The following is a 48813-nucleotide window of genomic DNA, read 5'->3' as shown; positions in this document are numbered from 1 at the left end:
GTCGATGGGAGGGCGGCCGGCACGGTGCGGGTAGGTCCACTTCCGTGTCACCAGACGGCGGTGCCAGCGCAGCAGCGTTGCGGGGGTGACCGGTCGGTGTGCTCGAAGTTTCCTCGGCAGGAGTCGGACCGGTGCCGCAAGGAGGGCACGGTCGGCCCAGTCGGGACGTGGCTTCGGGTTGCCACGGCGCAGCACGGCAACCTCATGACGCAGCACGAGCAACTCGACGTCCTTGGAGGGGGAGGAACGCTCGAGTAACACAAACCAGCTGAGCAGCCGAGTGATGACCAGGTAGAGCAGGCGCGAGGACACGGAAGACGATTCTGTCTGGCCTGTGGTGCCTCATCGATTCTCGCTGGTCACGGGGCCGGGCCGAGTTCTGGAATCCCACAGGTGGACGAGCTCCGGCTCATGATCATGCCGGTGATCCTCGGCGGTGGTAAAAGCATCTTCCCCGGCGACGGCGCGCGGTGCACGTTCGAACTGGTCTCCACGGTCACCAGCGGCACCGGCGTGCAGGTGCGCACCTACCGGCCGGTGGCCGAGGGGTAGCGCCGCCGTCTACCGCCGCCCCTGCTACGCGCCGATGCACGGCCACGCCGAGCTGGAGGTGCCTCCATTTGGGCAAGGCGCCGTTGTCGCCGACCGCTTCGGCATGGCGGGTCGAGTCAGGGCGCGCATTTGGACCTGGCGTGCGCACGCGGCGGGCCGCCAGGGTCGTCATGCTGGAGAGCCTCGGTAGCAGACACCAGAAATCCCGGAAAGTCGAAATGCCGAAGAGAGGCAGGCCTCTCATGGATTACGAGACGTTCGTCAGCACCGTCTCCCAGCGCTCCGGCCTCCCGCGCGAGCAGGCGGAGGCCTTCACCCACGCCACCCTGGCGACCCTGGCCGAACGGATCACCAGGGGCGAGGCGGACGACCTTGCCTCGGAGCTGCCCAAGGCGCTCAAGGAGTCGCTCGTGTCTCCGACCCCGGAGGCCGAGGGCTTCGGGCTCGACGAGTTCGTCAACAGGGTGAGCACACGGGCCCAGACCAGTCCGGAAGTCGCCCGGGAAGGCGCGGCAGCGGTGCTGAGCACCGTCCGGGAGGCGGTCAGCGGCGGTGAGTTCCGTCATGTCATGTCGCAGTTGCCGAAAGAGTTCGAGGAACTCACCCACACTCCGGCCTGACCTGCCGTGCGGCCATGACAACAGACGCGACCGCCGAACAGATCGGCTTCGCCGATCTGCGACTGCGCCCTGAGCTACTGCGGGCACTCGTGGGGCTGGGCTACGAGGAGCCGACCCCGATCCAGAGCGAGGCCATCCCTCCGCTGCTGGACGGCCGCGATCTGCTGGGCCAGGCCGCCACGGGAACCGGGAAAACCGCCGCGTTCGCCCTGCCGGTGCTTCAGCGCATCAGCCAGGACGGCGGTGGGGCGGAGCCGTCGGCCCTGGTCCTGGTGCCCACCCGTGAGCTGGCCATGCAGGCGTCGGAGGCCATCCATCGCTACGGGCGCGACCTGGGCACCCGGGTCCTGCCCGTCTACGGCGGGCAGCCGATCGGGCGGCAGTTGCGCGCCCTGGAGCGCGGCGTCGACGTGGTGGTGGCGACACCGGGCCGGGCGCTCGACCACATCGGGCGCGGGACGCTGCGGCTCGACAGCCTGGAGACACTGGTGCTGGACGAGGCCGACGAAATGCTCGACATGGGCTTCGCCGAGGACATCGACGCGATACTCGAGGGCACACCGGCGGATCGCCAGACCGTGCTCTTCTCCGCGACGATGCCGGCGCGCATCGACGCCATGGCCCGGCGCCATCTGCGCGACCCGGTACGCATCCAGATCGAGCGGGAGAAACCGGCCCCCGGTGAGACGCCCAAGGTGCGGCAGTCCGCATACGTCGTGGCACGGGCGCAGAAACCCGCCGCGCTCGGTCGGGTGCTGGACGTGGAATCGCCGGAGGCCACCATCGTCTTCTGCCGGACGCGGGACCAGGTCGACCAGCTCACCGAAACGCTCAACGGACGGGGATACCGCGCCGAGGCACTGCACGGCGGAATGAGCCAGGAACAGCGGGACCGGGTCATGGGTCGGGTGCGCGGCGGGACCGCGGACCTGCTGGTCGCTACCGATGTGGCCGCCCGCGGGCTGGACATCGAGCAGCTCACCCATGTGGTCAACTACGACGTGCCCTCCGCGCCGGAGTCCTATGTCCACCGGATCGGCCGGGTCGGGCGGGCCGGGCGGGAGGGTGTCGCCGTCACACTGGCCGAGCCCCGGGAACATCGGATGCTCAAGGCGATCGAGCGGACGACCCGGCGGCAGATCCGCGTGGAGAAGGTGCCGACCGTCGCTGATCTGCGCGCCCGTCGGCTGGAACTGACCCGAGCGGCACTGCAGGAGTCCATCGTCGAGGACGATCTCGACCGCTTCCGGGTGGTGGTGGAGACCCTCGCGGACGAGTTCGACGTGATGGATGTGGCGCTGGCCGCGGTCAAGCTGGCGCATGAGGCAGGGGGCGCGGCGGTCGACGAGGAGGAGATTCCCGAAGTCGCCCTCCGCGGCGGGCGCGGGGACCGTGAGGGGCGCGGTGGACCGGGCCGCGGCCCGCGGGGAACCAGGGCCCCCGCGGAGGGCATGACGCGCTTGTTCATCGGTGCCGGGCGCAGCGCGGGCATCCGGCCACAGGATCTGGTGGGCGCCATCGCCGGGGAGTCCCGGCTGAGCGGGCGGGACATCGGCTCGATCGAGATCGCCGACCGTTTCTCCCTGGTGGAGGTCCCCGCTTCCGCGGTCAACGAGGTGATCCGCGCGTTGTGCGGCACCACCCTCAAGGGCCGGAAACCGATCGTCCGGCGGGAGCGCGACCGGGCGGGCTGACCCGCGGCGCCGCACCCGGGAGTTACCTTCGGACGGGCTCAAGCGCTGGTGAGGTACGGTCTGTTCTCGGTACAGGACCACCGCGGCACCAGAGGGGGACAGCGTGGCCCCAGGGCGAGTGACATACACCACGGACTACGCGACGACTCCGCCGGTCGTCGTCAGCGGGAGCGACCATCAACAGGGCAACGCCGCCCATGCGGTTGCCCGGCCGCCCTGACCTCAACGGCTCCCAGTGCGACCACCGTCGCTCGGTCCGCGCCTTCCACCTCGTCCCCGACGGACAGGACCCGATCGAGCGGGTCACGACCGAGCAACCCCTCGGCTCACGCGTGAGCGGGCGTGCCGCCGTCTACCGCGGCGGGGATTCGTACGGCGCCCCGCTCGAGAGAATCACCCTCCGCCGCCACGCCCTGCCCCTTCTCGATCAGCCTCTTCGCGTGGTCGTACGCCTTGTCGTTCAGCTTCACCGTCATGCGTAACCACCTCTCACGCGCTGTCCGCCGGTCACGCCGGGTGGTGGAGGGCGGCAGCCACCGCGGTCCTGATCAGGCCCGGGTGGGGCCTTACGGCGACACCCTCGACGAGTAAGGTCGGCGTGGCGCTCACCCCGCGTTCGGCCGCCCTGGCGGTGACGTACGGAGGCCAGTCCAGATGAACACCGTCGCGCACGCACGCGGCGAAGGCGTCGTTCAGCCCGACCCGCAGGCCGAGCGCGATCAGCTCCTCATCACTGAGCCCGGGCCCGCCCTCCGGCGGCTGGTTGGCGAAGAGTGTGTAGAGGTACTCCATGAATGCCCCGCCGTCGGAGGCGCAGCCCGAGGCGGCCGAGGCGCGGGTGGAGTACCGGCTGGTCGACATGGCGTCCAGGAAGGCCATCGGGTGATAGACCAACGTCACCTGACCCTCGGTGACCATGGCATCGAGCAGTGGCCCCGATGCCTCCTCGAACATCCGGCAGAAGGGGCACTGGAAGTCGATATACGCATCGATGATCACTGGGCCGTTGCCGACGACGATGCCATCGTCTTCCTGAGGCGCGTGAGCCGGTACCCGAGCCGGGAGTGGCATATGCGGTTGCATGTGGGTTCTCCTCGCGGCTGGAAACGGCGGTGGGGGGCCGGATGTCCCGCTCTTCCGCGCCCTCGGAGTACCCGCATTCCAGTACATAACGCGCAACGGATGCCGAGGGGGCGCGACGGGGCGGGCCGTGACGGGCGACCCGCCTCTCGGCCCGGTATGTGGCCGGCCTCGCGGTCCGCCGCCCACGGTCAGCCGGCGGCGCTCTTCAGGAGGTCCTTCGTCCGGTCGACGAGTGAGGCGAACGGCCCCACCACCCACTGAGCCGCGGGGGACCCTGCCACGCCCGGGTGCGGGTGCGTCGGGGCGATCTTCTCCGTCATCTGCAGCTTCGTTCCCATGCTCCGGCGCTTGTCCTCGGAGCAATCCCGCAGGATCGCGGGGAACTCCTCCTGCTCCTCGTGCTCGGCGTGGTCGATGACCGCCTTCTCGAATCCGGCCAGCCTTCTGTCGAATTCGGCAGTTGAGACGTCCATCTTCTCGAGCTCGACGAGAACCTTGTTCGCTTCCTTCTCCTCCTTGTTGCGGGCGCTGGCCTCCTGCTCACCGGCTGTTTCCTTCGCGACCGGGCGCAGAATCATCTCCTCGCCGGTCTCATGCACCGCGAGGAGGGCCCGCAACTCGTCAAAAGCCTGCTGCTTGTGCTTGCCCTCGGCGCCCTTCACGTCCGAGAACAGGTCGCGGATGCGTGCGTGCTGCTCGAGCAGAATGGCCACTACATCACCCTTCGGCAGCTTCGCCGCCTCCGCACGTTCGGTCTGCGCAGTGCTCATGACGCTGTCCTCCGCATTTCGATGGATGTCAGCTCATAGGGTGACCAGAATCGGGCGGCGGAAACCGGTGTGCCACCTGATTGGGTCCCTCGGCTACGGCACCTCAGGCGAGGCACGGCGGAACCGAGCACTGTGCCACTCGAGTCTGTGAAGGGAAGGATTGGCCATGGCGAAGCCCAATCCCACCGACCTGCAGAAGGCACTCAAGGACGCGAGTTACCCGGCCTACAAGGAGTCACTGGTGGAACGCGCCAAGGACAACGGGGCGGACCGTGAGCTCGTCGACCAGCTGTCCCACCTCAAGAAGGGCCGCTTCGAAGGCCCTGAAGAGGTCCAGAAAGCCGTGTTCAAGGGGGAGTGAACGTCGCCGTAACGACACCGCACCCACCCCCAGAACCCTGTGGGTGCCGGAAACCGGGCTCTTGCAAGATTTTCGTGATGCGGTGACGGCGGGGGAACGTTGTCAGGTGAGTAGCGCTCGTTTGCGGAGGAGCGCGAGGCTGGCTCGGCCGTAGGTCTGGCGTTTGAGTATTTTGATCTTGTTTACGGTGCCTTCGACCATGCCGGAGTTCCAGTCGAGGGTGAGGCCGGCGGTGACGGCGTTCCAGTCCTTGTCCAGGCCGGTCGCAAAGGCTTTGAGGGAGGGCAGGTCTTCGTTGCGGACCTGGTGTACCCAGGTGTTGAGGTGTCGGCCGTTGCGTCTGGTCATGATCTGGGCGAAGGCCCGGACGTGCTGGTGCAGGGCGTTCAGCTCGGGGCAGCCTGCCAGCGCGGTCTTCAGACGCTGCTGGTCATCGGGGTTCAGGGTGGCGGGGTCGCGCATGATCCAGCCGACGAGCCGTCGGGTTGGAGGCGGGGCAGGTGCTGAGGCGGGCAGGGCTCCGTTCGCTCGGAGGGTGCGCAGGTAGCGGGTGACCAGCCGGCTGCTGCACCAGACAGCCCATCGACCTGCTCCACGAACGTCCGCCGCGGACGGCACGGCTCGTCATAGAACAGGCGCCGCACACGGAGATGGATCACGACGGACCGGCCACCGACCGCCACATCGGCCAGACGACGCCGATAGCGGCTGTGCGCCCGCACCGACACTGCGCTTGCCGAAAATAGCATCCGCCCTGGTGGGGGCTGTGCGCACGATGTACGGGAGGTCGACCGGCGAAGTGGCCCGAGCAGGTGCTCTCGCGAGGTTGGCGCTCCCGGCGGCAAGATGATCGACCGTGTTGCTGCGACTGGCCTACTTGGGCGTGACGAATGCGTTCGCCATGCTGCGCCTGCTACCGATGGGCGATCGAGACAAAGCTGTCGAGATACTCGCCTTGCGCCACCAGATCGTGGTGCTGGAACGCCAACTGGGCAAGGAGCGGGTGCGGTTTACCCCGGGCGACCGGGCATTTCTGGCGGCGCTGCTGCACCGGCTCCCCATGGACGTGCTCTGCGGAGTGCGGCTGCTGGTGCGTCCGGACACGGTGCTGCGCTGGCACCGCGACCTTCTCGCACGCCGCCATGCTGCCGCCTCCCGGCCCAAGCGCTCGGGACGGCCTCGGACCGTGCACTCCGTGCGGGCCCTGGTATTGCGTCTGGCAGGGGAGAATCCCGGCTGGGGATATCGCCGCCTGCATGGTGAGCTGCTCGTCCTGGGCGTGAAGGTGGCCGCTTCCACCGTCTGGGAGATCTTGGAGGAGGCCGGCATTGATCCGGCACCCGAGCGGTCCTCCAGCACGTGGGCGGACTTCCTGCGCTCCCAGGCCGATGCCCTGCTGGCCTGTGACTTCTTCGAAACGGTCACCTTGTCCGGGGCTCGGATGTACGTGCTTGCCGTCATCGAGCATGCCGGCCGACGGATCCGGGTCCTGGGTGCCACCGCGCACCCGACCTCTGCGTGGGTGGCGCAGGCTGCGAAGAACCTCGCCATGGACCTTGAGGACGTAGGTTGCCGGGCGCGTTACATGATCAGGGACCGGGACGGGAAGTTCCCCGCCCTGTTCGATGCCATTCTGGCGGATGCGGGGATCGAGGTCGTCCTCAGCGGCGTTCAGATGCCGAGAATGAACTCGCTCATGGAACGGTGGGTGCAGACCTCCAGACGGGAACTCCTGGACCGCACCTTGATCTGGAACCACCGGCACTTGCTCCACGCCCTACGAGAGTTCGAGCAGTTCTACAACGGACACCGACCACACCAGGGCATCGCCAACGCCCGCCCACTGCACCCATTACCTGCGCCGATCGACGACCCGGACACATTAGCCCGCCTCGACATACGACGACGTGATCGCCTCGGCGGCCTCCTCCACGAATACCAGCATGCCGCATGACCTGCACGGATGAGGTTATCGGCAAGCGCAGCGTTGAAACGAGAAGACACCGGCTGACGCCGGTGCTACCCCCGGGGAGTGATTCCCGGGCGTCCCGCACATCCGGGACGATCCGTGTTCTGGCAGGTCGGGACCTCCTCGTCAGCGTGGTCGAAGAACGCTTCCAGCTCGGGTCTGGTGAAGGCTCGGCGTTCTGGCTCGCCCTCGGCCTCGTCAGCGTGCGTCGCGGCGTTCCAGTCGTAGACCACCTGGACGGGGTGGGTCCCGAAGTGCCGCAGGCACTCGTCGCCAACCGCTGTTCCATTGTTCCCCGGGGCCGCTGTACATCACTGCGGTGACGTACAGCGGCATCCGTCGGCACTCACCGCTTGGTGGTGGCGAGTCCGAGCCCGGTCACCAGGACTGCGAGGGTCACCCTGCTCTTTGGATCGTCAATGCCGCGCCCTGCCTGTCCGGTTGCTGTGCCCCGGTCTTCGGTCCCAACCCGGGGGAGGTGACGGCCCTTGCGCCTGCCCCGTCGCTGTTCGAGGACGATTACTTCACCACCGAATACACGGAAATCTATGTTGGCTGGAGTAGACATTGGGCGGTGGCGTGGTTATGGTTTCTCTCGTAGCCGAGATCAGCAGGGTCTGGCAGAGACGAACTGCCGGCAGCAGTACACGCAGTTGCAGTGCGCAGGACGGTGCGGTGGTGGAGTTCCGAAGCCAGAGCGGTTGCAGGACGGCGACGGGGCTGACGGCCGGACCGGGTGGCCCGCAGTGATCAGGGGCCGCCGTGAGCAGGACCGCAGTAAACGCAGTGGCAGTACCCGTAAGTGCAGTTCGCAGTACCCAGCAGTGAAGTCAGTGAGCAGCACCTCGGTGAAGGCGTTGGCTGCGGACGCGCGCACCGGGAAGTTCGGCAGTGGGGTTCTAAGCCAGAGCAGACGCAGGACGGGCGACGGGGCTGGCTGCCGAAGAGTGGCGCTGTCGCAGGCCACTGAGCAGTACGCAGTACCAGCAGTACGCAGTCCCGTTGGCAAGTGTTGATCAAGAGGGAAGAACGGAGGAGCCCCGCGCCATCAGGATCGCCCGGGCGGAATCGCTGAGCTCGGGTACCGCAGGACATCGATAGTGAGGTGGTCTCCGGTCAAGCAACCGCGATCCCCGCATCCCCGACAGCATCTTGGTCGGGTCTGCGGAAACAGAAGGCCGGCGCAGTACCAAGGTCGGCAGATGGTGTAGCAGTTCCTTCGGGGCTCTGGTGCCATTGGCGCCAGGGCCCCTCCATGCGTTCCACAGAGAGGTGCAATGACAGCAGACGACTCGTACGACCGTCTCGACGACGACGACTATCCCGCGTACACGATGGGCCGGGCCGCCGAGATGCTCGGCACCAGCCAGGGCTTCCTCCGCGCCATCGGCGAAGCCCTGTGCCGTTCAGAAATGCGTCGCTGCAGGCCGTAGGCAGCCTGGCGGGATCGGCAGGCGCGCTGGGACCATGTCCAGGTGATCGTGTCACTGGCGTATCAGGTCACGAGGAAGCTTCTCTCGGTCCCAGCAGTGTTGCTGCGTCGGCAGACGTCCAAAGACGCTGAGTTGCTCGTGCTCCGGCACGAGAACGCGGTGCTGCGCAGGCAACTTGCGAGTCCCGTGCGATACCAGTGGGCGGACCGGTTGTGGTTCGCGGCATTGTCCTCGCTGATACCCCGGCGTCGCTGGGCTCAGGTGTTCCCTGTGACACCAGGGACGTTGCTGGGTTGGCATCGGCGTCTCGTTGCACGCAGGTGGGACTACAGCGAGTGCCGGAGCAGGCCGGGCCGGCCGGCGACAGCGAAAGCCGTGAAGGAGTTGGTGCTGCGGCTGGCACGGGAGAACCCGCGCTGGGGCTGCCGCAGGATCCAGGGGGAACTCGCCCGGCTGGGCCACAGGATCGGCGCCTCCACGGTCTGGAAGATCTTGACCGCTGCCGGTGTCGACCCGGCTCCCCGCCGCGCCGGGCCGACATGGCGCGAGTTCCTGACATCCCAGGCCGAAGCCATCATCGCCTGCGACTTCCTGCATATCGACCTGGTGGATCTTCGCCGGGTCTACGCGCTGGTCTTCCTCGAGCACGGCACACGCCGCCTCCACATCGCCGGCGTAACCGCGCATCCGACCGCACAGTGGACGGCCCAGCAGGCCCGAAACCTCGCCTTCGACGAGGGCATGCGTCTGGAGTCACTGCGCTTCTTGATCCGTGACCGGGACAGCAAATACACCGAATCCTTCGACCCCGTCTTCGAAGACGAGGGCATCGAAACCGTCAAGACCGCCCCGCAGTCCCCGCGGATGAACGCACACTGTGAGAGGGCCATCGGGACACTGCGGCGCGAGGTCCTCGACCACCTGTTGCTCTGGAGCGAGCGCCACGCTCTCCGTGTTCTCAGCACCTACGCCGGACACTACAACGGACATCGACCGCATCAGGCCCGAGAGCAACTACCTCCCCTCGCCGACCACCACACCGCGCCGCTGACCGACCTGAAAACCCCACGACGGCTCTTCCAGACCCGTGTCCTTGGCGGTCTGATCAATGAGTACAGATACGCGGCATGACCAGCAGTGACGCGTTTATGAACGGCACACGATGCGTAGCACCCGGCGCGGGAACTCCCCGCGGCGAACCAGGTCGTAACCCTTCGCCCGCGAGAAACCCGAGTGGCGACATCGAGATCCTGGCTGGGGCGGTTCACGAAGCGGTGCGCCCGCACGGCGTACCCACCGGTGAGGACCAGTGGATACGGGGAGCCGAGGGCGATCACATCCGCCAGGAGCCGCGCGTGCAGCTCCGGCATGTCCGTCACGCGGCCGCCCGGGTGCGGGAGGCGAGCTGGGGAAGCTCCTTCCCGCCACAGAATCGCACTGTTCCATACGCGTTCCAACATGGGAGCGAGTCTCGTGCGGTCGTCCCGTCGGACGTTCGGCCCGGGAAGCCGGAGCCGACGGCGATCGCAGTCATACCACCCATCCGAAGTCGCGATGGCCCTGGCGAGACGAATTCTTGTTCTCGCCAATGGGCGTACCTACGCTTCCAGCACCGCACTCCGGCGGCACTGGACAAGGGACACGAGCAAACATGGGTCGACTGGTCGGGAAAGTTGCGTTCATCAGCGGCACGGCGGCTGGAATCGGGCGAGCAGCGGCCCAGGTATTCGCCGAGGAAGGGGCCTCCGTATTCGGCTGTGACATCGATGCCGATGCTGCGGCGGAAACGGTTGAACTCGTGGAGAAGGCCGGGGGAGTCATGAAGTCCCTCGCCCCCGTCGACCTGTCAACCGGGGACGGTGCCCGGGAGTGGATCGAAGCTGGCATAGCGGCCTTCGGCGGTATCGACATCCTTTACAACAACGCCTCGGCACTGCGGAACGGGCCGTTCGAAACAATGCCCGCCGATGACTGGTACTTCACCATCAAGAACGAGCTCGACATCCCGTACTTCTGTACGCAGGCGGCCTGGCCGCACCTGATCGAGCGAGGCGGCGGCGCCGTCCTGAACGTCGCGTCGGTCGCCGCCGTGCGCGGCGCGCCGTTCATGCCGATGGTGCCGCACGGTGCCGCCAAGGGCGGGGTGCTGGCGATGAGCAAGCACCTGTGCGCGGCAGGCGCCCCGCACCACATCCGCGTCAACACCGTCGCGCCCGGCATGATTCACACCTCCGCGACCGCGCCCTTCCTCGACGATCCGAACGGGCCGAAGGCCCAGCTGGAGGCGCGTATCCCGGTGGGCCGGATCGGGCAGCCGGAGGACATCGCGCGGGCCGCGGCCTTCCTCTGCTCCGACGAGGCGGCGTTCGTCAACGGCGCCAACCTGATGGTCGACGGCGGCGACAGTGCGATGGCGGGCTGACCCTGCCATGACCCCATCGAACTCCGCGAGCACACGGCTCGATCACATCGGCGTCAACGTCCGAGATCTGCCCGTGCTCACCGCCCGGTACAAGGACGCCTTCGCGCTGAAGCCCGTCTTCGAGTTCACCCTCGAAGGGCCGGGGCTCTCCGCCGTCGTCCTGGAGCATCCGCACGGCTGGCGCATCGAGCTGCTCGCCAGGCTCGGATCGGAGCCCGTACTGCGAGCCGCCGACCCGGTGACCGCCGCACTCACCGAAGGATACGGGCACTTCGCGGTCACCACCCCCGAACTCGACCAGGCCTACGAGGCCCTGGTGGCCCACGGTGCAGGCGAGGCGATGAAGCCAGGGCCCTCTCCCGAGCCCGGCGTACGCATGGCCTGGGTCACGGACCCTGAGGGAAATCTCATCGAGATTATCGAAAAGAATCCGGAGTAAGGGCACGTGACTGGAACGACGAATGTCGTGAAGGGGCTGGATCGCGGCACGCTCATAGCGTGTTGTTTTGCTGTCGCCATTGCTCAAATGTGCATTACCGTGCCGACTTCCATCAATGGTGCCATCACCAGTGAATTCGGCTCTTCAGGGGCACAGGTCGCGTGGGTCACGTCGGCCTTCATTCTGCCTACCGCGATTCTCGAGCTGAATTTCGGCGTGGTCGGCGACCTTTTCGGCCGAAAGCGTCTGCTGGTGCTCGGCGGCCTGGTGCTGGCCCTCGGCGAGCTGGTCAACGCCACGGCCCAGTCCATTACCCAGCTGTGGGTGGGCCAGGGTCTCGCGGGTGTCGGTGCCGCGATGCTGTTCCCGTCCTCGCTCGCCGTGATCGCAGCGGCGACGCCCGGCGAGAAGCAGCGCTCAAAGGCTGTCGCCACCTGGTCGGTCAGCCTGTCGCTCGCCTCCGCGATCGGCCCGCTGATGTCCGGTGTGATCGCCAATGAGGCGAACTTCCGCTGGGTGTTCGTGCCGCCGGCGGTGATCGGCGTGATCGTCTCGCTGGTCTGCTGGAAGTACGTGACCGACTCCAAGGCCCCGCGGGGCCGTTCGCTGGACTGGCCGGGCCAGATCACCATCGCGATCGCACTGACCGCCCTGTTGTGGGGCGTCATCGAGGGCTCGGACACGGGCTTCTCGAACACCGGGATCATCATCGCGCTGGTCGTGGCGGTGCTGGGACTCATCGCCTTCGTGTGGGTGGAGTTGCGCTCCGCGTCCCCGATGTTCAATCTGCAGCTGCTGAAGATTCCGTCGTTCGCGGCGGCGGCCGGGGTGGCCCTGGTCGGCATGCTGGGCTTCATCGGCACCGCGTACTCCGTCTCGATCCGGCTCGGTGCGGTGATGCACTTGGACACCCTCGAGGCGTCGCTGCCGTTTGTGATCCTGCAGTCCATTCCGCTGCTGCTGGCGCCGGTGATCAGCCGGATGCTGAGCCAATTGGAACCGCGCTGGCTGCTGATCGGTGGACTGCTGCCAATGGCCGCCGGCCAGTTCTGGGTGGCGGCCATCCCGATCGCCACCACGTCGCTGGGCGCGTTCATCGGACCGGTGCTGCTGCTCGGGGTCGGCTTCATCTTCGTCGTCAGCTCGCTGACCGCGGCCGCGGTGAACGCCGTGCCGATCGAGCTGACCGGCATGGCGAGCGGTGCGACCTCGCTGGTCCGGGAGTTCGGACAGGCGCTCGGCCCCGCCGTGATCAGCGCGGTGGCCATGAGCACGGCGTCGTCGGCACTCGCGGGCAAGCTGACGGGTGCGGGCGCCGTGGTGAACGAGGCGGGCGGTCCGCTGGCTGTCGTCAACGTTCCCGACGTGGGCGAGGCCGCGCAGCTCGCGGCGCAGAACGCGCTCGGGGACGGCCTTGCGGTAGGTATGGTGGTGTGCGGCTGCGCCTCACTGGCGGGCGTCGCCCTCACGCTGATCCTGGTGCGCAAGAACGAGGACCGGCAGGTGATCGAGGGATCAGCGGCCGCCGAGGCCTCGAGCGCCTGACCATCCGCACGACGCGAGGGGCCGCTCCCGTGAACCACGGGAGCGGCCCCTCGCGAATGTTCGGGAGTCTCCGGTCAGCCGGCGTCGAGCGCGTTCGTGATCGCCTTCACCCCGCCGTGCGCCGCGTACCCGCCGTCCACGGTGATCTCCGCGCCATTGACGTACGACGCCTCGTCGGACAGCAGGTACACCACCAGCGGCGCCACCTCGTCACAGGTGCCGGTCCGGCCCAGCGGGGTCATGGACAGATGCGCCTGCTGGAAGACCGGGTTCGCGGTCGCCATCAGCGGGGTTTCGATAAAGCCGGGATGCACCGTGTTCGTACGGATGCCCTTCGGGGCGAGCTCCAGCGAGGCCACCTTCGACAGGCCCCGCAGCGCCCACTTGCTGGCCGTGTACGCCACCGCGTGATGGGCGGTGAGTCCCGCGACCGAGCCGACGTTCACGATCGAGCCGCCCTCGCCCATCAGCGGGGCGAGGGCCTGGATCCCCAGCATCGGTCCGGTGGTGTTCACGGCGAAAGCCCGGTCCCAGTCGGCGAGGTCGACGTCGCCGAGGCGGGCCCGCATGGGGATGCCGGCGTTGTTCACCAGCCCGTGCGCACCATGCCCACGGCCGCGCAGCCAGTCGGCGAGCCCCGCCCAGTCGTCCGGCGACGACACGTCCAGATGCCGGTAGCGGACGTCGAGGCCTTCGGCGAGCAGGGCGGCAGCCAGCTTCTCGCCTGCCTCGTCGAGGACATCGGTCGCGACGACGGTGGCGCCCTCGCGGGCCGCCGCCTCCACCTCCGCCGCCCCCTGGCCCTGGGCGGCCCCGGTGATGACGACGGTGCGGTCTGCCAGTCGCGTACGGCTCACGGCTTCCTCCTGTGGCTGCGGTTCGGGAGTGACTCAGGGGTGAAAGGTCACTCCCGACCACGCTAGGAAGCGGTGACCAGCGGCGGAAACGCGTGGTCGCTATGGCTGGCATCCGTGGCGGGAATCGCCGTGCCGTCGCCCGCTGCCGGAAGCGCCGGGCAGGAGCCCGCTATAGGAACCGCCGCACGGCCATCCGCCGCGGAAGCCGCCACCGGCGACGCGGCCGGCTCGTCCAGCGCAGCCCCCACCATCCGCACCGTCTCGCGCAGCCAGCGGTGCGCCGGGTCGGAGTGCCGGTTGTTGTGCCAGTACATAGCTTCCACCAGCGGTACGTCGGGGAACGGGGCCGGAACGGTGACACAGCGCGCGAAGCCCTCGAACCGCCGGGCCAGCCGCTCCGGCACCATCGCCACCAGGTCGGTGCCACCCACCAGGAACGGCAGCACACTGAAGCCCGGGGCGCTGACCTGCACCCGCGGAGTGATGCCGAGGGTCTCCAGCTGACGGTCGGCGGGGGTCAGGCTCTTGCCGAAGGCCGACGCGGCATGCGGCATCTCGGCCAGATCCTGCAGGGTGAGCCGGCCGTCCTTCAGCCGCGGGTTGTCGGGGTCGACGATGCACACGAAGCGGTCGCGCATCACGGCCTCGCTGATGCCCGGCAGCCGGTAGCCGAGCGGTACCATCATCAGATCGTGGCAGCGCAGATGTGTCTCGGTCTCCGGCTGTCCGTAGACGAGGGGATGGAAGTCGATGCGTACGCCGGGCGCCTGCTCGGCGATGGCCCGCAGCAGCGGCTCCACGAACACCGTCATTAGGTAGTCCGACATCACCACGGAGAAGCGCTGCCGGCTGAGCTCCGGCTCGAACCGGCGGGTCAGCGACATGGCCTCCTCCGCCTTGTACAGCGAGGCCTGCACGACGGGCAGCAGCCGCTCCGCGAGCGGTGTCAGCTCATACTCGCGGCCCATGCGCACGAGCAGCTCGTCGTTGAAGTGGCGGCGCAGCCGGGCGAGCGAGCCGCTCATCGCGGACTGGCTGGTGGAGAGCCGGACACCGGCGTGCGTGACGTTCTTCTCCTCCAGCAGTGCTTCCAGCGCCACCAGAAGATTCAGGTCGATCGCTCCGAGACCCACGGATGTCCCCTTCCGGCCACGTCGTTGAAGCATCGGTGAAACGGGAGCGTAATGACGGGTTTGCAGCTGAGGAAGCCCCGTAAGCCGATTCTCACGATTCTCAGGAAGATGCGATGCAAGGCATCGGGGGCAGGCATACGGGCAGGTCAATGGCCTGTGCGGCGCAGTGGGCCGCACAGGCCATTGACAGATGCGGCGGTGGGACGCTGTTACGGGCGAGGGGTCCTGCCCCGCTTCCTGGCGCGCGGCAGATAGGCGTCGGTACGCCCGGGGACGATGAGGTTGGAGAGGCTGCCGAGGCGTTCCACGGCGAGCGTCACCTCGTCGCCTGGCCGCAGCGGCGGCGGGGTCCGCTCCCCCACCCGTCCCCAGAAATCGGCCAGCGCTCCCCAGCCGCAGGTGCCCGAGCCGAGGATGTCGCCGGGGCGCACCCACGCGTCACGGGCGGCGTAGGCGACCATCTCCTCGAAGGTCCAGGAGACGTTGGCGAGGGTGTCGCGGCCGATGAGCTCGCCGTTCAGGGTGACGGTCATCTCCAGGTCGAGGAAGCCGTCCCCGTCCCGGCGGTCCTCCACCTCTTCGGCCGTGACGAGATACGGGCCGAGCGTGTTCGCGAAGTCCTTGCCCTTGGAGAAACCGAGGCCGAGGTTCTTCTCCGGCTTCTGCAGGTCGCGCGCGGACCAGTCGTTGAAGACCAGATAGCCGACGATGTGGTCGCGGGCCTGCTCGGGCGTGAGGTCGCGGCCCGACCGGCCGATGACCGCGCCGACCTCCAGCTCGAAGTCGAGGACCGAGCAGCCGGCCGGGACCGGCACGTCGTCGTGTGCGCCGTACGCCGCGTGCGGATTGGTGAAGTAGAAGTTCGGCGCCCGGTACCACTCCTCGGGCACGTGCTCCAGCCCGTCCAAGGACTTGGAGACGCCCTCGATGTGGGCCTCGAAGCCGACGAAGTCCCTGATGGAGGGCGACTTCAGTGGGGGCAGCAGCCGGACTTGATCCACTCGCAGGTCACTGGCGTGGGCAAGCGCCTCGCCCCCCGCCTCATGCAGGGCCTCCTGCTCGATCAGCGACAGCACCGTGATGCCCTCGAGCAGCGGATGGATCACCCCGTCACGCACGGCCCCGGCGCGCTCCGCGCCCTCGTACTCGTATGTCGCGAAACGCATCGCTCACTGCTCCCAGTGGTTGGTGTTGGTGACGCTGCCGATGCTCAGATAGCCCGCGAACAGGCCCTTCGGGTCGCGTACGGCACGTATCTGCTGAAGCCGCCGCCACTGCTCGTCGCCCATGAACTTCAGCTGTCGGACGGTGAAGTCGGAGTCGCCGAGGTACTGGCCCGCGGTGACAGGCTGCATGTCTGCCATGGCCTCGTCCAGCCACGCACGCAGCTCGCCGTCCCGCTCGGGCTCGTCGTGCACCACGTACGTGGCGCAGTAGATCTCCCACTGCAGCGAGAAGGCCATGTCCGGAAGCTCGCGCAGCGGCGCCATCGAGAACCAGATGGTGAAGGTCTGCCGGGTGGGGTGGTCCGTGAAGGCCTTGCGGATCGCGGGGACGACCTCGTGCGCGGGCCCGGTCAGCCAGGCGTTGTCGACGAGATAGCGGTGGCCTTCGGGGTTGGCCGTGCGCTGCCCGTCCAGCTGCTCGGCGAGGGTGGTCGGCTCCGCCTCGACGCGGAAGAGCGCCTGGTCCGCGTACGGATTGGCGTGCAGCGGAGCCAGCGCCTCGGCGGCTTGCTCGGGCGTGTCCGTCATGGAGACGCCCGTCACCAGCAGCACGGGTTCGTCATGGTCGGGCGGGGTCTGCGTCAGCGCAACGATCTCCACCAGATCGGAGATGCTGTGGTGCGTCTCGTGCAGCCAGGTCATGACCTCGTCGAAGAGGTCCAACGGGTACGCGTGCACGGTGTGCGCCAGGTGCTTCGGAAGGGGCCGGGTGCGCAGGTGGAAGCGGGTGACCACGCCGAAGAAGCCGGGGCCCGCGCCGCGCGCCGCCCAGAACAGATCACTGTGACGCGTCTCGTCGGCCCGCACCAGCTCGCCCTCGGCGGTGACGACGTCGATGGCAGTGATGTTCTCAGCCGCCCAGCCCCAGCCGCGCGCGTTCCAGCCCTGTCCGCCCTGGAGCAGAAAGCCGCCGATGCCCACGGACGGACAGTGCCCGCCGTTGAAGAAGCGCCCGAACTTCCCGAGGTACGGGTTGAGTTCGTCGCCGCCCTTCACGCTCGGCGTGGCCGAGACGATCCCCGTCGTCTCGTCGTACGCCATCTCGCGGAAGCCGCCGAGGTCGATCAGCAGGGCCTCGTCACGCACCGACCAGGCGGCCCAGCTGTGCCCGCCGGAGCGTACGGCGACCTGCCAGCCGCGCTCGATCGCCAGCCGCACGCCCTCGACGACGTCCTGTTCGGTGGCGGCCTTCAGTACGGCGGCGGGGGCCCGGTCTGCGGGCCGGCGGGCGTTGAAGACGCGGCCGAAGCAGGCCTCGTCGAAGTCCTCGTCGCCGGGGAAGTGGAGGCTGCCGGAGAAGCGGTTGGTGTGGGGGAGTTCGGGGGTCGTCCCCCGAGAGGTTGCAGTCATCGTGCGGCCACTCACTTGATCGCGATCGGGTTGACGGGGGCGCCCACCGCGCCGGTCACCGGCAGCGGCGCCGCGACCAGCAGGAACTCGTAGACGCCGTCCGCGGCACAGTCCGCGGCCAGCTCTTCCAGGTCCCACATCTCGCCCAGCGGAAGACCCATGTTGGGGATGGCGATCTGGTGCAGCGGCGACATGGCGGGTTCGGCGAACTCGTACGGCCGCACCTCCAGGCCCCAGGTGTCGGAGGCGATCGCGGCGATCTCGGTGCGGTGCAGCCAGCCGAGCGTGGTGAAGGACAGGCCTGGTGCGTCGCCGGCCGCGTATCCGCCCCAGTCGCCGAGGCGCCGTACGCGGCCGAGCTGGCCGGTGCGGACGAGCACGAGGTCGCCGCGGCGCACCGTCGAGGTGGCGCCCTGGGCGTCGATCGTGGCGCGCAGGTGCTCCTCGAGGATGGCGAAGCCGTCGGCGAGCTCGCCGTGCTCGTCGCCGACCGCGCGGCCCACGTCCACCAGGACGCCGCGCCCGGTGAAGGCGTCGGCCATGTGCTCGATGCCGGTGACGGAGTCGCCGTTGCCGTTGACGGTGGTGCAGGGGCGGCCGTTCCACGCCTGCTTGTTGTCGAAGATGTGGCCGAGACCGTCCCACTGCGTGGAGGCCTGCAGCGGCATGACGATGTGGTCGTCGGCGCCGCCGAAGCCGTGCGGGAAGCCCTGCGACTCGGCGGCCGCATCCGAGCCCGTGTCCTTCATGTAGTGCACGGGGTTGATGCGCCCGCGGAAGCCGCGCTGGGGGCCGTCCTCGTTGAACTCCTGGGAGAGCGAGAACGACCGGCCGCGGTGTACGAGCCCCGCGGCATGGGCGCGCTTGGCGTCGTCGATGTGGTTGAGCGTTCCGAGGACGTCGTCCTCGCCCCAGCGGCCCCAGTTCCGGTAGGCGGCACGGGCCTTGGCGAGCTCCTCCTCAATGGGGCCGAGCGGTGGGTGCTTCATCGGGCACGTCCTTCCAGCAGGAGGTCGAGGGCGTTGCCGCCCGCCACGGCAGCGCGGTCGGCGGGGGAGAGGCCGGCGGAGTCCAGCCGCGCCACCGGGTCGTCGACGCCCATGTCGAAGGGGTAGTCGGTGCCGAGGACCACGCGGTCCGCGCCCACCTCCTCGATCAGATGGCGCAGGGCACGCGGGGTGTAGACGAGGGCGTCGAACCACATGCGCTTCAGATACGCACTCGGCGGCTCGGCGCAGCCGCGCGCGTCCTCCCGTGCCTGCCAGGCGTGGTCCGAGCGGCCGATGTACGTGGGCAGATAGCCGCCGCCGTGCGCGGCCACCAGCTTCAGCCGCGGGAAACGGTCGAGCACCCCGGTGAAGATCAGATGGGAGAGCGCGACGGTCGTCTCGACGGGCTGGCCCACGGTGTTGCCGAGATAGTGGGTGGCCAGCCGCTCACCGAGCGAGCAGCCCCACGGGTGCACGAAGACGACCGCGCCCAGCTCCGCGGCCTTCGCCCACACCGGGTCGTGCGCGGGGTCGGCTAGCTCCCGGCCCTCCACGGTCGTGGAGACGCTGATCCCGTACAGCCCGTACTCGGTCATCGCCCTGTCGAGAAGGGCGACGGCGAGATCGGGGTGCTGCAGCGGGACCGTGCCGAGGCCGTACAACCGCTCGGGTGCCTCGGCGCAGTGCGCGGCGACCGCCTCGTTGACGGTGTGGGCGAGGCGTATGGCGAGGTCGGCGTCGGCCCAGTAGTGGTGCATGGGCATCGGGCCGACGACCTGGATGTCCACGCCCATCGCGTCGAGGTCCGCGAGCCGGGCCGTCACGTCGGTCAACTCGAATGAGAGGCGGGTGAGTTGGGTGCGATTGGCGGCCAGTGACTCGGGGGAGTGGGCCCGCTGTTCGCCGGCCAGCTCGGCGGCGAACCCCGGCGCGTCGGCGCACAGCGCGTCGGCCTCCGGGACCGCCAGATGACCGTGGAAGTCGACGACGGGCGCGCTCATGCCGTCGCCGTCAGGAACGAGAGCGTGTCGGACATGATGCGGCCCGGGTCGGCGCCGGGCGTACCCGGGTTGATCTCCCACTCGGCCAGCTGGAGCGAGTTCTCCAGGACGACCCGCACACGCGGCAGCCGCCGGGCCATGAACGCCTCCAGTGCCTGCTCGACCGGCGTGTCCCCGGTGACCATCTCGGCCAGGACCACCGCGTCCTCCGTACACATCGCCGCGCCCTGGGCGATCAGCGGCGGGCAGGCGTGGGCCGCGTCGCCGATCACCATCGCCCGGCCCCGGTGCCAGGGCTCGTCGACGAGGATCGCCTCGACCCAGCGGTAGTCCACGGTCGTGTCGTCCGGCAGCGAGGCCAGGATCTTGCCCCAGGTGCCGCCGTATCCGGCGCCGCGCTCGCGCAGCAGCGACAGCGGTGCGCGCGGGCCGACGAGCGAGGTGTCCAGGTTCTCGTCGAGGAGGTACGCGTAGCACGAGTCGGCGGAGATCGGGCTGTAGCCGGCCTTGTAGCGCGGGCCGCCGTAGTACACCTCCGCGCAGTCCATCTCGGCGGGACGGTCGGCGACCACGCGGAAGATCGACATGCCGACCGGTTCCGGCTTCGTGGTGATGCCGATCATCGCGCGCATCTGGGAGTTGATGCCGTCGGCGCCCACCACGAGGTCGTAGCGGCCGGCGGAGCCGTCGGTGAACGTCACGTCCACGTGGCCGGGGGACTGGTCGAGGGAGGTGACGCTCAGCCCGAGCCGCACCTGCACGCCGTGCGCGTACACCGCGTCGCACAGTGCGTCCTGCAGGTCCGAGCGCAGCGCGCCCGCTGTGGACGGCAGGTCCTCGCCGCCGGTGTGCGGCGTGGCCAGCTCGGTGATCAGCTCGCCGTCCGCGCGGCGCAGCCGCATCTGGTCGAACGGCACGGCCCGGGCGAGGACCCGGTCCAGTACGCCCACGGAGCGCAGCGCCTTGAGCGCGTTCCCCTGAACGGTGATGCCGTGGCCGACACCGAACCACTGGGGTGATATCTCGACGAGCTCGACCTCCGCGCCCCGCTGGGCGAGCGCGAGAGACAGCACGCTTCCGGTGATGCCGCCACCGACGACGAGCACCTTTTGCACGGGCATGGGGGATCCTTGCGAACGTAGACAGAGGGGGAGAGGCAGATCAGCCGGTGAAGCGGTCGCCGAGCTCGCGGTAGTGCTCGACGGCCGGCGGCTTGGCGAAGAACGGACCCACCAGGGCGCGCCAGCGCTGGAAGCGCTCCGACTCGCGGAAGCCCACCGTGTGTCTCTCGACCGACTCCCAACCGACCAGCAGCAGATAGGTGTCGGGCCTCTCCTCGCAGCGCAGCAACTCCGTCCAGCGGAAGCCGTCCGCCTCGGCGAGGACCTTGCGGGCCTCCCCGAACGCCGCTTCGAATTCCGCCTCGCGGCCGGACGCGACGGCCAGCTCGGCGTGCTCGACGATCACACGTACTCCTTTCATTCAGAGCTCGGTTCGCCTCCGGAGCGCCTCAGCCGGTGTCGAGGGGCGGGCGACCGTGCTCAGCCCCTCCTTCGTCGGGGCCTCCGCGCGGACGCCCCCTCGACACCGTCGCGCTCCTTCGGCTCACTCGCTGAAGGTCCGTTGGAGCTCCGACCCTGCTCGGGCGGTGGATGCACCGTCAACGGATCGAGGCATCGGCAACGGGAACGTCATCCATCCCGTACGACGATGGGCCGCTGATCACCGGCTTCCGGGCCGCCTGCAGCGCGGTGATGCCAGGCATCGCGGATCAGTATTTCCGCCGCCCGCCCGCGCTGCCTAGCGTCAATGGCATCGCCGCATCCCTGCAAGGAGAGAGCCCGTGCCAGACCGACTTCCCAGCCATGCCGGGCCCTTCGCGCTCGGCACCTTCGCGAACGCAGACTCCGGCTCCTTCCCCGGCCTGGTCACCGGCCGGCGCGTGCGCGACCTGTCCGGCCTCGTGCCATCCGTGCGCGCGCTGCTCGAGGACTGGGACGCCTGGCTGTCCCGGCTGCCCGACCTCGCCGAGTCGGCCTCCGGCACCTGGCACGACCTCGTCGGCCTGCGCATCCTCGCCCCGATCGAGCCCGGCCAGATCCTGCAGAGTGGCGCCAACTACCGCAAGCACGTGGTCGATCTCGTCGCCGCCGAGAAGGAGAGCGTGCACGGCGCCACACCGGAGGAGGCCCGCGCCGACGCCGAGAAGATGATGGACGAGCGGATCCGCGGCGGCGTCCCGTACGTCTTCCTCGGCTCACCGCGCGCCATCTGCGGCCCGTACGACGACGTGGTGCTGCCGCCCCTCGGCGAACAGCACGACTGGGAGCTCGAACTCGCCCTGGTCATAGGCAAGGAGGGCAGGCACATACGGGCCGAGTACGCGATGGAGTACGTGGCCGCGTACACCATCGCCAATGACATCACCACCCGCGACCGGCTCTACCGGCCCGATCTGAAGGCCATCGGCACGGACTGGTTCACTGCGAAGAACGCCGACACCTTCCTGCCGATCGGCCCCTTCCTGGTGCCGGCCGCCTTCATCGGCGACCCGTCGGACCTGCGGATCACCCTGCGCCACAACGGAGTTGTGCGGCAGGACGAGTCCACCAAGGACATGATCTTCGACATTCCGCGGCTCATCGCGTACGTGTCCACGACCACCACCCTGCGCCGCGGCGACCTGCTGCTCACCGGCTCCCCGGCCGGCAACGGCGCCCACTGGGGTGTCTTCCTCAAGCCCGGGGACGTGATGGAGGCCGAGATCACGGGCCTGGGCCACCAGCGCAACACCGTCAGGAGCAACTGATGACCTCGCACCCGTATCAGCCCATCACCCATCTGCGCCATGTCGACCTGGCCGTCCCGGACTTCGCCGTCCAGCGCGCCTTCTACCGCGACACCTGGGGCCTGACCGAGGTCGCGAACGACTCCGGCATCGCCTTCTTCGCGGCCGAGGGCAGCCCCGAGCAGTACGTGGTCCGTATCCGCGAGGACGCCCGCAAGCGTATGGACCTCGTCGCTTTCGGCGCCGCGAGCCGCGCCGACGTCGACGAGCTCGCCGGACGCCTCCTCGCCGCCGGGGTGCGGCCCATCGCCGACCCTGCGGACATGGACACCCCCGGCGGCGGCTACGGCTTCCGCTTCTTCGACCCGGACGGCCGCGTCGTCGAGGTCTCGGCGGAAGTCGAGAATCGCGTCCACCGCAAGATAGAGGCGCGCGAGGCCATCCCGGTGCGGCTCTCGCACTGCGTGGTCAACTCCGAGAACCCCGAGCGGCTGCGCGCCTTCTACGAGCAGCACCTCGGCTTCCGGCTCTCCGACACCCTCTTCAGCCACCGCATGGGCGACCTCATGTACTTCATGCGGTGCAACCCGCACCACCACAGCTTCGCCATCGCCCGCGGTCCGCATGTCTCCCTGCACCATGCGTCGTTCGAAATGCGCGGCCTGGAGGAGTACATGCGCGGCACGGGCCGTGCGCTGCGCGCCGGGACCCGGCTCACCTGGGGCCCGGGGCGTCATCTCGCGGGCGACAACACCTTCGCGTACTTCCACGACCCGCACGGCAACACCGTCGAGTACACCACCGAACTCGCCGTCCTCGAAGAGGACCTGTGGCACCCCGGCCGGCACGACGTCGACGATCCGCTCACCCAGGACCAGTGGGGCACCGCCGACCCTATGAGCGAGTCGATCGCCAAGGAGCAGTTCAACGATCCCGACGTGCTCTTCACCGCCCCGCCCGTCTGAGCTCTGAGTCCCCCCGGACCTTCCGTCCCTCAACCACCCTCAGAAAGGCCGCAATTGTGGCAACGATCCTGAAGAACGCCGTCCCGAAGGCCGAGGTCACCGCCTCCCTCGGCCAGGTGTGCGAGACCGTCGCCGGCGTCATCGCCGACATACGGGAGCGCGGCGACGAGGCGGTCCGCGCCTACTCCGAGAAGTTCGACAAGTGGTCTCCCGACTCCTTCCGGCTCTCGGACGAGGAGATCCAGAAGATCGTCGCCTCCGTACCGCAGCAGGTCATCGACGACATCCGCTTCGTGCAGGAGCAGGTGCGGACCTTCGCCCGCCACCAGCTCGCCTCGATGACTGAGTTCGAGGTGGAGACGCTGCCGGGAGTGAAGCTCGGGCAGAAGCACATTCCGGTGCAGGCGGCGGGCGCGTACATCCCGGGCGGCCGCTACCCGCTGACCGCGTCCGCGCACATGACCATCGTCACGGCGAAGGTAGCGGGTGTGCCGCGGGTCGTCGCCTGTACGCCTCCGATCCACGGCGAGATTCCCGCCGCCACCGTGGCCGCCGCTCACCTGGCGGGTGCCGACGAGATCTGGCTGCTCGGCGGGGTCCAGGCGGTCGCCGCCATGGCCGTCGGCACGGATGCCATGCAGCCGGTGAACCTGATCGCCGGGCCCGGCAACGCCTACGTCGCGGAGGCGAAGCGGCAGCTCTTCGGCGAGATCGGCATCGACCTGCTCGCGGGCCCGACCGAGATCCTGGTCCTCGCGGATGCCGACGCCGATCCGTTCACCTGCGCCGTCGACCTCCTCTCGCAGGCCGAGCACGGCCCGGACTCGCCTGCCGTCCTCATCTCCACGTCGCGCGAGGTCGCCGAGAAGACCATCGCGGAGGTGGAGAAGCTGCTGCCCTCCATGCCGACCCGCGACTTCGCGGAGCCCGCCTGGCGCGATCACGGACAGGTGCACGTCGTCGACTCGCTCGACGAGATGTACGCGCTCGCCGACGACTTCGCCTTCGAGCACGTCGAGGTGCTGACCGCCGAGCCGCGTCTCGCGCTGGAGAAGATGACCCAGTACGGCGCGCTGTTTCTCGGCGAGGGCACCTGTGTCTCCTTCGGTGACAAGGTCATCGGCACCAACCACGTCCTGCCCACGCGCGGAGCCGCCCGCTACACCGGCGGCCTGTGGGTCGGCAAGTACCTCAAGACGGTGACGTACCAGGAGGTCACCGACACCGAGTCGCAGGCGCTCCTGGGCCGGCTGTGCGGGCGCGCCTCGCGCGTCGAGCTCTTCGAAGGGCACGCGCGCTCGGGCGACGTACGGGCGGCCAAGGCCGCGGGTGACGCGCTGCCGTGGGCGGCGGACGCATGACGGTGCGCGGGCGAACGGCGCTGGTCACCGGTGGCGGTGGTCCCCTGGGGCGGGCGTTCGCGCTCGCCCTGGCCGGGGCCGGGGCCCGGGTGATCCTCGTCGGCCGCAACGAGAAGGCGCTCGCGGATGCGGCCACTCGCGTGGTTAAGGAGGGCGGCCGGGCGCGTACGGCCGCGTGCGATGTGTCGGATCCGGCGTCCGTGGCGGCCCTGGCCGCCGAGCTCGATGGCGAGGACGTCTCGATCCTCGTCAACAACGCTGGCGTCGCGGGCCCGGTGAAGCCGCTCACGGACATCGAGCCGGACGAGTGGGACGACGTGTTCGCGGCCAACGTACGCGGCGTCTACCTGGTGTGCCGCGCCTTGCTGTCGCCGATGCTGGCGGCCGGACGCGGCGACATCGTCAACGTCGCCTCCGTCAGCGGCAAGCGTCCCCTGCTCAACCGCACCCCGTACACGGCGTCCAAGATGGCGCTGCTGGGGCTGACCCGCACGCTGGCGGGCGAGGTCGGCCCGCACGGCGTCGCTGTCAACTCGCTGTCGCCGGGGCCGGTACGCGGGCCGCGCATGGACCGCAACTTCCGCCTGCAGGCAGAGCTGAGCGGCACCACAGTGGAGGCGGCCGAGCGGGACTTCGCCTCGCGGGCGGCGCTGAACCGCCTCGTCGAGGAGGACGAGGTGGCCAAGGCGCTGGTGGCGATGCTCGCCATGCCGGGGCTGTGCGGGGCGGACATCGATCTGTCGGCGGGGATGATCGCCCCGGCCTGACGAGCGAGGGCGACGGGTTACGTGGAGGCCGTCTGCGGGGCGCAGTGGCGCGTCCGCAAGGCGGCCTCCAGCGCGCGCAGTGCCGGCAGGGCCTGCAGCAGGGCCTGGGCGTGGTCCGCGTCGAGGTCGTCCAGCACCTCGTCGAGCATATAGGCCCAGGTGTCCTCGATGCGCCGGGCGTTCTCGACGGCCCGGGGCGTCGGCAGGACGCGCGTGGCCCGCCGGTCCACCGGGTCGCTCTCGCGGCTGATCAGGCCCTGCTCGGCGAGGTGGCGCAACGCCGTACTGACATTGCTGGGCTTCATGTGCATCTCGGCCGCGAGTCGGCCGGGGCTCACCCCCGGCTCGCGGACGATGACGCGCATCATGTCCGCCTCGGACGCGGGGAGCGGGTCGACTCCGGCGCGTGGGGCGCCCACGCGCAGCAGGGTGCGAGTGGTCTCTCGCAGGGTGGGGGTGAATTCCCGGAGGGTGGCATGGCGGCTCATGAATCCATGCTAGTTTATTTATGTATTCATAAGTAAATCACTCGTGCGCCCAGCCAGACCGGCGTACGTGTGCCCAGATGCCGTACGGCCCTGCCCCAGTGCGTACGCCCCGTCGAACCGCCGTTCGCCTGCCCCGCCGCTGGAGAACCCCCTTGTCCGAAACCTCTGCCACCCCGACCAGGCCCCGCGTGTCCGGACCGCTCCTCGTGGTCCTCGCGCTGCTGTCCGCGGTGGCTCCCTTCGCCACGGACATGTACCTGCCGTCCTTCACCGAGCTCGCCGCCGATCTGCACACCGGCGCCTCCAGCGTGCAGCTGACGCTGACCACTTTCCTGATCGGCCTCGCGGCGGGCCAGCTCGTCATCGGCCCGCTGTCCGACCGCTACGGGCGCCGCGGCCCGCTCCTCGTTGCCACCGCCGCGGTCACCGTGGCCGGCGCCCTGTGCGCCCTGGCCCCGAACATCTGGATGCTCGTCGTGATGCGCTTCGTCCAGGGCTTCGCGGGCTCGGCGGGCATCGTCATCGGCCGCGCCGTCGCAGCGGACCGTACCTCGGGACCGGCCGCGGCCAAGGTCTTCGCGCTGCTCGCCAGCATCGCCAGCATCGGCGGCATCGCGCCCGTCGTCGCCCCGCTGGCGGGCGGTGCGCTGGCCGGCACGGCGGGCTGGCGCGGTGTGTTCTGGGTGTTGACGGGCATATCGGCGCTGATGCTGTTCGGCTCGCTCTTCGTGGTCCCCGAGTCGCTGCCGAAGGCGCAGCGGCACGCCGGTGGCCTCGCCGAGACGGGCCGTGTCATGCGCCGCCTCTTCGCCGACCGCAGCTACGTCGGCCACACCTTTGCCTTCGCGCTCGGCTTCGCCGGTCTGATGGGCTACATCTCGGCCTCGCCCTTCGTCGTCGAGAATGTCCTCGGCCTGTCCACCACCGCATACACGCTGGACTTCGCGGTCAACGCGTGCGGCATGGTCATCTCCGGGCTGGTCAACTCCTGCCTTGTGGGCCGCTTCAGTCCGGACGTGCTGCTGCGGGCCGGACAGGCCGCGGCGCTGTTCTTCTCCGCTCTTCTGCTGGCGCTGCTGGCGGCCGGACTGCCCGCCGTGGCCGTCCTGCCGGCCTTGTTCGGCCTGGCCTGCTCGCTCACCTTCGTCCTGGGCAACGCCTCGGCGCTGGCCGTCGGCCGTGCTCCGTACGCGGCCGGGACGGCTGCCGCCGTGATGGGCGCCCTGCAGTTCGGGCTCGGCGCGGTGGTCTCGCCGCTGGTCGGCCTCGGAGGTGAGCACACGGGTCTGCCGATGGGCGTCACGCTGTTGACGGCCGCGCTGCTGGGTATCGGGGCGCGCCTCCTGACGCGCGGTGCCGCCCCGGTCGCGGCGCCGGACTCGGAAGCCGCCCTGGCCGAGCACACCGCGGTGCGCGGCTGACACTCGACACTCGCCCCGTACTCCCGCCCGGCGATCAGGCCGTCGGCATCCAGGAAGCTGACGGCCTGATCGCAACCATCGTTCCTGGGGAGACATGACATGACGCTGATGACCGGCGCTCGATCCTTGTTGCCGAGGCCACCGCGCTCACCGCCGGCACCACCTACACCGGTTCGCTCGTGCTCACGGTCGCCTAGCGGCGACGGCGGACGGCCGGATACCCAACCCCGTACGTTTCCGGAGGGCGTGTTCCCCCACGCCCTCCGGCACGTTGCCGATTCCCGGTGCTGCTCGGCGCAGCCGTGCCGGCGTGCAGAACTCGTCTACACGACCTTCCGCACCCCACGAGACCAGGACTGGGTCGAGTCCGCCATCAACCGCCCCGCGCACTTCCCGCCCCTCGTCGAGGTGATGCCCGGCATGCCCGTGGCCGACCGGCAGGTCACCTTCGGCCGGTCGCCTGGATGGACGGCACCTTGAGATGGGGCGTCAGGCAGAAGAGCGGCGGCGTCGGCGCGTCCGCGTCGCGCTCACCGGGTCGACTTCAGGAAGTGCGGCCGTTCGTGGCATCGCAGCAGCTCGGCCCAGCGGAGCCCGTCGGCCTTGGCCAGCACCTCGCGAGCCTTGCCGAAGACCTCCTCGAACCTCGCGCTCGCGGCCGGGCTCGACGGTCAGCTCCGCATGCTCGACTACCACGGTGACCTCCTCGGTGTGGTGGGTGCTCCGAGCGTGCGGGGAGGCCGATGCCGGGTCAACGGATCGAGGCATCGGCAATGGGGACTTCATCCATCCCGTACGGCGATGCCGTGTCGTACGGGAAGAACCGCTTCCTATGAGCCGGGCGGGCCGCCGATCGTCATTTTCCCCGCCCCGCATACCGCAGGCGTCTCGACGGCGGCGTGCGGGGGTGAGCGGCTGCTACAACGGATCGGTATACGAGGTGGTCTCCGACCAGTTCCGGTACGGACGCGGCGGGACAGGCTGAAAGGCCGGCGCCTTGGCGGGGTGATACGGCTGGTTGAACGTCACCGGGCGGGTGGGCGGCGTCATGCCCTCCATCGTGCTGCCCTCCTCCGGGAAGTACTCCGGCCTGTTCAGCGCGGTATCGACCCAGCTACGGTCATAGGGTGTGCGGAACGTGGTGAGTACGTGCAGGTGCCACACCCGCCACTTGCCGTCCTCCTTGACGAAGTCGGCGCTGTAGCGGCCCCACGACCAATGCGGCTTCGGTGGCTCGCCGGGCACGATGGGGAAGGTCTCGTGCCCGGGCGAGATCCACACCCCCTTGGCGGTCTGCCCGTCCTCGGCGATCTCGATCACCTGGGTGGTCAGGCAGTGCTCGATCATCAGACCTGCCGTCCCGGCCGGGAAAGGGTTCTCCTTCACATACGCGGCCATGACAGCCTCGCGGCCGTCCCAGACCCCCCAGTCCTCCGCCTCGAAGCAGATGTCGTCACGGGTGGACCAGCATTCCTCGAACTCGCGGTCGTTCATGCCGGCGGAGTGCAGGAAGGCACGACGACCCATCAGGTTCTGGATCTCCTGTACGGCTTCCAGCCGCTCAAGCCGCTGTCGCAGCGCGTTGATCTCCTCATTCATGGGTGAGGTCTCCTCTCGGTGGATGGAATCGGGGGCGTGGTCAGGACGAGGTATGACGTGCGTGAGGCCCGGGCGACGAGGTGGTGTGAGTTGGGCGTCACGATCAGGATGACGTTGTGCAACGAGTCGAGCTTCGCGTCCCGGGGCGTCCCTCTACAGAGGGGCGGGAAGTCTGACAGCACCGCGCCGACGGACTTGAGTTTCATAGTGATTCCGGCCCTGGCGACTTGCTGCTGCAGCGCCGCGGCGAGGGTGCGGGGGATGGTGTCGTTCTGGGCGGTTGGGGTGGGGCCTGAGCACGCCGCGAGGCAGGCCCCGACGGCGTGTGTGGTTGTAGCGGCGACGACCACGCGCGGCGCCGTTGTCGGTCCGAGCGACATGAATGCCCTCCTGCGAGTGCCCGTGCCTGTGCGAGGTATGAAAGACGGGAGTGATGGCTGCGGTCAGGCAACCACGGATCCGGACCCCGGGAGAAGCCGCGAATTGTGATGGCTGGCATCGCTAACACGGCATCGTCCACGGGGCGTTTCGTGCCTGGCACGCAGCACGGGGCGTCGTCGTGCCCCGCCACATGCGCAGAATCGCTCTGCCCGGGGCGGGGAGTCGCCGCCCCGGAAACGCTGTGATCGTGGTCCGGGAAACGTGCGCCGAGCCGGCACCGGCCGGACCTGAGGGGCACCTATGCAGATGGTTCTAACGACTGACTGCTGGTCGTCCTGGCTGGGAGCGTGATCCTGGCGGTTGCGGTCAGCGCCGCCGAGACGGTCGTCGCGGTCGGCGTTGTCGAGTCGTCCGACCGGACCCGCGGGCCCTGCCGTATCAACCCCGTCCGTTTTTCCGAGCACCCGGTGATCGCCGCGGGCGGCTTCCAGGGCTCGCCGGAGCTGATCGAGTGCTACACCGAGTTCGTGCCGTGCAGGAACCTGCATCTACCTGCCCGACACGGGCGGTCCTCTACGACCGTCGCGGCGGCCCCGACGTCCTCGTCGTCGCCGAGGTGCCCAAGGTTCACTCCGGCCCGTACGAGGTGCGGGCCGCAGGGATCAACCCGTTCGACTACAAGGTGCGCGCGGGCCGCCCGCCGTACGTCTCCGACGCCCCGTTGCCGCGGGGCATCGAGCACGGCGATCCGGTCGGACATGAGGTGGACGACGTCGATGTCGCGCCGACCGCACACCAGGGGAAGCCCGATCACTCGCCGGCGTCCTGACCGCGACCGACCTCGCCACCCGTTTCCGCGCAGGGAACCAGTCCAATAAGTTGAATGGATCGGGAATGCAAGCCCCGTTCTTGCGTATCGCCGCATCGCTGCCATACCGATCGGCAATGCACTGCGATATAGCCATTCCCCCATTTGGAATGGGAGCCTCGGAAAGGTCGGCGGACGCACGGCTCCGCGTAGCGGAGTCCGCTGCAGACGCATTCTTGCGGGGGTTGCCGGACCGGGTCTACTTCAACGAGCCGGCGCCGCGGGAGCCGCATCGCACCTTTGACGAGGTGACGGACGCCTACTGACCGACCGCCGCACGGGTGACCGCCGCCCAGGACGCCGCGTCCCGGGTGGCCGTCCACAGGGCGGCATCCCGCCTCGCTCCCATTCCCCACGTACTGGAGGCCTTCGTGTCCCATTCGCCTGCCACGCGGTACCGCCGTGCCCCGCTCGCCTGCAGCGGGCCAGGAGGACCGCTGTGACCTCACGTATCACGTCACGCACCGTCCCGCGTCCTGCCGTGCGCCTGGAGCGCGTCGTCATCCGCTTCGCCGGCGACTCCGGCGACGGCATGCAACTCGCGGGCGACCGGCTGTCCGCGGACAGCGCCGCATTCGGCAACGACCTGGCGACCCGCCCGGACTTCCCGGCCGAGATCCGCGCCCCGCAGGGCACGGTGCCGGGTGTCTCCTCGTTCCAGGTGCATTTTGCGGACTACGACATCCTCACCCCCGGCGACCGCCCCGACGTGCTCGTAGCCATGAACCCGGCGGCCCTCAAGGCCAACGCCGGTGACCTGCCGCCCGGCGCGACCGTGATCGTCAATACCGATGAGTTCACCCGCCGCAACCTGCAGCGCGCGGGCTACGCGACGTCACCGCTGGAGGACGCGAGCCTGAGCGGACACGTCGTGCACCAGGTGCCCATGAGCAGCCTGACGCGTGGCGCGCTCGCCGACAGCAGCGTGTCCCGCAAGGACGCCGAGCGGGCGAAGAACATGTTCGCCCTCGGCCTGATCGCCTGGATGTACGGCCGTCCCACCGCCGGCACGGAGGCCTTCCTGCGACGGAAATTCGCCGATCGCCCGGAATTGGCCGAGGGCAACGTCACCGCCTTCCGGGCGGGCTGGAACTACGGTGAGACCACGGAGGCGTTCGCCACCACCTACGAGATCGCCCCCGCCGACCTGCCGCCCGGCACGTACCGGCAGATCACCGGCAACACCGCGCTCGGTCTCGGGCTGACGGCCGCCGGGCAGCGAGCGGGCCTTCCCGTGCTGCTCGGCAGCTACCCGATCACCCCGGCCTCCGACATCCTCCACGAACTCGCCCGGCACAAGGAGTTCGGCGTCCTCACCCTCCAGGCGGAGGACGAGATCGCCGGGATCGGCGCCGCCCTCGGCGCGGCATTCGGCGGGGCGCTGGGAGTCACCTCCACCTCCGGCCCGGGGCTCGCCCTGAAGAGCGAGATCCTCGGCCTCGCGGTGATGACCGAGCTGCCCCTGGTCGTGATCGACGTCCAGCGCGGCGGCCCGTCCACCGGGCTGCCGACCAAGACCGAGCAGTCCGACCTGCTGCAGGCCATGTACGGCCGCAACGGCGAGGCCCCGCTGCCCGTCATCGCTCCGCGCTCGCCCGGCGACTGCTTCGACGCTGCCCTGGAAGCGGTCCGGATCGCACTCGCCTACCGCACACCCGTCCTGCTCCTGTCAGACGGGGCGCTGGCGAACGGGTCCGAACCGTGGCGGATCCCGGAGCCCGACGACCTGCCGGACCTGCGCGTGGACTTCGCGACCGAGCCCAACGCCCCCGACGGGTCGGGGGCGTTCTGGCCGTATCTGCGCGACGGGACCACTCTCGCCCGGCCGTGGGCGATCCCGGGCACGCCGGGCCTGGAGCACCGCGTCGGCGGCCTGGAGAAGTCCGACGGTCCGGGAGAGATCTCCTACGACCCCGCCAACCACGAGCGTATGGTCCGGCTGCGCCAGGCGAAGGTCGACGGCATCGACGTGCCCGACGTCGAGGTCGAGGACCCCGGCGGGCGGGCGGACGTACTGGTGCTCGGCTGGGGTTCGACGTACGGGCCGATCGGTGCGGCCTGCCGCCGGGTGCGGGCCCGCGGACTGCCAGTAGCCCGGGCCCATCTGCGGCATCTGCGGCCCTTCCCGGGCAACCTCGGCGAGGTCCTGGGCGGCTACCGGCAGGTGGTGGTGCCCGAGATGAACCTCGGCCAGCTCGCCGGGCTGCTGCGTGCTGCCTACGGGGTGGACGTGGTCGGCCGTTCGAAGGTCACGGGCCAGCCGTTCGGGGCCGAAGAACTCGCCGGCGCCGTCGTCGCTGTGATCAAGGGAGAACCGGCATGAGCACGACTGAACTCGGCATGCCGGGCAGGCACGGCCTGGACGGCGTGCCCTCGGCCTACGGGCCGCAGTCCGCCAAGGACTACCGTTCGGACCAGGACGTCCGCTGGTGCCCCGGCTGCGGGGACTACGCCGTACTGGCCGCGGTCCAGTCCTTCCTGCCCGACCTCGGACTGCGCCGGGAGAACATCGTCTTCATCTCGGGCATCGGCTGCTCGTCCCGCTTCCCGTACTACCTCAACACCTACGGGATGCACTCCGTGCACGGACGCGCCCCCACCCTCGCCACCGGCCTCGCCGTCACCCGCCCTGATCTCAGCGTCTGGGTGGTCACCGGTGACGGCGACGCGCTGTCCATCGGCGGCAACCACCTCATCCACGCCCTGCGTCGCAATGTCAACCTCAAGATCCTGCTCTTCAACAACCGGATCTACGGACTGACCAAGGGCCAGTACTCTCCCACCTCGGAACCCGGGAAGGTCACCAGATCGACCCCCCTGGGCTCGGTCGACCACCCCTTCAACCCGGTCTCGCTCGCCCTCGGCGCCGAGGCGACCTTCGTGGCCCGGGCCCTGGACTCCGACCGCTCGCAGCTCACCGAGGTGCTACGGGCGGCGGCCGAACACCGGGGGACGGCCCTGGTGGAGATCTACCAGAACTGCCCGGTCTTCAACGACGGCGCCTTCGACGCCGTGAAGGATCCCCAGGAGCGCGTCCAGCGGATCGTTCCGCTGCGCGACGGCGAGCCGGTGCGCTTCGGGGCCGAGGGAGAGCACGGCGTCGTGCGCGACCTCCGTACCGGCGGACTGCGCGTGGCCCCGGTCGCCGAGGCGGGCGAGGACGCCCTGGTCGTGCACGACACCGCGGCCGGCGACCCCACGCAGGCGTTCGCCCTGTCCCGGCTGGACGGCGGGGACCACGGCCCCTTCGTGCCCGTCGGGGTGTTCCGGGCGGCCCGGCGTCCCACCTACGACGACCTGGTACGGCAGCAGGCTGCCCGGAGCGGGGGCGGCGGCACCCTGCGGGACCTGCTGCGCGGCCGCGACACCTGGACCGTGGAACCGCATCGGAGGAACACCGCATGACGTATGTCATCGCACAGCCCTGCGTGGACGTGAAGGACCGGGCATGCCTGGAGGAATGCCCGGTGGACTGCATCTACGAGGGCGAGCGCATGCTCTACATCCACCCGCAGGAATGCGTCGACTGCGGCGCCTGCGAACCCGTGTGTCCGGTCGAGGCGATCTTCTACTCCGAGGACGTACCGCCGGAGTGGGCCGCCTTCACCACCGCCAGCGAGGACTTCTTCACCACCCTCGGCTCTCCAGGAGGCGCCTCCGGGACCGGCCCGATATCGGCGGACCCCCCGCTCGTCGCCGAGCTTCCACCACCCGCCCTCTGACCGGCAGCGAATCCCATCTCTCCATTCGGCCGTACGGCGCCAAGGCATGAGCCCGGCGCCGTACGCGGCGTATCAGGACCAGGACAGTCTAGGAGCTCACACGTCCACGCACGGTGTCCGGCGGCAAGGCGGCCCTGGTCAGAGGACGTCGCTTCCGCCGTGGGTCCGCACCGCCTGGGTCTGGGTCATGTCTTCGATGTCGACGGCGGACTGACCACACTGGGCTGATGCGGCCACGTTGTGCGGCCGGCCCTGCCCTACGTTCGGTGCTGCTCGTCCGTGAGCGCCGGATTCGCGGCCGTCCCATGTGCCCGATGATGTGCGGCTGTCGGCGATGGCGTGGCCGCCGGGCCGCCGGGCGCACCGCGTTGGCGGCGTAGCCGGAGTGGCGCATCATCGCCTCGTCCATGAAGCGCAGGCCCAGCCGGTCGACCACCAGGTCGGGCCGGCGGAAGGAACCGGGCCCGACGGGCGTGCCGCCGAGTCCCCAGTAGAGCTTGAGTAAGCAGACGTTGGCGGAGCGAGAAGCCAGAAGCAGGGGCATCGCATTACGTGATGCGAATCACGCTCAATTCCCCTGGGCTACTCGCCCGGGGAACGGAGGGACGGACCTGGAATTCTGCCTCAATTGGAGGGCCGGAATTCTTGCGCGGCGGTTCGTCCCGGAGACCGGGCGACCGCTGCCCATCACCTCCAGGCATGGCAGCCATCATCACGAAGCCGAGGCCGACGTGTTCTCACCGTGTCATACGGCGTGCTGAAGTCGAGGTCACCACATACCTCGTTGAGTCAGCGCCGACGTTGAGGAGTTCATGGTGTTGAGGCGTACAGCGTTGTCACTGATCGGATCATCCGTCCTGGTGGCCGCCACCGGCTGTGCCGGCTCGGGCGCGGGAGGGTCCAGACAGAAAACCTTCACGATGGCCGCGTTTCCGACGGGGAACTCACTGGACCCATGGAAGACACAGCTGAGCCAGTACGTGGCAGCCGCGACGTACGACACGCTCACCCATCTCAACGCCGATGGCGCCGTGGCCCCGTGGTTGGCCACCTCGTGGCATTACAGCGACGCCACGACCTTGGTGATGGAGCTGCGTACCGATGTGGTCTTCACCGATGGCACGCGCTTCGACGCGGAGGCCGTCAAAGCCAATATCGAGTACGCCAAGTCGGTCACCCCCTCGAACGTGGCGGCGCAGCCCTACCTCTCGTACATCCGGTCGGTCGACGTCGTGTCCAAGAGCAAGGTGCGCTTCAACCTGACGTCTTCCCAGCCCGACCTGCCCTTCGGGTTCTCCCAGCAGGCCGGCTGGATGGTGAGTCCCACCGCGCTCAAGAACCCCAAGACGCTCGCCGACACAGCGGTCGGGTCCGGCCCCTACGTCCTCGACGAGAGCGGCACGACGCCGAACAAGACCTACACGTTCACCCGGAACAAGGACTACTGGGCGGCGGCCGTCGAGTGGCCCCGCTTCGGAAAGCTGGTGGTGCAGTTGATGACCGACCCCACTGCCTCCGACAACGCGGCGCGCAGCGGCCAGATCGACTACACGATCGTGTCGGCAGGAACGGAGATCAGCGGGTGGAAGATCGCCCAGGGCGCCGCAGCCGCCTTCTACGGCTTCACGATTTTCGACACCGCCGGCAAGATCAACAAGTCGCTCGGTGATGTGCGCGTCCGGCAGGCCATGAACTACGCGGTCGACCGGAAGGCGATCCTCAAGTCCGTGCTCGACGGTCAAGGGGTCGCCAACGCCTCGACGCCGTTCGGACCGGACAGCCTCGGCTACAGCCGGAACATCGACAGCTATTACGCCTACGACGTGGCCAAGGCCAAGCGGCTCCTGCGCCAGGCCGGCTACCCGAACGGGTTCTCGGTCAAGGTGCTGAACAACCCGCAGTGGGACCAGATGGCCCAGGCCCTGGCCGGCTATCTCCGCAAGGTCGGCATCGACGTGCAGCTCAGCAACCACGGTGACGACTTCGTGCAGCAGGTCAACTCCGGCAAGTGGGCGATGGCCACGTGTCTCCTGTCGGTGACCGGACTCCCCTACAGCGACTTCACCTTCCTGATGACGAAGAGCTCTTCGATGAACCCGCTCGGCAACAGCAACGCGGAGGTGGATGACCAACTGGCCGAGGCGGTGTCAGCCGAAGGAGACGAGCAGAAGCGGCTCTACGCACAGCTCGCCGAGTCCGCCGCGGAGCAAGCGTGGTACGTGGTCCCGGCGCTGAGCAGCCAGTTGCACGCCTACAACCCGGATGTCGTCAAGGTGGTCGAACCCAAGCGAGCCGGCGCACCGATGCTGTACCACTTGCAGCCGATCGGAGCTGAGTGACCATGCTCCGATTGTGCTTGCGGCGGCTGGCGTCGGCGGTGCCCATCATGGCGATCGTCGCCACGTTGACGTTTCTGCTGGTCCAGCTCGTTCCTGGGGACCCGGCGTCGTTCCTGCTCGGTACGGGTGCCACGGCGGATGAGGTGGCCAGCCTCCGAGCTTCGCTGGGACTGGACCGGCCGAAACTCGTCCAGTACGGCGACTGGATCGGCGGCCTGTTCCAAGGCGACCTGGGGGTGTCGCTGGTGTCGAATCAGACGGTGGCCGACGCCCTCGGCAGCGCGCTGCCGGTCACGGTGTCGGTCGCCCTGCTCGCCACGGTGTTCACCCTCCTGGTCGGCGTCACCCTCGGGACGGTCGCGGCCGTGCGGGGCGGCGTGGTGGACCGCGCGGTCATGTGGGGGGCCAGCATCGGCATGGCGGTCCCGAGCTTCTGGCTCGCGGGCGTGCTCGTGCTCGCCTTCGCCATCCGGCTTCCGGTGCTGCCGGCCACCGGGTACGTGGCTTTCACCACCTCACCGGGGGAGTGGCTGTCGCACCTGGTCCTGCCGATGGTCGCCGTAGGGCTGGCGGGGATGGGGCCGGTGGCGTTCCAGACCCGGGCGGGCGTTGTCGACCAGCTCTCGCGCGACTACGTTCGCACGCTCACGGCCAATGGGCTGTCCCGCAGGCGGATTGTGTTCCGGCACGTGCTGCGCAACGCCAGCGGCCCGGTGGTGACCGTGCTCAGCCTCGGTTTCGTGTTCGCCCTCGGCGGGGTCATGGTGATCGAGGCGATCTTCAACCTGCCCGGCGTGGGCACGCTGATGCTCAGCTCGATCCGCCAACAGGATCTTCCGATCGTGCAGGGCGCGGTGCTGGCGTTCAGCCTCATCATCGTCGCTGTCAACCTGCTGACCGATGTGGTGGCCGCGGCCCTCAACCCAAGGATCCGGTTCTCATGACCCCGTCCATCACAGCCCTGCGCAAGGCGCTCGCTCGCCCGGCGGTCTGGGTGAGCCTTACCTGGCTGATCGGGATCAGCATGGCGTGCGCGCTGGCGTCGGTGCTCGCCCCCAGCGACCCACTGGAGCAGGACCTGTCCAACACCTTCAGCGGGCCCAGCGCGCTGCACTGGCTGGGCTCCGACGAGCTCGGTCGCGACATCTTCTCGCGGCTGCTGCACGGCGGAGGTGGATTGTTGCTGACCGCGCTCATCCCGGTAGGGGTCTCGTTGCTGCTCGCCGTACCTGGCGGGCTGCTCGCGGGCTACCTGTCGGGGCGGGTCGACGCCGCCGCCACCTTCGTGGTCGACATCCTGTTCGCGCTGCCGGGCCTGGTGGTGGTGCTGGCCATCGCTGCGGTGACCGACAACAACCTGGTCGTGATGGCCATCTCTTTCGGCGTGTTGACCAGCGGCGCCGTCTTCCGGGTCGTGCGCACCTCGACGGCCGCCGCACGCGACCTGCCCTACGTCGACGCCGCGCTGGTCTCCCGGCTGTCGCGCCCGCGGATCCTGGCCCGGCACATCCTGCCCAACGTCACCGGTCCCCTCATTGTCCAGGCAGTCGTGCAGTACAGCGGCACGTTCCTGTTTCTGACCTCCCTGTCCTTCCTCGGCCTTGGTTTCTCGCCGGAGAGCCCGAGTTGGGGTCAGATGACCCTGGACGCCGCACAGAACGTAGATCAGCACCCGTGGCTGATGGTGCCGGTCGGCGTCGCCCTCACCGCGACCGTGCTGGCCCTCAACCTCGTCGGCAACGCCCTGCTGGAGGCGCTGAGCGGGCACCGGCGTCCCGCGCAACTACCTGACCCGCGACGGCCGGTGCCGGACCAGCCCGCGCACGCGGTCGCCCCGCCTGCGCGGTCGTCCGACACCGTACTGACCGTCGACCTGCTGCGCGTGTGCTACCCGGGACAGGACGGCAGCGACCGCCTCGTGGTCCGGGACGTCGGCTTCCAACTGCGGTGCGGCGAGGTGTTCGGCCTGGTCGGCGAGTCCGGATCCGGCAAGACAACGACCGCGCTGTCCGTGCTCGGGCTGGTGCCGCCGCCCGGGCGGGTCACCTCCGGCCGCGTGCTGCTCCATGGCGAGGACCTGCTGCGCCTGAACGAGGCGCAGCTGCGCAAGGTCCGCGGGTCCCGGATAGGCCTTGTCGCCCAGGAGCCGATGGCCGCGCTCGACCCCTCCTTCACCGTCGGCTCGCAACTGGGCGAGATGATCTGCCTGCATCGGCGCGTCCGCCGGCGGGAGGCTCGGCGGATCGCGCTGAGTCTGCTGGCCCGCGTCGGCCTGCCCGATCCGGCCGCGATCGCCCGCCGCTATCCGCACCAGCTCTCCGGGGGCATCGCGCAGCGGGTGGCGATCGCGCTCGCGCTCAGCGGCGAGCCCGATGTGCTGGTCGCCGACGAACCCACCGCGGCGCTCGACGTCACCATCCAGGCAGAAATCATCGAGCTCCTGCTGCACCTGCGGGAGGAGTCCTCACTGACGCTTCTGCTGGTCACACACGACCTGGGTGTGGTCGCCGACATCTGCGACTGGGTCGCGGTCATGTCGGACGGTCGTCTGATCGAGGAGGGCACCACGGAGGCGGTGCTGCTGTCGCCCGCCCAGGAATACACCCGCACGCTGGTCGCGGCAACACCCCGGCTTCCGGCTGACGCGGGCGAGGAAAGGAGCTGGGGATGAGCACACCCCTGCTGGACGTCAAGGATCTCGCCGTGGAGTACAGAAGCGGGTGGCGTTCCAGTCCCGCCAAGGCGGTCGCCGACGTGAGTCTCACGGTCGGCCACGGGGAAATCGTGGGCCTGGTGGGCGAGTCGGGCTCGGGCAAGTCGACGGTGGGCAGGGCGATTCTCGGCCTGATGCCCCCGGCGCGGGGAACCATCCACCTCAACGGCCAGGACATCACCCACCAGCGGGCCGCCGAACGACGGGACCTGCCCACCGGGCTCCAAGTCGTCTTCCAGGACCCCTACGCCTCGCTCAATCCGGCTCGCACCATCGGCAGGACGCTGGGTGAACCCCTCGAAGTCCACGGCAAGCTCAGTGCCGCGGACGCCCGAACGCGGATCGAGGAGCTGCTGATCCGGGTCGGCCTGCCCGCCGACGCGATCGACCGCTACCCGAGCGCGTTCTCCGGAGGCCAGCGTCAGCGCATCGCCATCGCCAGGGCGATCTCCTCCGATCCGGCGCTCGTCATCTGCGACGAGCCGACCAGCGCCCTCGATGTGGTCACCCAGGCGCGGATGCTCGACCTGCTGACCGGCCTCAGCCGCGAACGGGGCACGGCGATGTTGTTCATCGCGCACAACCTCGCGGTGGTCGCCGCCATCGCCCAACGAGTGGTCGTGCTCTACCGCGGGCGAGTCATGGAAACCGGAACCACGCAGGACGTCCTGTGCCGGCCGCTACACCCCTACACCCAGGCGTTGATCGCCAGCTCACCTGTGGCCGACCCGCTCCGCCAACGCAAACGGCGAGCAGCCTGGAAGCCGGCCGACCCGGTGGTCGGCAGTGAGGGGGCAGGGCACACATCGCAAGGCTGCCTCTTCGCACCACGCTGCCCGCATGCCACGTCAACGTGCCGGATCCAGAGGCCGGCCGTCACCGTCGTCGATGGCCGGACGGTCGCCTGCCACCTTTTTACCGCCGACAACCCCACACCTGAGGGAGCAACCGCATGAGCGATATGACCCTGGAACGCCGCGTCCAGCGGTTGGAGGACATCCATGCCATCAACCAGCTGATGAGCCGCCGGGCGTACCTGCATTCCGCGGGCATGCACGCCCGTGAGATCGAGGAGTGCTGGGCGAAGGAAACGCCGGGTGTCATCTTTGAGCCCGAGGACTGGGGAGTCTGGGAGGGTCCTGAGTCGATCCGCAAGAGCTACGTCGACGGAGCTCCGCCGGTGGAGCCCGGCATGCTCATCGAGCACTGCGTCACGACTGGCGTGATCGAGGTCGCCGGGGACCGCAAGACGGCGAAAGGCGCGTGGATTTCGCCAGGGCACGAGACCTTCCCTCAGCCCGAGGGGCGCCCCATCCCGCACTGGTCGTGGGGCCGGTACGGCGTGGACTTCGTCCGCGAGGGCGAGGAATGGAAGATCTGGCACCTGCACATCTACACGACGTTCCGCACGCCCTACGACAAGGACTGGGTCGAGTCGTCGATCAATCGCCCGGACCATTTCCCGAAGCTCGGCGAGACGCTGCCGGGTATGCACCGTCCGGATCGAGAGGTGACCTTCAACCAGCCCTACTCGGTGGACGCGGCGCCCGCACTGCAACCCGAACCGCCGGCGCCGTACGACACCTTCGGCGAGACGACGAGCTACACCGACAAGCCCGCGCGTGTGGACCGCGTGATCAACAACGAGAGTGAGGACCAGTGAGCGAGCTCAGCGGCGGACTGACGGCGGACCTGGTGGTGGTTGGGGCCGGTGGTGCCGGGCTGCCAGCCGCGATCACCGCACAGGAGCATGGACTGGACCGGGTCGTGGTGCTGGAGAAGCGCACGCTCGTCGGCGGCAACGCCGGCATGTCCGGCGGGTTCCTGTTCGCGGTACAGAGCAAGTCCCAGCGTGAGGCTGGCCTCGGGAATTCGCCCGACGCCGTCTTCCGGGACACGATGGCGTACAACCATTACGACGGCGTGGATCCCAGGCTTGTCCGGCTGTGGGTGGACGAGGCCGACGAGACGGTGCACTGGCTGGAGGACCGCGGTATCGGCTACCGGCCCATGGCGGGCAGGGAGCTGGGCGTGGAGCCCAGCGGGTGGCCCAACCACCCCGGCAGCTTCCAGCGGGTGATGGAAACGCTCAGCGAGCGCTTCACCGCCAATGGCGGCCAGATTTTCACCAAGGCCGCCGCGGCCGAGGTCATCGGCTCGCCGGACACCGGGGTGAGCGCGGTGGTGGCCGACACCAAGGACGGCAGGATCACGATCGAGACCCCGCGGGTCGTGCTCGCCACCGGGGGCTTCACCGGAAACGTCGACCTGCTGCACGAGAAATTCCCCGGTATCTACGACGAGGACATCTACTGGACCGACACCAAGCGACTGGCCGGAGACGGAATCGCCCTCGCCCGCGCGGTCGGGGCCGACACAGGCGGCCGTTCGTTCCTCATCAAGGAGAACTGCTACAGCTTCAAGACCAAGAAGAACAAGCCGAACCGCGCGGGCATGGAGCCTCGTTGCCTGTGGGTAAACGCACGTGGCCATCGGTTCCTGGACGAATCGATCGGCATGGTCAACGCCACCACCAACGCGCTGATCGTCCAGCCCGGCATGGCCGGGTTCGCACTGTTCGACGACGTCTTGGTGCAGGACATCATCGACCAGCCGGACCCGTTCGCCGGAGAGGCCCGTCCCGGCGAGGACGATCCAGGCGCCTGGACCTCCGGGGGCTACCGCACTACGCTACGCGACACTCTGGCCGATCCGTCGAACAAGGATTGGTGTGTCTCGGCCAATGACTGGTCGGAGATCGCGCGCTGGATCGGCGCCGACCCGGAGGTGCTGGGCGCCACCGTGCAGGAATACAACGGCTACTGCGACGCCGGGCGCGACGCGCTGTGGGCAAAGGATCCCAAGCACCTGGTTCCGCTGCGCAAGCCGCCGTTCTACGCACTGCGGTTCCGGCCACTCATGATTGACACCGCCGGGCCGCTGCGGATCGACCAGCATTTGCGGGTGCTCGACCCGCAGTCCCGGCCCATCCCCGGACTGTTCGGGGCCGGCTCGGTCGTCGGCGGCTGGATCGGCTTTGACGAGCACCGGTTCGGCACTCCGCTGTCCTGGGCAATCAGCTCGGGCCGGATCGCCGGGATCCGCGCCGCCACGGGGTGACATGATCCGGGGAGCATGCCCCCGGGCGGGTGAAGGTGGCGCCCCGAATCCCTCGGGGCAACGATTCGCCGACAGCGGACACTTCTCCGGAGCGTCCCATGAAGGCTTCTTTGGTGCGAATGATCCGCGCCAAAGAAGCCTTCAGTATTCCAGTTGCAGTTCGGACGGTACAGCGGATGAGCGGCGTGAGCCGGGGGTGCGGCTCGGCGCGCAGTTGGAGGCGGGCAACCCGTTCGCCGGTCGTTCCGGGCCTGATCCGCGGATCAGGCCGCCGCCGTCATTTGGAGCCGGACGACTACGGCGTCACACATCGCGGTCGGCAGCTCTTCGCGGTCCGGCCAGTCCAGGCCCGCGAACCGCTTCTTCGCCAGGTAGGAGTGGGCGCAGTCGAAGTTGCAACCGGGATCGTGGCACCGCTCTGCCTCCCTGGCCGCAGAAGCAGGTGCTTCTCCAGGAATAGGGCTACCAGGACCTCATAAGGCATGAGGTACCTCCAGGTGTTCCGTTCCGATGGATGTTGGTCAGGCGAAAGCCAACCGCTTGTGCAGGAAGTATGCGCGCGCCATGCGCTCTAAGCGGTGTATGCACGGCTCGCATGCGTACAGGGGGCGTGCTGGCCCTCGCACTGCACCGGGCTGAACCCACCACGACGCCAGATGACCGCCGTCGGCCTGACGCGCGACGTCACAGGGTGCGGTCGGCACCCATGGGGGTCGTCGACGAGCTTGCCGAGCAGGCCGGCCAGCTGCTGCTGTTCGTCGACGGTCAGGCGGGAGAAGAGGCGGGCTTCGACCTGGTTGTGCAGCATGAAGGCATGGCGGACGGCCTCACGGCCTGGGGCGGTGAGGCGGACTCGGATGAGACGGCGGTCCTGGCCGTTGGCCTTCTTCCGCTCGACGTAACCGTAGCGCTCCACTGTGGACAGGACACTGGACACCGTCTGGCGGGCTACTCCGGTGATCCGGGCAATGCTGCGGGCCTCGATCTCGCCGTACATCCACACGATGAACAACACTCGGAAGCTGGGCCAGCTCAACTTCTCGGCGCGCTGGATCCCGGATTCTGCCTCGGTGATGAGTCTGTTGGAGGCGCGGACGAGGTTGAGTCCCACCCGCATCGCCCCCTCGTCGATGCCGGGGACCTGCTCTCGGGCGGTGGAGACGGCCAGGTCCTCGTGTTCGCCGCGGGAGATCGTGGTCGGGTCGGCGGTCATGGCGACATTGCGGGTGCCGGTAAAGCATCCACGCAGGTGAGAGCTTGATCAGAGATCTTCGACTTTGGCCGATGCTCACCCCGGCGTCTTCACCTGCACAAGGCCCCGACGGCATCATGATCTGTCGTGCTGCTGCGCCTGGCCTATCTCGCCGCGACCAACACCCTGGCGTTCCTACGCCTTCTGCCGATGAGCGACAGAGACAAGGACATCGAGATCCTCGTGCTTCGGCACCAATTGCTTGTCCTGCAGCGCCAGGTCGGCAAGCCTGCTTTCACCGACAGTGATCGCGCTGTCCTCGCCGGCCTGCTCCACCACCTGCCCAAAGACAGACTGCGGCACCTTCTGCTGCTGGTCCGCCCCGAGACGGTCATGCGCTGGCATCGTGAGCTGCTCAGGCGGCGCCATGCCGCGACCTGCGTGTCCAAGCGGCGTGGACGCCCACGCACCATTCGATCGATCCGCGCCCTCGTCCTGCGTCTGGCCAGGGAAAATGCCTCGTGGGGGTATCGCCGGATTCACGGCGAGCTCGCCGCGCTGGGGATCAAGGTCGCCGCCTCAACGGTCTGGGAGATACTCCGCGAGCACGGCATCCCACCCGCACCCGAACGGCAGAGCACCACCTGGGCCGACTTCCTCCGCAGCCAGGCCAAGGCCCTCCTCGCCTGCGATCTCTTCGAAGTCCGAACGCTGACAGGGGCGCGCCTGTATGTCTTCGCCGTCATCGAGCACACCACCCGTCGCATCAGGATCCTCGGTGTCACCGCGCATCCGACCGGGGACTGGATCGTGCAGCTCGGACGCAACCTCCTCATTAACCTCGAGGACGCAGGCAGCAGGGCGAAGTTCCTGATCCGCGACCGCGACTCGAAGTTCACAACCGCCTTCGACACCCTGATGAGCGACGCCGGTCTCAATGTCGTCACCACCGGCATTCGGATACCACGGATGAACTCGCTCATGGAGCGATGGATACGGACCTGCCGCACCGAACTCCTGGACCGGACCCTGATCTGGAACCAGGGCCACTTCCTCCACGCCCTGCGCGAGTATGAATCCTTCTACAACGAGCACCGCCCGCACGGAGCCCTGGAACAAGCCGCTCCCTGCCGCCCGCTACCCGCCCCCATCACGCAACAAGCCCAGCTTGCCCACCTGGACGTCCGCAGACGAGACCGACTCGGCGGAACCCTCCACGAGTACCAGCGAGCGGCCTGAACTGCGCGGATGATTTGTCGGCACCCACACGCCCGCTCCAACCTCCGCTTTCAGGACCGGCGCATCGCCGACCTCGAAGCCCGTCTCGCCGACCCTGGGCCGACAGCTTGATCCTGCCTCGCCTGCTTTCGCGGAACCTCACCCTGGCCTCAGCTCAGGCTGGAGGCGCTCGATGACTTCCCGAAGTTCCGCCGAATGCCAGGAGAGGTAGCGCTCGAACTGCATGCGAATATGTCGGAACACCAGGGCTACTTCAAAGTCCGGTGATCAATCGAGTGCACTGGGGCTGCGTGATGTACGACGAGTCCGCTACGAACGCAAACCAAGCTCCCATTGAATACGGATGCCCTTGCCAAGCCGTCGTCCAGAACCAGAGCCTCGATCTGCAGCCGGCTGCCACCCGTCAGTAGGCTGACGGGCCGACACGATCAACTTCTACTGCACAGTCACTGCTCTGGATAGGCTGCCTTGAGCACCTCAGCTAGGTGACGGATAGTGGTCGGGTCCTCGGTTCCAGCGACCGAGATGGTTTGCGACCCGAGGCGAATAACTACCCCTTCAGTCGGTGCCGTGGGTGACGAGCACCACCTCCTGATGACTTCGATCGCGGAGGGTAGGGCAATTACACTGGAAAGAGAAATCGCCAAGATGTCAAGGCCATTGCCCAATTCATCCGCTTTGGGTTCTTGCGTCGATTCCCAGTGGACGTGGCCGACGTCGCGCATGTCGGGATCGCGAGACAGGAAGACCAGCAAGCCATTTGGCACCCTGCCCAAATCGTGCATTGTGACCAGTAGTTGAGTGCCGTATTCCATTATTTCCCCCATTGATTCATCATGAGTGCTACACGGTGACCGTCCCCAGCCACTTGTCGCCCCGGTTTTGGCCCTCGGCCCTCGAGAGAGCGTTGCACGTGGTTGAAGAGAGTGTCCGTATTAATCGTTGATGGACCTCCCGGAATGCCGTTCTCCAGCGCCCTGATGACCTCACCCGTAAAGGTTGTGTATTGGGCATCGGGTGGGGCTTTTGATTCGGTCGTTGGTCCAGATGAAGTCATTACATAGGTGCCCTCAATTCTCGCAGAGGCGCCCATGCCGGGTGAGAGCGTGTCTAGGGCTGCGCCACTGAAGCAGCTATCCAAGATCAAGACACGCCGACTGATATTGGTGGTTGTCAGTTGGCTCCGTACAGCATTGAATGAAATAGCTGACCATGGCTTCTTGGGATTTGATCCGACTAGGCTCAGCAGAAGACTCCCATCGTCTGCTGTCCACCCGTGCCCTGCGTAATAGATGAACAGGTTGCCAGATTTTGGGTCTGTCGAATAGATGGCCTCGCCAATGGCCTCGTGGACTTGCTCTGCAGAGGTTGGGTTGACTAACTTGTACACATTGGGTGAGAGGACTCCGAATCCTTTCGTCACTATGCGTTTCATCGAATTCAGGTTATTCTCGATCGAACGAATATCCGGGAGCGTGCTGTCGGTGTAGCGCGAGACGCCGACTAGGACAGCAGCGCCGGTCTTCCAGTAATGCGCGGTGTCCCGGGTGGCGTCATATTCATGGGTGTCAGCGCCTTGGTTGTGTACTCCACTCCGGAAGAAATCCACAATCGCTGGAATTAGTTCATGGGCGGGAAGGTCTGATCCATCCTTCCATGAGTCAATGAGATTTGGTTCCACGCCTAGATGCTGGGCAAGTTCCTGGCGCTTTCTGTGGGTCTCTTTAGACATCTCCCAGCTTAGCCAGGCAGGAAATTTGCGGTACAGTTCCTGGAGTTCCCGATGGTGTTGATCCCTTTCGGGGGTAAGTGATGGCATGGGTTTCCCGAACGTCATTCCACGACGGCGTTCCGTGCGGCGGTGTAGTTCATCCATTTGCTCGGCCTCTGCCCAGTCGAGAGCCTCTTGCAGGTTCTTGCGTCGAGACCGGCTAGCGAACAGGGGAAGCGAATCTAACTCTTCTCGAAGGCGCTCGATTTCGCGTTGGGCCGCAGCAGCTCGAGTCTGAGGTTGAGGCTGCTGGCGGCGTCTGTTCTCGGACATGCTGTCCCCCCCCATACGGCTACCCACCCGGCAGGACCAAGAGTCGCAGCTTCTCTACTAAGTGGGTAAGTAGCGTAGCGACGCCATGCCGCCAGTTCAACGGAACTGAGGTGCGACTCAGCCCTTCGAACTCTGCGATGTCCTACCGGCCCCTCACCTGGCCGCTCACCCTCCTCAGCGTCACAGCCTGACCGGCAACAACCCCAGCATCAGGAAACTTTGAAACTGCCCTGTGTGGAGGCGTCCTCCCACGAGACCACCCGGATGAGCCACAGCAATGGCCTCAACTCGGCGTGACGGACATGTAGTCTATGAATCGTCGCAGTTCAGAGCCGCTATCTGAGCTCCTGCGGTCGGTAATGTGGAGTACAAGCGCGGCGTCGACGCGGGCGCCATCCTGTGCCGCTCGAAAAGTTATCGCCGCAGGTGAGCGGGATGCGGTCAGTCCGCTGGGATCATGTCCTTGTTGTACAAGGTGACGCGGAGGCTGCTCACTGTTCCATCGGTGCTCCTGCGTCGCCAGTTGGCCGGATCGGTCCGCTATGAGCCTGCCGACCGGTTCTGGTTCGCCGTCCTGTCCGGGCTGATACCCGGGCGCCACTGGCTCAAGATCTTCCCTGTCACCCCCGGCACCCTGCTTCCTGGCATCGCAGGTTCATCGCGGCGAAATGGGATTATACCGCGCGCCGGGCTCCCCGCCGACGGCCACGCCGCCGTCGTTGACGCCGTGCAGCCGGGGGCGCGTGGTGCCGGGCATCGAGCCGGAAAAAGTCGCCTCGGTGCCGTCGGGCTGCTAGGTGTTCCCGCGGCCCCCAGCCGACGACGAGCCCCGTCGCCCGGCCCAGACTGGTGCTGGAACCCGGTCTACGGCCGCCAGTGGTAGTCGACGTGGCGAAGCGCGGGCGTCCTCCGGGGCAGCTGATGAACTGGTGGGACGCCGTCACCAGGAGGCTGCCGTCCTTGCCCAGCCCTGCCATGTCGGCGGATGTCTTGCCCGGCGGCAGGCCCGGAACGGTCACGGTGCTGTCCGCGTTCCACAGCACCACGCCCTGGCTCGGCTGCAACAGTGGCACCCGGCGCAGTGTGGGTAGCGAACCGTGGTTCTGGATCACCCTACGGCCGTCTCCAACGAGCGGCGTCATCGGCGATGGGCGCGAGCTAGGCCGCCGCCGTGCCTGATCCGTCCGAAGCCACGCGGATACCGGCCGGTTGTCGGTGCCTTGTGGCATCCTCACCTGCCATGATCGTGGTCAATGGGATTCGTCGAGCACGGCGTACTCGCGCCCGACGCCGGGTGGACAAGCAGGTGGCCGATCTGCGCGCCGCGCTCGATCGCCTCGGATACGACTGGTTGCCGATATCGTTCGGTATCCGTGTGGCCCTGCGCAAACATGATGCTGCGAAGTGGGCTGGTTCATCAACTTGCAAGCCTGGACGCTGATCGCGTGGCTGTCCCTCGTCTTCGCGGCAGTGGGTTTCTGGCAGGAAGAACTCCTCCGTGGCCGAGTCACCTTGGCCTTCACCGCCGTCGGGATGGTTCTGACGGGGATTGCAAGTCAGACGATGGACTCAGCACTTGCGACACGCCGCAATCGCCTGGCCTGGCTCTGTGCCTATGTGATCGAGAGGTGCGCTGAGGCGCACAGGCGCGGGGGAGACCGCCGGCGCGAGGCTCTGGTCGAGGTGTCGACGGCCCTCCACAGTCTGGAGGGTGAAGTGCTGGCGGCTTATCGCAGGTGTGGGTCGACACGGTGTTTCTCTCCCCCCAACGCAGGTCTGCGGCGCCATGCCGGACAGGTGGTCGCCAAGCTCCGCACTGCCGAGGCGAGGTTGCACGGCGATTATCCGCAGCACGCACTGGAAGAGGTGGCGGAGCTGGTCGCGACGATCGCGGAGCAGTACACGCGCAGTAAGGTCGCGGCCCTGCTGCCGGTCGGGTCTGTCGCGGACCTCGAACCCGTACGTGACCGTGAGCCGATCCTCGTGGGCATCACGGTGGTGATGATCGCTGGCGGAGCGGTCGCAGTCTCCTTGCTGAATCTGCCCGACATAGCATCAGGGGCTGTGATTGTCGCGGTGGCGATACTGGTGCTGCTGGTCCTGTTCGGACGGCGGTGGCACCGGTACCTGCCGATTGCCGACATATTCAAGCCCGGACCATGATCGGCGCCACCGTTCCCTCGGGTCTGCTATCGAGGTAAACGACTCGCCTAGGGTCTGTTGCGAAAGTTGATCTTGTTCGTTGATGATCATGTCTTGTGGGACGTGGGGATCTGACGAGCGGCCAGTGGGCCCGGCTTGAGCCGCTGCTGCCGCGGGGCATCAAGCCGGGTCGTCCGCAGGTGTGGACGCGACGACAACT

At 68.2% G+C, this 48813-nt stretch carries 43 protein-coding genes and 2 pseudogenes; 27 read left to right on the top strand and 18 right to left on the bottom strand.

Translation table 11 applies throughout. The annotated features are described in order from the left end of the window. The coding region (locus J5X86_RS46345) for a helix-turn-helix domain-containing protein (protein WP_208522633.1) at nucleotides 1–312 on the bottom strand (312 nt) is incomplete at its 3' end. A gap of 81 nt (nucleotides 313–393) precedes the next feature. On the opposite strand from J5X86_RS46345, the pseudogene J5X86_RS46340 reads away from it, so the two are divergent. The 3 genes and pseudogenes from J5X86_RS46340 to J5X86_RS46330 all read left to right on the top strand — a co-directional run. Further along, a pseudogene (locus tag J5X86_RS46340) lies at nucleotides 394–552 on the top strand (dihydrofolate reductase family protein); the annotation flags it as partial. A gap of 242 nt (nucleotides 553–794) precedes the next feature. Next, complete coding sequence (locus J5X86_RS46335) at nucleotides 795–1172, top strand: DUF2267 domain-containing protein (protein ID WP_208522632.1); 378 nt, start codon at nucleotides 795–797, stop codon at nucleotides 1170–1172. A gap of 14 nt (nucleotides 1173–1186) precedes the next feature. Then, complete coding sequence (locus J5X86_RS46330) at nucleotides 1187–2866, top strand: DEAD/DEAH box helicase (RefSeq protein WP_208522631.1); 1680 nt, start codon at nucleotides 1187–1189, stop codon at nucleotides 2864–2866. A gap of 326 nt (nucleotides 2867–3192) precedes the next feature. Here the strand turns inward: J5X86_RS46330 and J5X86_RS46325 are convergent, their stop codons facing one another. The 3 genes from J5X86_RS46325 to J5X86_RS46315 form a co-directional block, all read right to left on the bottom strand. After that, nucleotides 3193–3342 carry a hypothetical protein gene (locus J5X86_RS46325; protein WP_208522630.1) on the bottom strand — a complete coding sequence of 50 codons (150 nt, stop codon included), beginning with the start codon at nucleotides 3340–3342 and terminating at the stop codon, nucleotides 3193–3195. A 31-nt stretch (nucleotides 3343–3373) separates the two neighbouring features. Continuing rightward, a complete protein-coding gene (locus J5X86_RS46320) occupies nucleotides 3374–3949 on the bottom strand; it encodes a thioredoxin domain-containing protein (protein WP_208522629.1) in 576 nt (191 codons plus the stop codon). 188 nt (nucleotides 3950–4137) lie between these two features. After that, a complete protein-coding gene (locus J5X86_RS46315) occupies nucleotides 4138–4719 on the bottom strand; it encodes a hemerythrin domain-containing protein (RefSeq protein WP_208522628.1) in 582 nt (193 codons plus the stop codon). Nucleotides 4720–4885: 166 nt separating this feature from the next. Here J5X86_RS46315 and J5X86_RS46310 point away from each other — a divergent pair, with 166 nt between their 5' ends. After that, nucleotides 4886–5080 (top strand): DUF2795 domain-containing protein, encoded by a 195-nt coding sequence (locus J5X86_RS46310; RefSeq protein ID WP_208522627.1) that lies wholly within the window; start codon nucleotides 4886–4888, stop codon nucleotides 5078–5080. Between the two features lie 102 nt (nucleotides 5081–5182). Here J5X86_RS46310 and J5X86_RS46305 read toward each other — a convergent pair whose 3' ends face one another. Beyond that, nucleotides 5183–5542, bottom strand: coding sequence for a transposase (locus J5X86_RS46305; protein WP_208522626.1), 360 nt, complete (start codon nucleotides 5540–5542; stop codon nucleotides 5183–5185). 394 nt (nucleotides 5543–5936) lie between these two features. Between J5X86_RS46305 and J5X86_RS46300 the strand changes: the two genes are divergently transcribed. From J5X86_RS46300 to J5X86_RS46275, 6 genes and pseudogenes are all read left to right on the top strand, one after another. Next, nucleotides 5937–7034 (top strand): integrase core domain-containing protein, encoded by a 1098-nt coding sequence (locus J5X86_RS46300; protein ID WP_208522625.1) that lies wholly within the window; start codon nucleotides 5937–5939, stop codon nucleotides 7032–7034. 1292 nt (nucleotides 7035–8326) lie between these two features. Beyond that, nucleotides 8327–8467 (top strand): annotated as a pseudogene (locus tag J5X86_RS46295) (MerR family transcriptional regulator); the annotation flags it as partial. A gap of 57 nt (nucleotides 8468–8524) precedes the next feature. Continuing rightward, on the top strand, nucleotides 8525–9613 hold the full coding sequence (locus tag J5X86_RS46290) for an integrase core domain-containing protein (protein ID WP_208522624.1): 1089 nt from the start codon (nucleotides 8525–8527) through the stop codon (nucleotides 9611–9613). Between the two features lie 457 nt (nucleotides 9614–10070). Further along, entirely contained in the window at nucleotides 10071–10904 is an 834-nt protein-coding gene (locus J5X86_RS46285; protein WP_308124939.1) for an SDR family NAD(P)-dependent oxidoreductase, read from the top strand. Between the two features lie 7 nt (nucleotides 10905–10911). Then, nucleotides 10912–11343, top strand: a complete 432-nt coding sequence (locus J5X86_RS46280; protein ID WP_208522622.1) for a VOC family protein — start codon at nucleotides 10912–10914, stop codon at nucleotides 11341–11343. A 6-nt stretch (nucleotides 11344–11349) separates the two neighbouring features. Beyond that, the gene (locus J5X86_RS46275) at nucleotides 11350–12888 is read left to right on the top strand and encodes an MFS transporter (RefSeq protein ID WP_208522621.1); all 1539 of its coding nucleotides are present in this window, start codon (nucleotides 11350–11352) and stop codon (nucleotides 12886–12888) included. A gap of 74 nt (nucleotides 12889–12962) precedes the next feature. Here the strand turns inward: J5X86_RS46275 and J5X86_RS46270 are convergent, their stop codons facing one another. From J5X86_RS46270 to J5X86_RS46235, 8 genes are all read right to left on the bottom strand, one after another. Continuing rightward, nucleotides 12963–13745: an SDR family NAD(P)-dependent oxidoreductase gene (locus J5X86_RS46270; RefSeq protein ID WP_208522620.1), complete on the bottom strand. Its 783-nt coding sequence runs from the start codon at nucleotides 13743–13745 to the stop codon at nucleotides 12963–12965. Between the two features lie 62 nt (nucleotides 13746–13807). After that, nucleotides 13808–14878 carry a LysR family transcriptional regulator gene (locus tag J5X86_RS46265; protein ID WP_208522619.1) on the bottom strand — a complete coding sequence of 357 codons (1071 nt, stop codon included), beginning with the start codon at nucleotides 14876–14878 and terminating at the stop codon, nucleotides 13808–13810. A gap of 209 nt (nucleotides 14879–15087) precedes the next feature. Further along, entirely contained in the window at nucleotides 15088–16044 is a 957-nt protein-coding gene (locus J5X86_RS46260) for a fumarylacetoacetate hydrolase family protein (RefSeq protein ID WP_208522618.1), read from the bottom strand. A gap of 3 nt (nucleotides 16045–16047) precedes the next feature. After that, nucleotides 16048–17454 (bottom strand): FAD-binding oxidoreductase, encoded by a 1407-nt coding sequence (locus J5X86_RS46255; protein WP_208522617.1) that lies wholly within the window; start codon nucleotides 17452–17454, stop codon nucleotides 16048–16050. Nucleotides 17455–17465: 11 nt separating this feature from the next. Further along, entirely contained in the window at nucleotides 17466–18443 is a 978-nt protein-coding gene (locus tag J5X86_RS46250; RefSeq protein WP_208522616.1) for a cyclase family protein, read from the bottom strand. Next, nucleotides 18440–19444: an amidohydrolase family protein gene (locus J5X86_RS46245; RefSeq protein ID WP_208522615.1), complete on the bottom strand. Its 1005-nt coding sequence runs from the start codon at nucleotides 19442–19444 to the stop codon at nucleotides 18440–18442. Before J5X86_RS46245 ends, J5X86_RS46250 begins: the two co-directional genes overlap by 4 nt. Next, on the bottom strand, nucleotides 19441–20565 hold the full coding sequence (locus tag J5X86_RS46240; protein WP_208522614.1) for an FAD-dependent monooxygenase: 1125 nt from the start codon (nucleotides 20563–20565) through the stop codon (nucleotides 19441–19443). The genes J5X86_RS46245 and J5X86_RS46240 overlap by 4 nt, the downstream gene beginning before the upstream one ends. A gap of 40 nt (nucleotides 20566–20605) precedes the next feature. Then, nucleotides 20606–20911 (bottom strand): antibiotic biosynthesis monooxygenase, encoded by a 306-nt coding sequence (locus J5X86_RS46235; protein WP_208522613.1) that lies wholly within the window; start codon nucleotides 20909–20911, stop codon nucleotides 20606–20608. 376 nt (nucleotides 20912–21287) lie between these two features. Between J5X86_RS46235 and J5X86_RS46230 the strand changes: the two genes are divergently transcribed. Genes J5X86_RS46230 through J5X86_RS46215 form a run of 4 tightly spaced genes read left to right on the top strand, consistent with a single transcriptional unit; the run spans nucleotide 21288 to nucleotide 25325 of the window. After that, complete coding sequence (locus tag J5X86_RS46230) at nucleotides 21288–22253, top strand: fumarylacetoacetate hydrolase family protein (protein WP_208522612.1); 966 nt, start codon at nucleotides 21288–21290, stop codon at nucleotides 22251–22253. Continuing rightward, entirely contained in the window at nucleotides 22253–23197 is a 945-nt protein-coding gene (locus tag J5X86_RS46225; protein WP_208522611.1) for a VOC family protein, read from the top strand. Before J5X86_RS46230 ends, J5X86_RS46225 begins: the two co-directional genes overlap by 1 nt. Before the next feature lie 56 nt (nucleotides 23198–23253). Further along, a complete protein-coding gene (hisD, locus tag J5X86_RS46220; RefSeq protein WP_208522610.1) occupies nucleotides 23254–24558 on the top strand; it encodes a histidinol dehydrogenase in 1305 nt (434 codons plus the stop codon). Beyond that, the gene (locus J5X86_RS46215; protein WP_208522609.1) at nucleotides 24555–25325 is read left to right on the top strand and encodes an SDR family NAD(P)-dependent oxidoreductase; all 771 of its coding nucleotides are present in this window, start codon (nucleotides 24555–24557) and stop codon (nucleotides 25323–25325) included. The genes hisD and J5X86_RS46215 overlap by 4 nt, the downstream gene beginning before the upstream one ends. A 17-nt stretch (nucleotides 25326–25342) precedes the next feature. On the opposite strand, the gene J5X86_RS46210 is transcribed toward J5X86_RS46215, so the two are convergent. Next, a complete protein-coding gene (locus J5X86_RS46210; RefSeq protein WP_208522608.1) occupies nucleotides 25343–25813 on the bottom strand; it encodes a MarR family winged helix-turn-helix transcriptional regulator in 471 nt (156 codons plus the stop codon). 188 nt (nucleotides 25814–26001) lie between these two features. On the opposite strand from J5X86_RS46210, the gene J5X86_RS46205 reads away from it, so the two are divergent. Further along, complete coding sequence (locus tag J5X86_RS46205) at nucleotides 26002–27234, top strand: multidrug effflux MFS transporter (protein WP_308124938.1); 1233 nt, start codon at nucleotides 26002–26004, stop codon at nucleotides 27232–27234. Nucleotides 27235–28152: 918 nt separating this feature from the next. Here J5X86_RS46205 and J5X86_RS46200 read toward each other — a convergent pair. After that, the gene (locus tag J5X86_RS46200) at nucleotides 28153–28833 is read right to left on the bottom strand and encodes a nuclear transport factor 2 family protein (protein ID WP_208522606.1); all 681 of its coding nucleotides are present in this window, start codon (nucleotides 28831–28833) and stop codon (nucleotides 28153–28155) included. 913 nt (nucleotides 28834–29746) lie between these two features. Between J5X86_RS46200 and J5X86_RS46195 the strand changes: the two genes are divergently transcribed. From J5X86_RS46195 to J5X86_RS46150, 10 genes are all read left to right on the top strand, one after another. Further along, nucleotides 29747–30043, top strand: coding sequence for a hypothetical protein (locus J5X86_RS46195; protein ID WP_208522605.1), 297 nt, complete (start codon nucleotides 29747–29749; stop codon nucleotides 30041–30043). Between the two features lie 478 nt (nucleotides 30044–30521). Further along, the gene (locus tag J5X86_RS46190; RefSeq protein ID WP_308124937.1) at nucleotides 30522–32405 is read left to right on the top strand and encodes a 2-oxoacid:acceptor oxidoreductase subunit alpha; all 1884 of its coding nucleotides are present in this window, start codon (nucleotides 30522–30524) and stop codon (nucleotides 32403–32405) included. After that, the gene (locus J5X86_RS46185) at nucleotides 32402–33487 is read left to right on the top strand and encodes a 2-oxoacid:ferredoxin oxidoreductase subunit beta (protein WP_374229478.1); all 1086 of its coding nucleotides are present in this window, start codon (nucleotides 32402–32404) and stop codon (nucleotides 33485–33487) included. The genes J5X86_RS46190 and J5X86_RS46185 overlap by 4 nt, the downstream gene beginning before the upstream one ends. After that, complete coding sequence (gene fdxA / locus J5X86_RS46180) at nucleotides 33484–33804, top strand: ferredoxin (protein WP_208522604.1); 321 nt, start codon at nucleotides 33484–33486, stop codon at nucleotides 33802–33804. Before J5X86_RS46185 ends, fdxA begins: the two co-directional genes overlap by 4 nt. Before the next feature lie 980 nt (nucleotides 33805–34784). Continuing rightward, entirely contained in the window at nucleotides 34785–36143 is a 1359-nt protein-coding gene (locus J5X86_RS46175) for an ABC transporter substrate-binding protein (RefSeq protein WP_208522603.1), read from the top strand. A 2-nt stretch (nucleotides 36144–36145) separates the two neighbouring features. Beyond that, entirely contained in the window at nucleotides 36146–37087 is a 942-nt protein-coding gene (locus J5X86_RS46170; protein WP_208522602.1) for an ABC transporter permease, read from the top strand. Further along, on the top strand, nucleotides 37084–38814 hold the full coding sequence (locus tag J5X86_RS46165; protein ID WP_208522601.1) for a dipeptide/oligopeptide/nickel ABC transporter permease/ATP-binding protein: 1731 nt from the start codon (nucleotides 37084–37086) through the stop codon (nucleotides 38812–38814). The genes J5X86_RS46170 and J5X86_RS46165 overlap by 4 nt, the downstream gene beginning before the upstream one ends. Beyond that, nucleotides 38811–39812 carry an ABC transporter ATP-binding protein gene (locus J5X86_RS46160; protein WP_208522600.1) on the top strand — a complete coding sequence of 334 codons (1002 nt, stop codon included), beginning with the start codon at nucleotides 38811–38813 and terminating at the stop codon, nucleotides 39810–39812. Before J5X86_RS46165 ends, J5X86_RS46160 begins: the two co-directional genes overlap by 4 nt. Nucleotides 39813–39817: 5 nt before the next feature. Beyond that, nucleotides 39818–40519 (top strand): nuclear transport factor 2 family protein, encoded by a 702-nt coding sequence (locus J5X86_RS46155; RefSeq protein ID WP_208522599.1) that lies wholly within the window; start codon nucleotides 39818–39820, stop codon nucleotides 40517–40519. Continuing rightward, nucleotides 40516–41976: an FAD-dependent oxidoreductase gene (locus J5X86_RS46150; protein WP_208522598.1), complete on the top strand. Its 1461-nt coding sequence runs from the start codon at nucleotides 40516–40518 to the stop codon at nucleotides 41974–41976. The genes J5X86_RS46155 and J5X86_RS46150 overlap by 4 nt, the downstream gene beginning before the upstream one ends. Nucleotides 41977–42547: 571 nt before the next feature. On the opposite strand, the gene J5X86_RS46145 is transcribed toward J5X86_RS46150, so the two are convergent. Then, nucleotides 42548–43189 carry a MarR family winged helix-turn-helix transcriptional regulator gene (locus J5X86_RS46145; protein WP_208522597.1) on the bottom strand — a complete coding sequence of 214 codons (642 nt, stop codon included), beginning with the start codon at nucleotides 43187–43189 and terminating at the stop codon, nucleotides 42548–42550. 126 nt (nucleotides 43190–43315) lie between these two features. On the opposite strand from J5X86_RS46145, the gene J5X86_RS46140 reads away from it, so the two are divergent. Further along, nucleotides 43316–44407 (top strand): integrase core domain-containing protein, encoded by a 1092-nt coding sequence (locus J5X86_RS46140; protein ID WP_208522596.1) that lies wholly within the window; start codon nucleotides 43316–43318, stop codon nucleotides 44405–44407. A 446-nt stretch (nucleotides 44408–44853) separates the two neighbouring features. Here J5X86_RS46140 and J5X86_RS46135 read toward each other — a convergent pair whose 3' ends face one another. Together J5X86_RS46135 and J5X86_RS46130 are read right to left on the bottom strand one after the other, a co-directional pair. Further along, a complete protein-coding gene (locus J5X86_RS46135; RefSeq protein ID WP_208522595.1) occupies nucleotides 44854–45234 on the bottom strand; it encodes a hypothetical protein in 381 nt (126 codons plus the stop codon). Further along, nucleotides 45222–46451 carry a caspase family protein gene (locus J5X86_RS46130; protein WP_208522594.1) on the bottom strand — a complete coding sequence of 410 codons (1230 nt, stop codon included), beginning with the start codon at nucleotides 46449–46451 and terminating at the stop codon, nucleotides 45222–45224. Before J5X86_RS46130 ends, J5X86_RS46135 begins: the two co-directional genes overlap by 13 nt. Nucleotides 46452–47855: 1404 nt before the next feature. Between J5X86_RS46130 and J5X86_RS51530 the strand changes: the two genes are divergently transcribed. Then, entirely contained in the window at nucleotides 47856–48614 is a 759-nt protein-coding gene (locus J5X86_RS51530; protein WP_243983164.1) for a hypothetical protein, read from the top strand. Nucleotides 48615–48813 lie beyond the last annotated feature (199 nt).

This window comes from Streptomyces sp. NEAU-YJ-81 (assembly GCF_017592595.1).
GTDB classification, from domain to species: domain Bacteria; phylum Actinomycetota; class Actinomycetes; order Streptomycetales; family Streptomycetaceae; genus Streptomyces; species Streptomyces hygroscopicus_B.
The sequence above is the reverse complement of the archived record's forward strand: the minus strand, read 5'-3'. Positions and strand labels throughout refer to the sequence as shown.

What these genes read in the sequence shown, in the direction of transcription:
- J5X86_RS46335 (WP_208522632.1), top strand. Translation starts at nt 795, where the DNA reads ATGGATTACGAGACGTTCGTCAGCACCGTCTCCCAGCGCTCCGGCCTC.
- J5X86_RS46330 (WP_208522631.1), top strand. Translation starts at nt 1,187, where the DNA reads ATGACAACAGACGCGACCGCCGAACAGATCGGCTTCGCCGATCTGCGA.
- J5X86_RS46325 (WP_208522630.1), bottom strand. Translation starts at nt 3,342, where the DNA reads ATGACGGTGAAGCTGAACGACAAGGCGTACGACCACGCGAAGAGGCTG.
- J5X86_RS46320 (WP_208522629.1), bottom strand. Translation starts at nt 3,949, where the DNA reads ATGCAACCGCATATGCCACTCCCGGCTCGGGTACCGGCTCACGCGCCT.
- J5X86_RS46315 (WP_208522628.1), bottom strand. Translation starts at nt 4,719, where the DNA reads ATGAGCACTGCGCAGACCGAACGTGCGGAGGCGGCGAAGCTGCCGAAG.
- J5X86_RS46310 (WP_208522627.1), top strand. Translation starts at nt 4,886, where the DNA reads ATGGCGAAGCCCAATCCCACCGACCTGCAGAAGGCACTCAAGGACGCG.
- J5X86_RS46305 (WP_208522626.1), bottom strand. Translation starts at nt 5,542, where the DNA reads ATGCGCGACCCCGCCACCCTGAACCCCGATGACCAGCAGCGTCTGAAG.
- J5X86_RS46285 (WP_308124939.1), top strand. Translation starts at nt 10,071, where the DNA reads ATGGGCGTACCTACGCTTCCAGCACCGCACTCCGGCGGCACTGGACAA.
- J5X86_RS46280 (WP_208522622.1), top strand. Translation starts at nt 10,912, where the DNA reads ATGACCCCATCGAACTCCGCGAGCACACGGCTCGATCACATCGGCGTC.
- J5X86_RS46260 (WP_208522618.1), bottom strand. Translation starts at nt 16,044, where the DNA reads ATGCGTTTCGCGACATACGAGTACGAGGGCGCGGAGCGCGCCGGGGCC.
- J5X86_RS46255 (WP_208522617.1), bottom strand. Translation starts at nt 17,454, where the DNA reads ATGACTGCAACCTCTCGGGGGACGACCCCCGAACTCCCCCACACCAAC.
- J5X86_RS46250 (WP_208522616.1), bottom strand. Translation starts at nt 18,443, where the DNA reads ATGAAGCACCCACCGCTCGGCCCCATTGAGGAGGAGCTCGCCAAGGCC.
- J5X86_RS46245 (WP_208522615.1), bottom strand. Translation starts at nt 19,444, where the DNA reads ATGAGCGCGCCCGTCGTCGACTTCCACGGTCATCTGGCGGTCCCGGAG.
- J5X86_RS46240 (WP_208522614.1), bottom strand. Translation starts at nt 20,565, where the DNA reads ATGCCCGTGCAAAAGGTGCTCGTCGTCGGTGGCGGCATCACCGGAAGC.
- J5X86_RS46225 (WP_208522611.1), top strand. Translation starts at nt 22,253, where the DNA reads ATGACCTCGCACCCGTATCAGCCCATCACCCATCTGCGCCATGTCGAC.
- J5X86_RS46215 (WP_208522609.1), top strand. Translation starts at nt 24,555, where the DNA reads ATGACGGTGCGCGGGCGAACGGCGCTGGTCACCGGTGGCGGTGGTCCC.
- J5X86_RS46210 (WP_208522608.1), bottom strand. Translation starts at nt 25,813, where the DNA reads ATGAGCCGCCATGCCACCCTCCGGGAATTCACCCCCACCCTGCGAGAG.
- J5X86_RS46200 (WP_208522606.1), bottom strand. Translation starts at nt 28,833, where the DNA reads ATGAATGAGGAGATCAACGCGCTGCGACAGCGGCTTGAGCGGCTGGAA.
- J5X86_RS46185 (WP_374229478.1), top strand. Translation starts at nt 32,402, where the DNA reads ATGAGCACGACTGAACTCGGCATGCCGGGCAGGCACGGCCTGGACGGC.
- fdxA (WP_208522604.1), top strand. Translation starts at nt 33,484, where the DNA reads ATGACGTATGTCATCGCACAGCCCTGCGTGGACGTGAAGGACCGGGCA.
- J5X86_RS46170 (WP_208522602.1), top strand. Translation starts at nt 36,146, where the DNA reads ATGCTCCGATTGTGCTTGCGGCGGCTGGCGTCGGCGGTGCCCATCATG.
- J5X86_RS46165 (WP_208522601.1), top strand. Translation starts at nt 37,084, where the DNA reads ATGACCCCGTCCATCACAGCCCTGCGCAAGGCGCTCGCTCGCCCGGCG.
- J5X86_RS46160 (WP_208522600.1), top strand. Translation starts at nt 38,811, where the DNA reads ATGAGCACACCCCTGCTGGACGTCAAGGATCTCGCCGTGGAGTACAGA.
- J5X86_RS46155 (WP_208522599.1), top strand. Translation starts at nt 39,818, where the DNA reads ATGACCCTGGAACGCCGCGTCCAGCGGTTGGAGGACATCCATGCCATC.
- J5X86_RS46145 (WP_208522597.1), bottom strand. Translation starts at nt 43,189, where the DNA reads ATGACCGCCGACCCGACCACGATCTCCCGCGGCGAACACGAGGACCTG.
- J5X86_RS46135 (WP_208522595.1), bottom strand. Translation starts at nt 45,234, where the DNA reads ATGGGGGAAATAATGGAATACGGCACTCAACTACTGGTCACAATGCAC.
- J5X86_RS46130 (WP_208522594.1), bottom strand. Translation starts at nt 46,451, where the DNA reads ATGTCCGAGAACAGACGCCGCCAGCAGCCTCAACCTCAGACTCGAGCT.